This window comes from Paraburkholderia domus (assembly GCF_905220705.1).
Lineage (GTDB): Bacteria > Pseudomonadota > Gammaproteobacteria > Burkholderiales > Burkholderiaceae > Paraburkholderia > Paraburkholderia domus.
This window is the reverse complement of record NZ_CAJNAT010000001.1, coordinates 862,044-918,813: the sequence shown is the minus strand read 5'-3', so window position 1 is coordinate 918,813 and position 56,770 is coordinate 862,044. Positions and strand designations below refer to the sequence as shown.

Sequence of the window (56,770 nt, the reverse complement as noted above, 5' to 3'; positions counted from 1 at the left end):
TTATCGAAGTGCCCTGGCGCGACGTACGCGCCGATCCGCGCGTTGCCGCCGTGCTGGTGCCGCTGGTCGTGCGCGATAACGGTCTCACCGTGCTGCTGACCCAGCGTGCCGACCATTTGAACGACCATGCCGGTCAGGTGAGCTTTCCCGGCGGCCGTCATGAACCGTTCGACGCAGATTCGACCGCCACGGCTTTGCGCGAGGCGCAGGAAGAAGTCGGACTCGATCCGTCGCGCGTTGAAATTCTCGGTGCGTTGCCCGACTATCTGACGGACACCGGGTTTCGCGTGTCGCCCGTGATCGGTCTCGTGCATCCGCCTTTCACGTTGAAAGTGGATGCACTCGAAGTGGCCGAAGTCTTCGAAGTGCCGCTCGCTTTTCTGATGGATCCCGCGAATCACGAAGAACGCGTGTTTCGCTACGAAGACGGCGAGCGACGCTTCTTCGCCATGCCTTATCCGCGAGCCGCGTCGGCAGAAGCTGAAGATCGTGAGGGTGGGGTGGGCGGCCACCATTTCATCTGGGGCGCGACAGCGGCGATGCTGCGCAACTTCTATCGATTTCTCGCGGCATAAGCTACGTCGGTCCGTGCAGTTGTCGGGTGTTTGTCAACGTCTGCGCTCAGTCGCATCCGACCCTGTGCTATCGTTATAAAACAATCGTAAAAACTCAAAAAGCACGGCGCACCGCATGACTTTTTTCTCCGTATTGCTGGCTCTGATTATTGAACAGGTCCGCGCGCTGTCGCTGAACAATCCGGTGGCGGCGTTGCTTCAATACCATGCGGAGTCGGCGGCGCACGGATTCGATGCCGGCAAGCCCAGACATGGCGTGCTTGCGTGGCTCGTGGTGGTGGTGCCCTGGACGCTGGCCGTCGCGCTCATCTACTACGTGCTTTATCACATTCACTTTGCGCTCGCCTTCCTGTGGAACGTCGCCGTGCTGTACTTCACGCTCGGCTTCCGGCAGTTCAGCCACTACTTCACCGACATCCACCTCGCGTTGAACAACGACGATGTGCCGCGCGCGCGTGAAATCCTGAATGAATGGACCGGGCTCGACACTGTCGACATGCCCGTCAGCGAGATCGTGCGTCATACGTTGATTCACGCGGTGGTCGCCTCGCATCGGCACGTGTTCGGGGTGTTTTTCTGGTTCCTGATTCCGGTTGGGCCGGCGGGCGCGGTGCTGTATCGGATTGCCGAGTATCTGGCGCGTACGTGGGCGCGACCAGTGGACGATCGTACCGCCGCGTTTTCGAGTTTCGCGCAGCGCGCTTTCTTCGTGATCGACTGGGTGCCGGCGCGGCTGACCTCGCTGGGCTTTGCGATTGTCGGCAATTTTGAAGACGCGATTTATGCGTGGCGCAACCACGCGCGTCAGTGGCCGGATGCGAACGACGGCGTGCTGCTCGCCGCGGGCAGTGGGGCGCTGGGTGCGCGTCTGAGCGGCCCGCTTGCCGAGCCGTCGAGCCTCGATGCGCTGGCCACCGGCGACGGTGGGCCGATGCAGGTCGGCGACGACTGCACGCCCCGTACGCTGCAGTCGGCGGTGGGTCTCGTGTGGCGCGCGGTGGTGCTGTGGATGATCTTGTTGCTGATGCTGACGATTGCCGTGTGGCTGGCGTGATCTAACCGCTTCACCCATCCAGCGGATCACGCGCCGTCCCGCACTGCCAGCACACCGTGAACTGCGCCTCGAGCGTCTCCCCGCACTGGCGGCATTGCCACGAAGGCGTGCCCGCAGCCGGTCCATGCGACGCTGCATCGATCAGGCGCCGCGCCATCGCCTCATCGCGTTCATCGACGAGCCACAGCTCTGGCGCACACTGATCCGCCGGAATATCGCCGAGCGCGCCGTTCAGATAACGGTTGTGCAACTCGCAAGCGATGCCTGCCGTCTCCAGCACATTGACCCAATGCTGTCCGATGATCAGGTTCGGCGCACGCATCAATTTCATCGTGAATCCGTGGGTTGGCAGCGACGCGCGTCAGCGCACGATCTGGCTGGCTTCGTGCACCAGTTGCGTATACAGGGCGTGCCGTTCGCGCCGGATCCGGCCATCGTCGACGGCTTCGAGAATCGCGCAGCCCGGCTCCTGCAAGTGATGGCAGTTGTAGAAGCGGCAGTTCGGCAACAACGGCCGGAACTCGGGAAACGCGCGTTCGAGCCGGCCTTCGGTCAAATGATGCAGGCCGAATTCCTGGAAGCCCGGCGAATCGATCAACGCACCGCCGTCGTCACCGGGCAAAGGGTAGAGCCGCGTGAATGTGGTGGTATGCCGGCCGCTGTTCAACGCGGTCGAGATCTCGCGTGTGGCGACTTCGGCATTCGGAATCAGCAGATTCACCAACGTCGATTTGCCCATGCCCGATTGGCCGAGCAGCAGCGTCGAGTGACCTTGAAGATGTTCGATCAAAGCGGCACGCGCGGCATCAGGCTGGGTCTTGATCGACACTTCGACCACGGTGTAGCCGAGCGCGCGGTACGATTCGAGCCGCTTGCGCGCGCCTTCCAGCGCGCCGGTCACATCGATCTTGTTCAACACGATCAACGGCTTCAGCTCGTTTGCCTCGGCGGCGACCAGCGCACGCCCAAGCAGGTCCTCGCTGAAATGCGGCTCGGTCGCGAGCACGACCAGCAACTGATCGAGATTCGCGGCAAACAGTTTCGACTTGTACTGATCCGAGCGATACAGCAGATTGCGCCGCTCGCCGATCTCGACGATCACGCCCTGATCCGCCGAAGTCGGTTCGTAAATCACGCGATCGCCGACCGCCACTTCGCTGCGCTTGCCGCGCGGGAAGCACTGGAGCATCGGGCTGCCGTCTTCCGGCGCGACCATGTAGTGGCGCCCATGAGCGGCAATCACGAGCCCTGCTACGCGCGTGCTGGACGGCGCGCGCGGCGCTTTCGGGGAGCGGGCGCTCATGCGTGCCGCAGCAGGCGGTCGATCCGCTGCGACGCCGGCGGATGCGAGTAATAGAACGCGGTGTAGAGCGGGTCCGGCGTCAGGGTCGACGCGTTGTCCTCATACAGCTTGACGAGCGCGTTGACGAGGTCTTGCGCATCGGTTTGCGTCGCGGCGAAGGCGTCGGCTTCGAACTCGTGCTTGCGCGAGCTCAGGCTGCCGAGCGGCGTGACAAAGAACAGGAACACCGGCAGCGCGAGGAAGAACAGTACCAGTGCGAGGCCGCTATTGCCGCCGATCAGCGACGGCCGCACGCCCAGTCCTTCATAGAACCACACGCATTGCGTCAGCCAGCCGAGCAGGGCGAGCATCACGAGGCTGATCGCGAACATGACGATCATCCGCTTGATCACGTGACGCCGCTTGAAGTGGCCGAGTTCGTGCGCGAGCACTGCTTCGATCTCGTTGCCCGACAGACGCGCGAGCAGCGTGTCGAAGAACACGATCCGCTTGGCCGCACCGAAGCCGGTGAAATATGCATTGCCGTGCGCCGAACGGCGGCTGCCGTCCATCACGAACAGACCCTTGGCGGCGAAACCGCAGCGTTTCATCAGCGCTTCGATGCGGCTTTTCAGCGCTTCGTCCTTGAGCGGCTCGAACTTATTGAAGAGCGGCGCGATAAACGACGGATACAGCACCAGCACGAGCAACTGGAATGCGACCCAGACGATCCATGTCCACAGCCACCACAGGCTGCCGGCCTGGCTCATCAGCCACAGCACGACGAACAGAAGCGGCAGGCCGAACGCGGCGCCGAGCAGGACGCCCTTGAGACGGTCGAGGAAGAAAATTCCCTTGCTCATCCGGTTGAAGCCGAAGCGTTGCTCGACCACGAATTGCCGGTAGTACTCGAACGGTAGATCGATCACGCTGGTGATCGCGATTACCGCAGCGACCAGCGCGATCTGGCCGGCGTAGCCACGGCCAAGCCAGTCGGAAATCGCCAGATCGAGCGCCTGCACGCCGCCCAGCAGCGTCAGACCGATCAGCACGGCCGCGCCGACGACGATCTCGATCATGGTCAGCCGCGTGCGTTCGACGGTGTAGTCGGCGGCGCGCTGGTGCGCGGTGAGCGCGATGGTGCCGGCAAACTGGCTCGGCACCTGCTCGCGATGGCCTGCGACGAAGCGGATCTGCCGCGACGCGAGCCACAGTTTGGTGCTGACCATCGCCACGACGGCGACGACGAACAGAACAGTGAAGTACAGGGTAGGCATCCGGGGATTCCGTGGTATCTATGCGAGAATTATATGTTTCTTCCCGCCTGACGGCGGGGGATAAGCCTAAACCCGGCTCAAACCCGGCCCAAGCAGGCCCAAGCCGGCCCAAACCAATCTCATACGAACAATCGCCGCGGCAAGCCTGCTTCCAGAGAAGCGGTCCGCCCGGCCATCAGGGTTGCCTTCATGACTGACATCCTCGCCTCCACCGAACAGCCGCCGCTCGTGCGCAGCGACATGAATCTCGTCTGGCTGGACATGGAAATGACCGGGCTCGAACCGGACACCGACCGCATCATCGAAATCGCGGTGGTCGTGACGAATTCGACGCTCGACCGAATGGTTGAAGGGCCGGTGCTGGCGATTCATCAGAGCGACGAGATGCTCGCTAAAATGGATCAGTGGAACCAGAACACGCATGGCCGCTCAGGCTTGATCGACCGCGTGAAGGCGTCGACGGTAAGTGAAGCCGACGCCACCGAACAGATTCGCGATTTTCTCGCGCAATATGTACCGCCGGGCAAATCGCCGATGTGCGGCAATTCGATCTGCCAGGACCGCCGCTTCATGGCGCGGTGGATGCCGGATCTGGAGCGCTTCTTTCACTACCGCAATCTCGACGTCAGCACCCTGAAGGAACTGTGCCGCCGCTGGCAGCCGGCCATCTACAAGGGCTTCCAGAAGCGTGCGATGCACACTGCGTTGGCCGACATCCATGAATCGATCGACGAGCTGAAGTACTACCGTGAGCATTTCCTGATTCCGGCGGCCTCGCAGGTCCCGGAAACGCCCGCGGAATAACCCGTCAGCCGCCGTTTCAGTTTCAAGCCTGCCGAGGCGCGCGCTGCGCGTTCTTCGGCCGGAACGCCTTCACCACGTCGGCGTTGGTTTCCACATACGGACCGCCGATCAGGTCGATGCAATAGGGCACCGCGGCGAAAATCCCCGGCACCTTCACTGCGCCGCCTGCTTCGGCGTCACGCAAGCCTTCTAGCGTTTCCTTGATCGACTTCGGCTGCCCTGGCAGGTTGACGATCAGCGCCGCGTGCTCCGCGGTTTCGCGGATCACTGCCACCTGGCGCGACAGAATCGCGGTCGGCACGAAATTCAGGCTGATTTGCCGCATCTGCTCGCCGAAACCCGGCATTTCCTTGGTTGCCACCGCCAAAGTCGCTTCCGGCGTCACATCGCGGCGCGACGGGCCGGTGCCGCCGGTGGTCAGCACCAGATCACAGCCGACTTCGTCGACCAGTTCGATCAGCGTGGCGGAAATGACGGGCGCGTCGTCCTGAATCAGGCGCGTGACCACTTGAAACGGGGAGGTCAGGGCGGTGCCGAGCCATTCTTGCAGCGCGGGTATGCCTTTGTCCTCGTACACGCCGGTGGACGCCCGGTCGCTGATCGACACGAGGCCGATCACGATTTCGTCGGGGTGCTGACGTGCTGCCTTAGGCGTCGCGGTCGTCATCGTCGTCTTCCTGGGCGTCGTCCGCATCGGAATCGGTGGCGGCAGACGGGCCGTCGGCGTTCTTGATCCACTGGAACAGCTCGCGGAAGTAGCGCGGCGGCTTGCTTTGCTGCGCTTCCTTGCGGGCGTTGCGGATCAGCGTGCGGCCCTGCTGCGGATCGGCGTTGGGGTGCTGGCGGATGAATTCGGTCAGCGCGGCGTCGTCGGCGAGCAGTTTCTCGCGGGTGCGCTCGATCCAGTGCAGCTTGGCCGTTTCTGCCTTGTTGACGCCATTATAGGTGTCGAGCGCGGTGCGCAGCGCGGCGGTTTCCTCGTCCAGCAGCGAGCGCATCACACGCCCGACGTACTGAACCTGGCGGCGCTTGCCTTCGTGATCGGTGATGCGGCGCGCTTCGCGCACGGCGTCATCGAGTTTTTCGGGCATCGGCATGCGCTTGAGCGCGTCTTTCGGCAGCGCGATCAGCGCCGAGCCCAGCTCCTGCAGCTCGTGCATTTCGCGCTTGAGCTGGGACTTGCTGGGACGGTCGTAGCCGTTCTCGTCGACTTCCGGCTCGGCGGATTCGATCGGTTGAATGCGGGTTTTGCGTGTCATACCGATATTGTAGCGTGCCGCGGGCTCCGAACCCGCCGTGCCGCTGTGCACAAGGCCGCGCCCGCGCGTTTTTGGCCAACGCGGCAGACCCGGCAAGCCGGGACAACGCCAGGACAACGCCAGAGCAAAGCCGAGGCAACGCCAGCCTCAGCGAATGCCAGGTACAGCTTCGCGTACCTTGCTATGATCGCGGGATGCGTGACCACGCACACGCGCACGCAAAAATGCGCGCGCATGTGCATGGCATGGGCGAACACACAGGGCCGCGCGGCCCCGAACAGGACGGCAACGACAATGGCAGCAGACATGGACGTCAAGCAGCGCTTTTTTCCGCATACCCAGGATGAACTGAAGGAAATCGCCTCGGACATCCTTCGTCACGCGAAGTCGCTCGGCGGTACCGACGCGGCAACCGAGATTTCCGAAGGCGACGGCCTGTCCGTCTCCGTGCGGCGCGGCGAAGTCGAAACGATCGAACACAACCGCGACAAGATGGTTGGCGTGACGGTGTTCATCGGCAACAAGCGCGGCAACGCGAGCACCTCGGACTTTTCGTCGCAGGCATTGAAGGACACGGTCGCGGCGGCGTACAACATCGCCCGCTTTACGGCCGAAGACGACTGCGCAGGCCTCGCCGAGGCAGAATTGCTCGAAACCGCACCGCGCGATCTCGACCTGTATCACCCGTGGAATCTCTCCGCGGACGAAGCGGTGGAAATCGCCCGCCGCTCGGAAGACGCCGCTTTCGCGACCGATCCGCAGATCAAGAACTCGGAAGGCGCAAGCGTCTCGGCGCAGCACTCGCAATTCGTGCTGGCCACCTCGCGCGGCTTCCTTGCGGGCTATCCGTACTCGCGTCACTACATCGCGTGCGCGCCGATTGCCGGCAGCGCGCGCAACATGCAACGCGACGACTGGTACACGTCGACCCGTAGCGCGGCAGACCTTGCCGATCCGGAAGCGGTGGGCCGTTACGCGGCGCAGCGGGCGCTCTCGCGCATCGGCGCGCGTGGACTCGACACGCGCAAGGTGCCGGTGCTGTTCGAAGCGCCGCTCGCCGCCGGCATTCTCGGCGCGTTCGTGCAGGCAACGAGCGGCGGCGCGCTCTACCGTAAGACCTCGTTCCTCGTCGACAGCCTTGGCAAACCGGTGTTCGCGCCGCATGTCCAGGTGGTCGAAGATCCGCACGTCGCGCGTGCAATGGGCAGCGCGCCGTTCGACGAAGAAGGCGTGCGTACGAAACAACGTTCGGTGGTGAAGGACGGCGTGGTGGAAGGCTACTTCCTGTCCACTTACTCGGCGCGCAAGCTCGGCATGCAGACCACCGGCAACGCCGGCGGCTCGCACAATCTGTCGCTGCGCAGCTCGAAGACGCGTCCGGAAGACGACTTCGAGGAAATGTTGCGCAAGCTCGGCACGGGCCTGTTGCTGACTGAGCTGATGGGGCAGGGCGTGAACTATGTGACGGGCGACTATTCGCGCGGCGCGTCGGGCTTCTGGGTCGAGAATGGCAAGATCCAGTATCCGGTCGAGGAAATCACCGTGGCGAGCACGCTGCAGGAGATGTTCCGCCATATCGTCGCGATCGGCGCGGATACGATCACGCGCGGTACTAAGGAAACGGGCTCGGTGCTGATCGAACGGATGACGATCGCGGGGCAGTAAGCGGTTCGATCAAGTTACGCCCAAACCGGCCGCAGACCACTCGCGGCCCGGTCGTAAAGCAGGGCTGGAAACAGAAACGCCACGCATGCAACTGCGTGGCGTTTTTTATGCGTGCGTGGCGGCGGGTGGCGAATGATGAATGCGCAAAACCTGGTGCGCGAAGCGCGGACCGTCAGTCAGGCGTGGCGCAAAACATCAGGCGCCCTTGCGCTTATACGTCACGAATGCATAGTCGAAGTCATTCGGTGCGTCCGCGCGATGCGTTTCATGCGCGACTTCTTCCCATTCGCTTTCGTCGAGCTCCGGGAACGTGGCGTCGCCTTCGAAGTCGGCGGAAATCTCGGTGATGATCAGCTTGTCCGCCTGACGCAAACCTTCTGCATACAACTGCGCACCGCCAATCAGAAACGCTACCGGCGCCTGGTCCTGCGCGGCGAGCTTCAGTGCGTCTTCAAGGGTAGTGGCCGTGTCGCAGCCCTGAAAGCGCCGCGCGGCGTCCCGTGTCACGACAATGTTGCGGCGTCCCGGCAACGGCCGGCCGATCGATTCATGCGTCTTGCGGCCCATGATGATGGGCGCGCCCATCGTGGTGCGCTTGAAGAACGCGAGGTCTTCGGGAAGTCGCCAGGGCAACTGGTTGTCGCGGCCGATCACGCCGTTATTGGCGCGAGCGACGATCAGGGTGAGCGTCGTCATCGAATGGAAAGGGGAACGTAACCGGGTTGATTCTACCTGAGGCGCAAGAGGGTGCCGCTGTGCATGCCGGTTCGCAGCGCGGATGTGTGGCTACGCAAGCTCCTGCCTGACCGCTCACGCTTCCGCCGCGGTGGGGCAAGTGAAGCGCAGGCTGGGCCGGCAGCGCTCCCACCACGGCAGGGCGCGGCGTGGTTCTGCGCAGGCGGTGCCGCACCGTGGCAGGCAATCCCGCGCCGCCGGCCGCGCCAGTCAACCCAGCCGGCGCGGCGCGTCATTTGTGCGAAGGTCCTTCCGCGGCGAGCGGTTCAAACGACGCCTTCTCGTCGGCCGCACTCAGCTCCCGCAATCCGTGGTGGCCCATCAGCCGGTACAGCGTCACGCGCGAGATATTCAGATCCACGGCCGCCTCGTTCAGCCGATGACGATGCCGCAGCAGCGCCGCTTCGATCGCGCGCTTCTCGGCGGCATCGCGTGCCTGCGAGAGGCTCATGGTCTGTTGCTCGGTGAACTGCGCGAGGTCGAGGTCGTCGGCGGAAATCAGCTTGTTTTCCGCCATCACGATCGCGCGGCGCACGCGGTTGATCAGCTCGCGCACATTGCCGGGCCAGTTGTAGTTGTACAGCGCCTCGATCGCCGACGGCGTAAAGCCACGGATCTTGCGCGCGCTGTCGGTTTTGAACTTGTGCATGATGTGATGCGCGAGAATCTCTATGTCCTTGCCGCGGGCACGCAACGGCGGTTCGTCCACCCGCAGCACGCACAGGCGGTGAAACAGGTCGGCACGGAACTGGCCCTCGCGCATCGCGACCTCGAGATCCACGTGGGTCGCCGAGATGATTCGCACGTCCACCGGGATCGATTCGCGGCCGCCGAGCCGCTCGATCTTGCCTTCCTGCAAAAAGCGCAGCAGGCTTGCCTGGCTTTCCATCGGCAGGTCGCCTATTTCGTCGAGCAACAAGGTGCCGCCGTCCGCAGACTCGACCCGGCCGATCTTGCGCTGGTTCGCGCCGGTGAATGCGCCACGTTCATAACCGAATAGTTCGGACTGCAACAGATGATGTGGAATCGCGCCGCAGTTGATGGCGACGAACGGCGCCTTGCGGCGCGGCGAGCGTTCGTGGATCGCCAGCGCGGTGAGTTCCTTGCCGGTGCCGGATTCACCCGAGATGAACACGCTGGCGTCGGTATTGGCGACTTTGCGGATGGTGCGGAACAGTTGCTGCATCGCCTCGCAGGTACCGACCATTTCGTCGTCGTCATCGGCGGCGGGCGCGGCGGGCGGGATCTCATCGGCATCGCACAACGTCACCATGCCGAAGGCATGACTGGCGAGGTAGTCGATCGTGGCGTTGGCCACCGGCGTTTTGACGTAGTCGAAGCAGTAGTGGCGGATCAGGCGCCGCACATCGGGGTCGGTGAGGCGCTCCGCAGTGGCGAGCGCAATCCAGCCGATCTGCTGCTGACGCAGGCTCGCTTCGAGGCCGCCAAGGTCGCGCAACGCAAAGCTGGCCAGATCGACGATGCCGGCGCATATCACGTCAGGCTTGGAGAGGCGCGCGACCTCATGCGCCGAGCGGGCTGCCATCACGTGCCAGCCGCGGCTCTTCAGATGGGCGATCAGCGTCTCGTCCGGCGTGCGCGCAACGTACAGCAGCACCCGTTCGGTCTGCGCGTGCAGCAGACAGGTCTCTTTCGCGGCGGCGGGCTCGTGCAGGCGTCCCGCAGCGGACTCCTGAGGGCGCGCCAAAGAGACTTCCGCCGGTCGCCCTGCGAGGACTTCCGTCGCTCGTGTCACAGGGGCTTCCTGCGCTCGGGCAATCGACAGATGAGCGCCGGAGGGCGGTGTAACACTGCTCAGATGGGGTGATTCGCGCACGATCAACCTCGTATCGTTGGCACGTCAAAAAGTGTAGGGAAAGCGCACGCCGATCACGAAGTTCGGCGTGTCGGGCGTGAGGCCGACAGACACTGAACCGTTGATCGTCAAGTGCTTGTTCACTACGTGATTCAAGCCGAAGGTCAGTGCGGCAGCAGTGGTCTCGCTGCCCGGCACCTTCGAATAGGTTCCGCCTGGCGCCTTGGTTTGCGACTCGGGTTCCAGCGCCATCGTGTACGAGATGCTGGCTGAGTCCTTGTCCGAGAATGCCAGTGCTACGCCGCCGCCGAACTGCACGACGTCGCCGATCTTGACCGTCGCCGGTTCCGTCTGGCCGACGACCGACGAGATGTCCGAGAACGAGCGTGCAATGTTGTAGGTGTACGAGACGCTGCCGAACAGCACGACCGGATCGTAGGTCTTCAACACCGACAGGCCCGCCGTGATGTTCCAGAAGCCGGTGCCGGTGGGCAGCTTGGTGGGGGCGACGAGGTTGGTGTTGTCGGCATCGACCTGCTGCACCTTGATGCCGAACGGCGACGAACCGGTCGGCGCCTTGATGCGCAGGCTGCCGACCAGGTCCGGCAGGTTGTTGGTTTCCTTCAGGAACTGGTAGTAGATCCCGAAGTTGACGTCGCCAATGTCGCTCGAATTTGCCGAGGCGTCCGATTCGCTATTCGCCGCCCCGCCGGCCCCGCCGATGATGAAGTTGCTGTGCCGGTAGATATACGGCACGTCGACGTCGACGCTGATGCGGTCGGTCAGACCGTAGCGCGTGTCGAGGTCGGCCATCACCTGGTGCGACTTGGTTTCGCCGAGATTGATGTTGCCGAGGAAAATCGCATCGAGCGCGAGGAAGCCGGACAGTTGCAACTGGCGGCGGTCGTAGTAGGTATCGTTGATACCCCAGTCGAGGGTCAGCTTGTGCTCGAACAGCGGCGTGTGCTGCTGGTTCTGCACAACTGCGTCTTCCGCTTGTGTGCGCACCGGCTGCGCGGCCTTCTGCGTCTGGCCGACCGCGCCGCTGCCGTCGGTCGCTGCCGGCAGACCGCCTCCACTGCTGCTTTCAGGCACCGGCGGATTGACCGGCACGCCGGTTGCGGTGCCGGTGGCGCTGCCCGGCGCGGGCGTGCCCGGGTTCACCTGGGCCAGCGGCGGCAGCGGCACCGGCAGGCCGTCTGCACCGGGTTGCTCGGCGACCGCGGCGCTGCCGGTCGGCTCACCGTAACCCGGTGCACCGCGGCCGCGTTGCGACATCTCGAGGTTCGTGACCTGCTGTTCGAGTGAACTGATCTGCTTTTGCTGCTCGCCGACAACGCGCATGAGCGTGTTCAGCCGGTCTTCAATCGATTGATCGGCGAGGGCCTGAGCGCTGGCCCCCTGCGATAGCGCAAACAGCATGGCTGCGGCCGGAATGGCCGCTAGCGCCATGCGCGGCGCACCGGTCTTTGAGAATCTGATCATTTTTGTTCCCCCGGTATTCTGACTGCGCGTCGCATGTCTCCTTGCATCGCGCAATCGCTTTGGTACTGGTCCCCTTCCTGATCGGGTGGCGGCCCGTTTTTTTATCTCCTTACGCTGTTTTGCAGGGCTTGCAGGACGCCTATCTGGCGCAGCATCGAGGCCGACATCTGCTGCGTCTGCAAATGCAGTTGCAACTGGTTGGCGACTTGCTGGTTATTCCCTGCAATCTGCAAGAGCTGGGCAATCATGCCGGCTTGTTGCGCGCTGGCCGGCGCGATGGTTTGGGCGGCGACACCGCCTGGCGTTTGCAGCGCAATCGAAATGCCGCCGTTGGCGAGGCTGACGGAGGCTGTCACCGAGCCGTTCGCATTGCTTGCGGCGGCCGAGGTTGCGTTGTTATAGGACCCGCCCGTCAGGCTGCCTGGCGACGCGTCGAAATCGATCAGCGCCTGGTTGGTGCCGAGGTTGCCGTTGCCGGCCACCTGAGTGATCTGCGAGACGCCGTTGACGCTGACGTTCTGCCCGCCGCTCGCGCTGGCGTTGCGGTTTGCGCCGCTGCCCCAGGTACCGTTCGGGCCGGTCACGGAGGCGGATGAATTGACCTGGACGCTCGCCTGGTTGAGCGTGTTGGTGACGACGGAGATCGCGCCCGAGGCGACCGCGGTGACGCCGTTCGGCAGCTGCCATTGCGACAGCAGGTTGATGACGACGCCTGAAATGATGTCTCCTGCGATACCTTTGCCGGTCTGGTTGGCGAGGATGGCGTCGTCGACGGGTTGCAGCTTGAGCGCGCTGACGTCTTCAAACACAGTCGACGCCTGCTCCGCAGCGTTTGCGACTGATGCAAGGCCGCACGTTGCGAAACACAACGCACAGCCAATGGTGAGTAAGTTTCGGTCCATGATGAGTCAGAACAACTCTGCCTTGATCAAACCGTATTCAACAAAGGGAGTCGCAGCCGTGCCGTTTTCAAGCGCGCGTTCGCGCAGCTTGAGCGCGAGCGACTCGTTGCCTTGCAAGAGCGGAGAATCCTCCTTAAATGGCTTGCCGACGACCGCGAATACGAGGCCGTTCCATTTCTTGACGAAGTCGTCTTCCATGACGATGCGGTTGCCGAGCGCTGGGTCGGCAATGAAGATGCGGCCGTCTTCCGCGTGCTTGACGATGACGAAGTGCTCGTAGCCGTCGCTGTTCATCAGCACGAGCACCGGAATCTGCAGGTGATAGAGCGCTTCGGCGGTGACGCGGAAACCTCGGCCGCGCAGGCCGATCGTTTCGACGAACTTCTTCATGTCGAGCATCGAGAAGCCGTTCTTCACCACCACCTCTGGTGTCGAGAACACCATCATGCGGCGGATCAGTTCAGTCTCGGGAATGTCGATGCCGTAGCCGTACTTCAGCAACGTGGCCAGAGCGGCCGAGCCGCAGCTGTAGTCGTACTGCTGCGAAACGATGTGGTTGTAGCGGATCTCGCGGATCGAGCGCACGTTCACGCTGAACGGCACGCCCGCTGACGCGTTCATGGAAAGGGCACTCTGCGCATGGCCCGTCTGCGACAGCACGAGTCCAGCGAAGAGTGCCGGAAAAAAGCCATGCGTTGCCCTGCTCACCCCGAACATGGTCTATCCCCCCCACTGCGGAGACAGCCGGTCAGCCCGAAGGCTGACCGGTGTCTTCCTGCGATACAGCTTTAGTTACTGATGCGACACGCTGGCGACTGCAAGGCCATTGTGTTGCAGGTTGCCTACGCCCGACGCGATATTCACACCGATGTTGCCGTTAGCATTGGCAAGAGCACCCATGCCGAGCGTCGCCGAGCCGGTGAATTGGCCAGTAACACCTGCATCTGCGGTCTGGCAGTTCTGATCGCTGGCGATGACTTCGCCACCTTGCATGCTGCCGCCCTTGTTATTCCCCCAGCCCATGCTGTTGCTGCCGCTGCTGTCTGTCGTAGCCGATGCTGCCAGGCTGTTGTTTTGCACGTTGCCCACGCCCGAGGCCACGTTCACCCCGATGTTGCCCGTTGCGTCGGCCAGTGCGTTTGCGCCGACGGAAGCAACGAAGTTGAAGTCTCCCACCTTCGCCGAGCCGGTCGACGATTGCGTCGAGTAGATCTGCGCGGTACCGAACACGGGGCCGACATCCATGTTCGACAGGGCGGCGTCATTGGATTGGGCGTTGTCTACGCCGCTGGCGATGTTGACGCCGATATTGCCGCTCGCGGTACCCAGGGCGCCGTCGCCGATGCCGGCCGACATCGTTGTCGGCGTTTCGGTGTTGATGTGCTGGGTGACGCTACCCGTGACCGTGATGGAGCCCCGGTTGTCGTCGTAGTTATTGGCCCATCCGTAGGCATGGCTGCCTTCCGAATAGCTGGCGTTTGCCTTGTAGCCGTAGCCGCTGCGGGTTTCCGTCGCCGTGTTCTGGCTCGCTGCTGCGTAGCCGCCGAACGCCACGCCGTAGCCGGCTGCCTGGGCAGCAAAGCCGCCGCCGTAGTTGTCCGACGCGTGGGTGTTCAGCGCACCAGCGAAGCCTGCTGCGGCGCCGCCGAAGATGACGCTCCCGACATGACCGAGACCGGCGATAAAACCGGCTGCGAGGAAGCCGTTCGCGGAGGCATGCGTGTTCACATAGTTGTAGCCCTTGTACGACGATTCGACGCCCGCCGCGAAGCCGCCGCCTGCGATAAAGGCAGCGCTCGACGAGGCCGTGTTCGTTTGCGTGTTGCTCTTGTCGTAGGCCCAGGCGTTGGTGCTATACGACTGGCTCACGCCCCAGCCGCCACCACTGCCGCTCGCATGGTTCCAGCTATCCGTCGTGTTGATTTTCGTGGTCACGTTGCCGGAGACATAGGTCTGCGGTGGCGTCTTCATGTCGACGCCGCTGATGTTCACGGCTTGCGTGTTGTTGACCGTCGCGCCGGAACTGCTCGACACGTCGACCTTGCCACGCAGCGTAATGAAGCCGAATTCGCCGATGTCGGTGTAGACGTTCGTTGCCGTAAAGAGCTCGGCCGGGTCGCAGCCCGCCGTGCATCCTTCTGCGTAAGCCGAACTTGCTGCCATTGTCGACAGGACAGCCGCTGCAATGATAGTGCGCTTCATGATGACGCTCCGATAAAGAGTGTGGCTCGTTAGAAAAAGGTGCCCGCCGGGGGACGGAGCACAAAACTGTTTGAACTGACGTTACCTGAGCCGGCTGTCTGGTTGATCTGGACGATCCCACTGACGTTTTTGAGCGCGTCCGTACCGATGGACACCTCGCGTGCGTCGTGGTTGTCGCCAGACTTTCCCAGACCGCCACCTTTGGCGGTCGTAGCGGATAGCACCCCATCCGCTACGATCTCCGCTTCAATCGTCCCAGAACCGATTACGGCGCTGTTCCGCTGAAGATTCCCTACACCCGCCGACTGATTCAATTCGATAAGGCCAGAGGTGTTTGAAAATGCATTACTGCCGATCGTGCTCTTCGCGGCCGCCGTCTTGGCGTTCGTGGTCGCGCTCTGCGTGCTGCCGATCAGGTTGAAAGGTGTTTGTCCGTTGGTGATCACGCCCTGATTCGCTTGCGCGTTATCGAGGCCGGAGGTCTCGTTGATGGCGATGACCCCGGTGGCGCCGTTCACCGCGCCGCTACCGATCAGCGACTCGGCGTCGACCATGGCGGGCAGCGTTTGAGCGTGGGCCGCAAAGCTTGCACAGCCGAGCAATGCCCAGGCGAGCAGGGGCCAGCGCGATTGTTTGCGTGACGGAAAGCGCCTGGCCGGTGCGCGTGAGGTTGTCATTTCATGGCTCCTAGAGCTGCGCCCAGGGGGGCGAGGGCACCGTTGACCGACTGGGCAATCGAGCTGCCGATTCCACCGGCGCCGCCGAAGCTGGCGCCCGCGCCGACCGGCACGGCGTTGCCGTTGCCCGCCAGCATGTGTTCGATACCGTTGGCGCCGACCAGCGACGGCATAAAGCCGTTGCCGGTGATGCCGGTCGTGCCGTGTGCGCTATTCAGGTCGAGATCGCTCGCCATCGAGCCGATCGAGCCGTCGAATGTCTTGGTGGGGAAGGTTTGGACCTGGACCGAGATCGGATCCTGGCTCTTCGGCACCGGCACGAAGGCGTCGCGTGGCGTGATGTCGCGTTCAATGACCAGGTTGCCGCGTTCCGTGTCCGACGACTGCGCGGCTGCGCCCGTCACGGCGCCGGCAGCGAGTACGCCGAGCAGCGCGGACAGCAGGGCTGCGCAGGGGCGGCGGCTGCTCGGCTTCTGGGTTGAGGCGTTCATGTCAGTTCCTTGCGGGCGGACGATCGGTCGGTGCGGTCTTGGGCAACGAGCAGGCCGTTACGCTAATTTCTCTGGTAGCTCGTGACGTTGCCTTGTGCGGAGCGGGCGACGTCGACCGGAACCGGCAACTGCGACGGGGGGGCGATTTCGTCCCACAGCGTCACGCCGTTGCCTCCGTTGCTAAAGCCGCGCATCAGTTGGGGCGTGGCAGCGACCATCAACATGCCGCTGAAGCCGCCGCGCTGGCGGGACAGCGCCTGATCGTCCAGCACGAGATCGTTTACCGGCGCGGCGTCGGCGGGAATGCTCAGCGCGTTGCCGGCCAGATCGCTGCGGAACGCGGCGCTGTCGTTCGTGCCGGCCACGGTGTTGTCCACCGCTGCGGCGCTCGCCGTATCGGCGGCCGTCGTGGTCGGCGAGGCCACCACTGCGAGTGTCGTGCTCGCGAGGGTGGCGGAGCCGGCATCGGCGGTTTCGGCCATCGTGACGGATTGAGGCAGTGTGAATTCCTGTGCATTGACGCCAGCGGGCAGCGCAATCAGGCTGACCGCGGCGGCGCACAGAGCGGCGCAAGGTGCAATGCTGCTAAGGTCAATGCGGAAAACGAGTCGCATGATGTGTCTCCTTGGTGCACAGCATTTAGCGAAACGTGTGCCATGAGTCGCAATCCATTGGTGCATCTGGATGTGACCCGCATACCTCGGAGTAACAACTGAGAAATCGGACAAAAACGTTTCAGCGCTGAAACGGCAGGCAGAAAATACCTGTGAAACGTAAAATCCGACGGTATGAAGTACCTTGGGGTGAACGCTAGGAAAAGCGCTTCCACAATGGTTTTATTCATAAGCTGAATAAGTATTGATCGCCCGCCAGGCCTTTCTGGAAAAGGGGTCCCCGATTAAATTCGCATAATTGTTTTCCAAGCGGCGCGTGTATAGTAAGCTCTCGAAAACAGCTTCAGATTTAAAAAAGCCCGCTAACGGGCCGTCTCAAACACACACGCCGCTTTCTTGGGGATCAGCTGTCCGCACGGAATGGAATGGCCGTTCGGTTTTTGCTATTTCGCGAATCCCGAACGAGTCAGCGTGTCTGAACTTCGGTTCAGGTGCGTGCGTCATCCTTAACGTTCGTTGACGAGAGGATCTGAATAATGGAACCCGCAACGCGGCAACTGATTTACGTTTCACGCGATCCGAGTGCGGAGCTGAATATTCGCTTCCACCAGCGCGGCTGGCATGTCGAAGTCGTGGGATCGGCGCGCGACGTGCGCCGTGCCGTTCGCGCCGGAATGGCGGCGGGCGGCTTGCTCGATCTGTCTAGCGATTTTCAGCCACACGAAATCGCCGCCTTCGAGTCCTGCCTGACCATGCCGAACGTCGGCTGGGTCGCCGCGACCACCCCTGGACAATTGCAGGACGCGGCCTTGCGCCGGCTCGTGCGGGACTATTGTTTCGACTATGTAACGGTGCCTTACTCGGGTGACAGGATCGTCGATTCGGTCGGTCACGCATACGGCATGATCTCGCTCGGCGAGCCGGCATCGAACGACGGGTCGCAAGGCGCTGAGGGCGAAATGGTCGGTTCGTGCGACGCGATGCTCGCGCTGTTCCGTTCGATCCGCAAAGTGGCGATGACCGACGCGCCGGTGTTTATTTCAGGCGAATCGGGCACGGGCAAGGAGTTGACCGCAGTCGCGATCCACGAACGCTCGGCGCGCCGCAATGCGCCTTTTGTGCCGATCAACTGCGGCGCGATTCCACCGCATCTGTTGCAATCCGAACTATTCGGTTATGAGCGCGGCGCGTTCACCGGCGCCAATCAGCGCAAGATCGGCCGCGTGGAAGCGGCTAACGGCGGCACACTGTTTCTCGACGAAATCGGCGATCTGCCGCTCGAAAGTCAGGCGAGCCTGCTGCGGTTCCTGCAGGAACGCAAAGTGGAGCGGCTGGGCGGTCATGGTTCGATTGACGTCGACGTGCGCATCATCTCGGCGACTCACGTGGACATGACGGCCGCGATGATCGAAGGGCGGTTCCGTTCCGACCTGTATCACCGCCTGTGCGTGCTGCAAATCGACGAACCACCGTTGCGTGCACGTGGTAAGGATATCGAACTGCTTGCGCGGCATATGCTGGAACGTTTCAAGAAAGATGCAAGCCGCCGTCTGCGCGGTTTCGCGCCCGACGCCATCGCGGCGCTGCATAACTACGGCTGGCCGGGCAACGTGCGCGAATTGATCAATCGCGTGCGGCGCGCCATCGTGATGTCGGAAGGGCGCGCGATCACGGCACGTGATCTCGAGCTGGCCGAGTATGTGGAGATCGTGCCGGTGTCGCTCGCGCAGGCGCGCGAAGCGGCCGAACGTCAGGCCATCGAGCTCGCGCTCCTGCGGCATCGCGGTCGTCTTGGCGACGCCGCGCAGGAACTCGGCATTTCGCGCGTGACGCTGTACCGCCTGTTGTGCTCACACGGCATGCGCCATATGGAAGGCGAACCGCTGAGCACGCCGCACCACGGCGATTTGCCGGCTTCGGTGCCGCATCTTTGACGGGCTTGGCTGCCCACTTAGTCGTCCCCTTAGCCGCCAATATTTTCTCCGTGACGCGCCCCGACCGGGCGCCGTCCGGCTGCGCTTGTTAAAATCGGGTTTTCCGCTCAATCTCCGTGGCGCATGCACCTGACCAGGTGCGCGCTTCGTCGAAGGAACCCGCATGAAACAATACCTCGACCTCGTCCGCACGATTCTCGATACCGGCACGTGGCAGGAGAACCGCACCGGCATCCGCACCATCAGCATGCCGGGCGCCATGTTGCGCTTCGACCTCCAGCAGGGCTTTCCCGCAGTCACCACCAAAAAACTGGCGTTCAAGTCGGCGGTGGGCGAACTGGTTGGGTTTCTGCGCGCCTCGCGCAGCGCCGCGGATTTCCGCGATCTGGGTTGTAAGGTGTGGGACGCGAACGCCAACCAGAATCCGCAATGGCTCGCCAACCCGTATCGCCAGGGCCCGGACGATCTCGGCGACGTGTATGGCGTGCAGTGGCGCCAGTGGCCGGCCTACAAGGTGCTGGACGCAGGCGCCGCCGCGCAGCTGGCCGACGCGATTGCGCGTGGCTTCCAGGTAGTGACGGAATTCGAGGAAGACGGCAGCCGCAAAGTGCTGCTGTACAAAGCGATCGACCAGTTGCGGCAGTGTCTCGATACGATCATGCAGAACCCCGCCGACCGCCGAATTTTGTTTCATGCCTGGAACCCGGCCGTGCTGGACCAGATTGCGCTGCCGGCCTGTCACCTGCTTTATCAATTTCTGCCGAACGTCGCGCGGCGCGAAATTTCGCTGTGTTTGTACATTCGCAGCAACGATGTCGGCCTCGGCACGCCGTTCAATCTGACCGAAGGCGCGGCGTTGCTGCATCTGATAGGCCGCCTGACGGGTTATACGCCGCGCTGGTTCACCTACTTCATCGGCGACGCGCACATCTACGAGAACCAACTCGATATGCTGCAGCAACAGCTCAAGCGCGAGCCTTACGAAAGCCCTGCCTTCGCGATCTCGGACCGTGTGCCAGACTATGCGAAGACCGGCGTCTATGAGCCGGAATGGCTCGAAAAGATCGAACCGTCGGATTTTTCGCTGGTGGGCTATCGGCATCACGAGCCCTTGACGGCGCCGATGGCGGTCTAAATCTCCGCCTGCAGCTTGCCTGCATAAAGAAAAAACCCCCGCGATGCGAATCGCGGGGGTTTTTTCTTGCCGCCTTCCGGCCGTACAGCCGGAAGCGCACCTGGCTTTGCGTGTAATCCTTAGCCTTTGTGATGTTCGTCACGGTTGCCGCCGGCCGAATGCTGCTCGGCGTGCTGCGGTTGCGGTTGGGGCCGCGGCTGCTCGGCGCGCTGCGGCTGCGGTTGGGGCCGCGGTTGCTCGGCGTGTTGCGGTTGCGGTTGAGGACGCGGTTGCTCGGCGTGTTGCGGTTGCGGTTGCGGACGCGGCTGCTGTACCTGCTGTGGGCGCGGCTCAGGGCGCGGCTGCTGCACCTGTTGCGGCTGCGGATGATATTCCTGACGCGGTTGCTGCTGCGCCTGTTGCGTCGGTTGCGGCCGGGGCTCCTGCGGCTGGGCACGCACTTCAGGCGCACGCTGCGGCTGCGCTTCCGGCTGACGCTGAACCTGCTGCTGCGGCTCAGGACGCCCTTCCGGCTGACGCGCCTGTTCCTGCGGGGCGCCATGTTGCTGTGCCTGCTGGGCCATCGGCGTGTGTGGCTGCGTCCACGCAGGCTCATGCCGACCTTCCGTGCCAGGTTGCTGACCGGCTTGCGCCGGCGCGCCGTGCTGCGCATAAGCGTTCGGATTGGCGCCGTTCGCTTGCGGCGGACGCGGCACACCATTGGACGGATGGCCTGCCGCGCCGGGTTGCTGATGCACGTTGGCCATTTGCGGCGACATGCCCGGCCGCGCTTGCGGTTCGCCGCCACGTTGCGGTTGACCGTTGACCGGTGCTTCACCCGGCCGCTGACCCGCCTGTTGCATTCCGTTAGGCGCACCCGGTGCACCCGGCGCTGCGCCCGGCGTCCGACCGGCCATATGCGACTGCACGACCCGCACGTTCTGCACCGGCATCGCCGCCGGACCGCCTGCCATGTGAGCCGGCACCGAGGTTCGCACAATCGGCTCGCCCGCGCCCGGCACCCGTCCGCCGCTCTGCGCAAAACGTTGCGCGAGACTGTCGTGGTAGGCGGCCGGCACGGCCGGACTGCGCGTGGCGACGACCGGACGCGCCATTACGCCGGCCGGCGGACGGTAGTTCGCATTACGCAGGCCCGGTCCGAAGCTTTCCTTCACCGGCGCGATCCCCGGACCGCCCGGATTGATCTGCGCATTGCGCCACTGCTTCGGATCGACCTTCTGCGCGAAGCGGCCTACCGATTGACCATGCACGAAGGCCGTCGCCGGCACCGCGGTCACGCCGCCCGGCCGATAGTTGATGTAGGTGTTGTGAATGTTGGTCACGTTGCGGTTGTAATTGTTGACGACCGTCGTGTTGTTGACGCGATTGTAGTAACCGGGGCTCCAGTGGTCGTGATCGCCCCAGTGCGGGTGCCACGGTTCGCCTGGGCCCAGCGGGAACCACGCGACGCCGGCCGCGACCGCGCCGCCGATCGCCAGGCTCACACCCCAATTGACTCCGCCGCCACCACCGCCCACGAAGGCGACCAGCGCCGGTGCATAGACAGGCGGTTCGTCGACCACGACCGGTCCCGGCACCCACGCCCAGTCGTCGTCGACCTGGGCCCAGCGGCCATAGTGGTAGGGCGCGAAACCCCACGGTTCATCGTCGACCCAAGTCCAGCCCCACGGCGCTTGCCACACCCAGTGACCGTCGTGATAAGGCGCCCAGCCGGCCGGGGTCGCACGCGGCACCCACACTTCGCCGTACTGAGGGCTGCTGCGCCACGTACCGTTGGCATCAAGGTCCTGATAGCCGGGGATATCGCGCGACACATAGCGCGCCGACACCGACCGGTCTTCCGCTGCGTCGCGGCTTGCCGCCCATTGATCGAAGCCGTCGAGGCCAGGCGCGCCGTTGTCGGCGACCTGTTGCAGGTTGGTGCCGGCAAAGCGGACCTGCTGGCCGGCGGCAACCGGTACCTGGCCGCTGTCGCCGTACACGGTCGCGCTGCCGCTGCGCACGGTAACGGTGGTGCTGCTGCCGTCCGGCGCGACGTCGACGCGATAGTCGCCGGGGCCGTTCAGGCCCAGCGCCAGATTCGGGGTATCGATTTCGTAGGATGATCCAGGCGCCTGTTCGCGTACTCGCGCCGACAACGTACCCTGCGCGACCTTCAGCTGCGCGCTGTTGTCGTCGAGATTGAGAATGTCGAGGCTGGTGGACTGGCTGAGGCGCACCGCCGTCGAACCGATATGCAGTTCGGAGCGCGAGTTCTGATCGTTCCACAGCTGGTCGCCGGTAGTGAGCGGGCGATTGATCTGTGCGTACGACCAGTCGGTAGCGCCGGCAGGTTCAGTGGTCACGGCGCCGGCTGTGTAGTTCAGACGGGCGACGCGCCCCGGAGGATCGGTGTTTTGCGTGGCTGCACCCGGCGGCACCTGTTCGGCTTCCTGCGCGAAGGTGGCTTGCGCTGCGAACAGAAATGCCGCGGCGGCGATCAGCGTGTAGCCGGTGATCCGGCGTTTCGAATGTTGGGGTGTGGTCACTGTTCTCATGATTTATCTCCGACGGACGCGGCATTGTGCAGCATCCGTGAGACCCACTCTACCCGTACGGTTTGTTTCAAGACCCCCACTTTTGTAAGGCCCTTTCGCGAGCCTGTAACAAAAGGTCTCGATAAGGCTTTTCGTAAGCTGATTGCGCGAAATTTGTAATCGCATCAACCAGTTAAAAGCGCCTCAAGCGGCAAGGAACGCGTCGAAATGGCGGTGCCCGGCCGGTGTGATGCGCAAGATCCGTGGCCGCTCAGTGCGTTCGACCCAGCCATGCGCCGACCATGAATCGAGCAACGCGGCGCCGAGCGCGCCACCCAGGTGCGGACGCCGTTCGCTCCAGTCGGGACAGGTGCAGGCAAAGCGGCGCCGGCGGCTTTTCTGGGCGGACATGTCGATGCCCCAATCGGCAAAACGGGCGGCGCCGGCGGCGGTGGCCTCGAGCGACGAGCCGTGCAACGTCAACAGGCCGTTCCCGACCAGCCGCTCGAACACCCGCACCGACAGTTCGCCCGCCATATGGTCGTAGCAGGTGCGGGCGTAGCGCATGTCGACCGGCACGGTGCGCACCGGACGCGGCACGGCTCGTTGCGGCGCGCTGACCTGCGCGACGTTGGCGAGCGCTTCGATGGACGCGGCGATGTCCGGTGACCCGATCCGGAAGTAGCGGTGCCGGCCGCGCACTTCGAGCGCGAGCAGACCGCCGTCGGTCAAACGTGCCAGATGCGCGCTGGCCGCCGACGGCGAGAGCCCGGCGATCATCGTCAGTTCACCGGCCGGGCGGGCGCTGCCGTCCATCAGCGCCCACAGCATCGCAGCGCGCCCGGGGTCGGCGAGCAGCGCGCCGATCCGGCTCAAGCCTGGGAAATGGTTGTGTTCGTCTGCGAGGTTGGCGAGCATCGGGCGTCTCCGGTTGGTGGCGCGGGCAGGGCGCCATGCAGTCCACTGTATCGGGCTGCCGTATTCGATGTTTCAGCTTAGCGTGAATTGTCGAATGCAGTAGTTACGAAAACCCGGTGGCGAGAGCAGGCTGGGGCATGCTTCGGTGCTTCGGCGGCGCTTTGGAGCCGCGCCGGCCCGCCAGGCTAGAATCGAATCCTGTCTTTGCAGGAACACGCTGTCATGAAATTTCTTCTTGCCGCCGCTGCCGCGGTTCTGCTTTTCAGTGCCTGCGCGCATGGCGGTTCCGGTTCGAGTTCGGGTGCCGGCACCGGCAGCATCACGATGTACGGCACGATCGACGAAGGCATTACGGTCCACAAGTAAGCCGCGAAGGCGGCCGCGGCCGCTTTTTTTCAGACGGGTGAGCGTGGCGGTGGCTGGAATTGATGCATCATTGTCATTTCTGCCATCACCGGCCATGTGACGATTTGGGCATCGCCACTTTCGCCACCCGAGGCCTACCGATGCCGCCGCCTGCCGCTTCCGCCGCTGTTTCCTCCGCTGGTTCCTCTTTTGCCGGCAGTCAAACCGGCTCCGGCTACTCCGATCCTCACGGGCGGCGCGCCGCACGCGTGCTGGCCGTCTGCCAGGCGCTCTACACCTCATCTGTCTCGATCGATCTGACCTTGACCGGGCTGGTCGGCTACACGCTTGCCGACGACAAGGCGCTCGCGACGCTGCCGTTCTCGCTGATTACCGTCGCCGCGGCGCTGACCACCATTTTTGCGTCATTCCTGATGGCGCGGCTTGGCCGGCGCGCGGGCTTCGTGCTCGGCGCGGGTGTCGGCGCGCTGGGCGGGGCCGTCTCGGTGTGGGCGATCTTTCATCACAGCTTCTGGGCGTTCTGCGCCGGCACGGCGACGGTCGGTGTGTTTCAGGCGTTCGCGCAGTACTACCGGCTGGCCGCCGCCGACGCCGTCGGAATCGAGAGCAAGAGCCGTGCGATTTCGACGGTGCTTAGCGGCGGCGTGGTGGCAGCCGTTTGCGGGCCGCTTCTTGCCGCATGGAGCAAGGACTGGCTCGCGCCGGTTGCGTTTGCCGGCTCCTATGTGCTTGTCACTGGTTTCGGGCTCGCAACGATCGTCATGCTGGCGCTGCTGTATCGCGACGTCTCGCCGCACTCGAGCGCGGTCGCGACTCACGAGCCGGCCAGGCCGCTCGGCGAAATCGTGCGGCAGCCGATCTTTGCCGCGGCGCTCGCCAACAATGCGCTCGGCAATGCCGTCATGATGTTCGTGATGACCGCGACGCCGATTGCGGCAGTCGCATGCGGCCACACGATTGGCGATGGCGCGGCGATCATTCAGTGGCACCTGGTCGGCATGTTCGCACCGTCGCTGTTCTCCGCGCGCCTGATCAGGCGCTTCGGCGTGCTGCCGGTGATCGGCGCAGGGATCGCGCTGTCTGCGCTGTGCGGTGTGGTGGCGCTGCGTTCGACCGATCTGCCGCACTTCTACGCGGCGCTCGCGTGCCTCGGCGTCGGTTGGAATTTCATGTTCGTCGGTGGATCAACGCTGCTCGCGCAATCGTACCGGCCGTCCGAGCGGGCCAAGACACAGGCAACCAGCGAATTCACGACCTTTGCGTTTTCCGCGCTGGGCTCGCTGTTTGCCGGGCAGTTGCTCGCGCGCTTCGGCTGGGCGACGATCAATGCTGCGATTTTTCCGCTGCTCGGGATGGCGGCATTGGCCACGCTTGGGTATGCGTGGTCGCATAAGCGGCAATCTGCGGAGGTGGTTTCCTGATGCCTGTACGTCATATCGTTTTCGCGGTGGCTCCTGACCTCGTGCTGCTCGATGCGTGCGGGCCGCTCGAGGCGTTCTGGCGGGCTGAGTTGACGATGGTGGCGGCAGCGGCTGGTTCTGCTGCTTCTGGCGCGGCCGGCGGGTCGGTCGGTGTCGGCGAAGTCGACAACCCGGGCGGATCAAGCGGATCAAGCGGAGCAAGTGGATCAAGTGAAGCATCGAGCTCAGCCGGCAAGCCTCGCGAGCCGATCGCCTATCGCACGACCGTCGCATCGATCGACGGTGGCGTATTGCAAACCTTCCCGGGTCTGCCGGTCGTCACCGAACGGCTCGATTCGCTCGACGACCAGTCGATCGACACACTGATCGTCCCCGGTGTGCCGATCGACGAACACTGTACGTTGCAGCCGGAACTCGTCGCGTGGATCAGGCGACGTGCACCTCAGGCGCGGCGCGTGTGCTCGGTCTGCACGGGCGCCTTCTATCTGGCGGCAGCGGGCCTGCTCGACGGCCGCCGCGCGACCACCCATTGGCGCGATGCGCCGCTTCTCGCGCGCCGTTTCCCCAATGTGCAGGTGGATGCCGATCCGATCTTCATCCGCGACGTGAGCCGCGGTGAAGAAGGGCGTGTGGTTTGGACTTCAGCGGGCGTGACGGCGGGCATCGACCTGGCGTTGGCGCTGATCGAAGAAGATGTCGGTCACGCGGTTGCGATGCAGGCGGCGCGGCGGCTGGTTGTCTTCATGAAGCGGCCCGGCGGCCAGTCGCAATTCAGCGCCGCGCTGGCAGCGCAGGCGTCGGCGGGCGGACCGTTCGAGGCGCTGCATAGCTGGATGGCGTCCCATTTGCGCGACGATCTGTCGGTCGAGCGGCTGGCCGAGCGCGCGCAAATGAGCCCGCGGACTTTCGCGCGACGCTATGTCGACGAGGTCGGCCGTACGCCGGCCAAGACCGTGTCGGCATTGCGTCTGGAAGCGGCTGCGCGAGCGCTCGCGGAGTCGTACCGGCCGCTCAAGCGGATTGCGCTCGATTGTGGCTTCGGCAGCGAGCAGAACTTGCGGCGCGCCTTTGTGCGGCGCTTCGGTGTGTTGCCGTTGGAGTATCGGGAGCGTTTCGAGTCCGCGGTCGTGCCGCGGCGCGCGGCGGCGTCGGCGTCGGCGGCTGTGGAGGCGAGTTGAGTCTGGCGGCAAGCGAAAGCTCGACGAAAGCCTGGCAAGCGTCCTAGCCGAAATTCGGCAAGATAACGCCACCGGCCCGCGACGATGTCAATATTGCCCTCGTATAATCGCCTCCTTTAAATGCATCCGATTGACCGGAGTCAAGATGAGCACCCCTGCCTTAGCGCCCCTGGACCGTTCCGAAACTACCTTCCGCTTTCTCGCTGAGCCCACCTCGGTCAACTTCGGCGGCAAGGTGCACGGCGGCGCGTTGATGAAGTGGATCGACGAGACCGCGTACGCGTGCTCGGCGGTGTGGTCGGGGCGCTATTGCGTGACGGTGAGTGTGGGCAATATCCGCTTCCGCCGGCCGATCCTGGTTGGCAACCTGGTCGAACTGCGCGCGCGAGTCGTGGCGACGGGCCGCACCAGCATGCACATCCATGTGTCGGTGCAGGCAGGCGATCCGAAGGGCGGCGAGTTGCTGCACACCACGGACTGTCTGGTGGTGATGGTGGCGGTCAACGAGAACGGCCACCCGGTGCCGGTGCCGGCGTTTGTGCCGGAAACGGAGGAGCAGAAGCGCCTTGCCAAGTACGCGATGGACGTGAAAGAAGCGCTCGACGCGATCGTCGAGTTGAAGCCGGAAGAAGTGGCGCAGGGGAAGCTTTAAGCGGGATTTGCAGGCCGCGCGATCATTTCATTCGCGCGGCCTGCCATTCAAAGCAAGGGGTTAATTCAAGCAGGCAATCCGCGAATCACCCCGCCGAATGCCCGACCATATCCTTCGGCCGGACCCATTCGTCGAACTGCTGCTCGGTGACATAGCCGAGCGCCAGCGCCGACGCCTTCAGCGTCGTGCCTTCCTTGTGCGCTTTCTTCGCGATCTGCGCGGCCTTGTCGTAGCCGATGTGCGGATTGAGCGCTGTCACCAGCATCAGCGATTCGTTGAGCAGCGTATCGATGCGCTCGCGATTCGGCTCGATGCCCACCGCACAGTTGTCGTTGAAGCTGTGCGCGCCGTCGGCAAGCAAACGGACCGATTGCAGCACGTTGTGCGCGATCATCGGCCGGAACACGTTCAACTCGAAGTTGCCGCTCGCGCCGCCGATATTCACCGCGACGTCGTTGCCGAACACTTGCGCGCACAGCATCGTCAAGGCTTCGGATTGGGTCGGATTGACCTTGCCCGGCATGATCGAGCTGCCCGGTTCGTTCTCCGGAATCGACAGTTCTCCAAGTCCGCAACGCGGGCCGCTTGCGAGCCAGCGAATATCGTTGGCAATCTTGTTCAGACTCGCCGCGACCGTCTTCAACGCGCCGTGTGCGAACACCAGTGCATCGGCGCCTGCCATCACTTCGAATTTGTTGGGCGCCGAGACGAACGGCAAGCCGGTCAGTTTGCCGATCGCCGCCGCCACCTTGTCGGCGAATTGCGGATGCGCGTTCAAACCGGTGCCGACCGCCGTGCCGCCCTGCGCGAGTTCGTACAGATGCGGCAGCGCCGATTCCACGTGACGGATGCCGTGATCGAGTTGCGCGACGTAGCCTGAAAACTCCTGGCCGAGCGTAAGCGGCGTGGCGTCCTGCAGATGTGTGCGGCCGATCTTGACGATCTCGGCAAAGGCTTTCGCCTTACCGTCGAGCGTCTCGCGCAACGTTTTCAGCGCAGGCAGCAGATGCTTGACGATCGCATAGGCGGCGGCTACGTGCATCGCCGTCGGAAACACGTCGTTCGACGACTGGCCGCGATTCACGTCGTCGTTTGGATGCACCTTGCGCGCCTCGCCGCGCTCGCCGCCGAGCAGCTCGCTCGCGCGATTCGCGATCACTTCGTTGAGGTTCATGTTGCTCTGCGTGCCGGAGCCGGTTTGCCAGACCGCGAGCGGAAATTCCTCCGGATGCTTGCCGTCGATGATCTCGTCGGCCGCTTGCATGATTGCCTTCGCCTTGTTCCCGTCGAGTACGCCCAGACCCTCGTTGACCTCGGCGGCGGCGCGCTTGATCACGGCCAGCGCGGTAATCAGTTCGGGCGATTGCTTCTCAGACGAAATGCGGAAATTCTGTAGCGAGCGCTGAGTCTGTGCGCCCCATAAACGAGCGTTCGGCACGGCGATCTCACCGAACGTGTCGCGCTCCATTCGTACGTCTTCGGTCATGGTTCAGCTCCGCTTCTCAAAGTTGTTCGTTGACAGGCAATAGGGAGAATAGACCCGTTAGCGCATTCCGGTAAAAACCCGCTTGCGGATCGAAAATATAGGTGCGGCGCGTGCCGTTTTCGACGTCGGTCCAGACGAGCGGCGAGAGAGGTGCACCGATCGAGCGCAAATAAGCGAGTTGCGCCGGGTCGGCGAGCGTGACGCGATAGCTTACTTCGGGCGCGATTGCATGTTCGAAGATCTGCGCGACCTGTTCGGCGAGCGCCGGGCTATGGATGACCAGCGTCTGCTCGGTGTTCAGATTGGCCGAGCGCGGATCGAGATTCATCGAGCCGATCACCAGGATTTTGTGGTCGATGACATAGGCTTTCGCGTGCAGGCTGGCTCGCGACCGAGATCCAGTGAAACCAGCGCGCGGCGCCTTTTGCTGCGGTTTGAATTCATACAATTCCACGCCCTGTTGCAGCAGCGGCACGCGGAACGGGCTATAGCCGGCTTGCACGGCCACAGCATCGGTCGCGGCGAGAGAGTTGGTCAGCACGGCAATGCGCAGGCCCCGATGCGTCAGTTCGCCGGCCGCCTTGACGCCGGTCTCGTGCGGGACGAAGTAGGGCGAAATGATCAGAAAATCTTTCTGCGCGTCGTGCATCAGTTCAATTAATCGCTGCATCGGCGGGCTGACGTAGTCGGGCGACGGATGTTCGATTTTCTCCGGCAGGTCCGCCTCGAATTCGGCCGGCGCCCACGTCAAGCCGAGTTGATCTTTCGCGATCTGCGAGGCGAGCGGTGTGGCGTTCAGCGGTTTCGCGTTGTACGGATCGGCGTTGATGCGCCAGTGCTGGCGTAAATCGTCGCGCGTCTGGTCGAGTTCCTTCGCATTGAACTTCTGTTTGTTCAGCACCCGCAGCGGATAGGCGATGCTGCTATTCCAGTAGTTGTCGAAACTGGCGGAGACATCGGCGGTGATCTGACCGGCGGCCAGCACGTCGAGGTCGCGGAACTGCAGTGTTTCGCTGGCACTGAAATATTCGTCGCCAAGGTTGCGGCCGCCGACGATGGCCAACTGGTTGTCGGCGATCATCGACTTGTTGTGCATGCGGCGCGTGAAATGGCCGATCTGCGTGAACACGTTCGTCGTGCGTTCGAACACGCCTTCCTGCGCGCTGCCGAATGGATTGAAGACGCGGATTTCGATGTTGTCGTGCGAGTTCAGACCCGCCATCGTCTGGTCGATGTCCTTGAAGTTCAGATCGTCGACCAGCATGCGCACTCTCACACCGTGGTCGGCCGCGTAGAGCGCGGCGGCGAGCAGCAGCTTGCCGGTGGTGTCCTCGTTGGCGATGTAGTACTGCATGTCGAGGGTTTTCGTCGCCGCGCGCGCGAGTGCAATGCGCATCTGCAAGGCGTCGGTGCCGCTCGCCAGTACCCGAAAACCGGACTCGTTCGGATGCGCGGCTTCGAGTGGCGCGAGGGCCGTGTGAAGCGGCGTTATTTCAGTGACGGGCAGTGCGTGGGTGATCTGACGGTCGTACGCGGTGGCGGGAGGCATGGTCGCGCAAGCGGTCAAAAGCGCCGTTGCGCAGCAGAGCAGGAAGAAATGTCTCGCTGTCCCCCACGGGGACATCCTGCGGAGCGTGCTAAACGCGCCCTGGCGGCGTAGTGCGGTCTGACTTTGACTTTGACTTTGATGCCACGACACGCTGTTACTCCCGTGTTTGCAGGCTTCTCATGGCGGCGGCGTGTGTGGCTTGCTCACGCTGTCGAGAAATGCATTCTAAAGGGAATCAGACCGGTGAGCTTTCGTTCTTCCGTATAACGACGGCGTGGGACTTTGGCGCGGTTTGTTTGTCGGTGCGGCGCGTTCTGTCTGCACGCCACAGGCGCGCAGACAGATGCCGCTAGTCAAGGCAGCAAGCCTGCGACCTGCGGCGCTTGATGGTCGCTTGACGGTGATTATCCGTGTTCGGCGTTCAACGCGCGTTCGCCATCCGGATGCGTAGACCCTTTTGCGGGACGTCCTGCCCAATAACCCGCAAGCAGCGAGCCGGACAGGTTATGCCACACGGAAAACAACGCGCCCGGCAATGCCGCGATCGGCGTGAAATACAGCTTGCCGAGCGTCGCCGCGAGTCCCGAGTTCTGCATGCCCACTTCGATAGCGAGCGTGCGGCAGACGGCTTCGTCGAAGCCGAGCAGACGTCCGCCCCAGTAGCCGCCGAGCAAACCAATGCCGTTGTGCAGCACGACGCCCAGCATCACCACGAGACCCACCGACGCGATGCTCTTCTGCGTGCCACCCACTACCGCACCGATGATCAGCACAATCGCGACCATCGAGATCAGCGGCAAAATCGGTTCGACCTTGCGCACGGCCTTGTTGAACAGTTGGTTGACGACGAGGCCGACCACGATCGGCAGGGCAACGATCTGCAGGATGCTCATGAGCATGCCGTGCACGTCGACGGCAATCGACGCGTCCACATAAAGACGCGTGAGCAGCGGTGTCGCGAACACGCCGACCAGCGTCGACAATGCGCTGATCGTCACCGACAACGCCACATCGCCGCGCGCCAGATAGATCATGACGTTCGACGCCGTGCCGCTTGCGACGCTACCCACCAGCACCATGCCGGCAGTCAGATCCGGGGGCATGCGGAGTGTCTTGGCGATTGCCCATGCTGCCAGCGGCATCACGAGGTAGTGCAGGACGATGCCTGCAATCACCGGCGCGGGCCGCGTGAAGACGCGCTGGAAATCGGCCACGGATAGCGTGACGCCCATTGCCAGCATGATGATCGTCAGGAGCGTAGTGACATGGGGCGCAATACCGGCGAACGAGGCGGGCGAGAAGTACGCGGCAATCGAAACGAGCACGGCCCAGAGCGGAAATAAACGGGTGACGCGGGCAAGCATGACGGGTGGTCCTTGATTATGTTTTATAGCGGGAATTGAAGGTCGGTCGTGCGGCATGCCGTCAGTCGAGGAGGCATGCCCGGGGCGCCGCTCGCGAGGAGCGGCAGGGCCCTGGCGGAGGATGTCGGGCCGTCGGGCGGCGCGGCCTTCGTGAGGTGCGCAAGTGGCGTCACGCGGGTGCGCGCGGTTTTGCCAGAGCGCGCATTTTACCGTTCGTGGCGCGTTTGCCGGGAAACGTTGGTTGCGTGCGCAACCATCTGTGCTTGGCCTGGTTCGGGCCGACCTCAGGCCGACCTCAGGCCGACCTCAGGCCGGCCTCAGGCCGACGGAGCAGGCGGCGCGCCGGGCGTGACTGGCACGCGCCGCAAGCTCAGCTTGTGAAAGCGCAGCGTCATCAGCAACGCGACGCTCGCGAGGCCGGCCGCGAGTCCCCACCACAAACCGCGCGCGCCCAGCCCGAAGTGAAAGGCCAGCACGTAACCGGTCGGAAAGCCGATAACCCAGTACCCGAACGTCGCGGCGATCATCGGCACCCGTGTGTCCTTCAGACCGCGCAGGCAGCCCGAGCCGACCGTCTGCATGCCGTCGACGATTTGGAAGATCGCGGCCACGCCGAGCAGCGAACTCGCCAGCGTAACCGTGGCTGCATTGGCCGGGTCGTCGAGATGAAGATACAAGCCCACGATCCAGTGCGGCGCGGCGATCAGCACGATGCCCGACAGCGTCATGAAGCCGACCCCGAGCGCGAGCGCAACGAAACCCGCGTGGCGCGCGGCGAGCGGTTGGCCGGCGCCGGACCAGTAGCCGACCCGTACATTTGCTGCCTGACCGATCGCGAGCGGCACCATGAAGGCCACCGAGGCGACGTTCAACGCGATCTGATGCGCGGCCAGTTGCGATTCGCCGAGCAGGCCGACCATCAGGCCGGTGGCGAGGAACAGTGTCGATTCGACGCCGTAGGTGATCGCGACCGGCCAGCCGATGCCGAAGAGTTCACCCATCAACGGCACGTTCGGCCGCGTTGCGACGACGAAATGTTTATAGCGGGGCCGCAGATGCAACAGGGCCATCAGCACGAGCGCGCTCAGCCATACGGTGATCGAGGTGGCCGCCGCTGAACCGAGAAAGCCGAGGCGGGGCAGTCCGTAGGCGCCGTGAATCAGCCCGTAGTTGAGAAAACCGTTGACGAACACGCTAACGAGCGATACCCACAGGAGCCGTTTGGCCGCGCCGATGGCCGGCAGGAACGAGCGCATCAGGCCGACGCCGATCAGACTGCCGAGCGAGCCCCAGCGCAACACCGCCGCGTATTCGCCGACGTTGTGCGCAAGCAGCGCGGGTTCGCCGAAGGCCAGCAGGACGGGCGTGGCGAACGACAGCAGGAAGAACGCCGGCACCGACAGCAGCACCGACAACACGAAGCCGGTCCAGTAAATATGCGGCACACGGCCTTCGTCCTGCGCGCCGCGCGCATGCGACACGCTCACGCTCACGGAGGTGAGCACGCCTTGCAGCAGTGTGACCACGACGAAGAACAGGTTGGCGCCGAGGCCGCCGGCGGCGAGCGCGTCGGGGCCGAGCGAACCGAGCAGGATCGTGTCGGTGACGCCCATCGCCATTTGCGAAAGCTGCGCGATGGCGAGCGGCGCGGCGAGCCGGGCGGTGTCGGCGGCGTGGCGGGTCAGGGTCGGCGGCCGGGCGGCCACCCGGGTGAAGCCGGATTGAGTCATGGAGCGCTTGGAAGCGGAAGGGGCGACAGCGCGGCGGCGGGCGCGAGCCGGACGACTTGCGCGGCTGGCGAGCTGCCGGTGGCGAAATCCGGCGGCTCGCGAAAGCGTAGGGCGGCTGTCAGCCGATTGTTTGTCTGTCGAAACTGACAGCTTATTGCTTAGGCGCGGGGATGTCGATGGAGGAAGCACGATTTTGGTGCGCGCGGTCCTCCGAGTTTCCCGACTCGACGTTTCTGATGACGGGCCCGGGCCATTGGCTTCCCGTCTTCGATTTGGTGTTCACGGCTGCCAGCTTCCGGTTTAGCGTCCTGGCGGCGAGTTTTTCCCGAGTCCGACGAGGCAGCGCCTCAAGCCTCGTGTACCGCGATCCGCGTATCGCCGAGCAGCACGACCTGGCCCGCGCGGATTTTGCAGGTTTTGCGCGTTTCGACCCGGCCGTCGACGGTCACCGCGCCGTCCGCGACCATCATTTTTGCCTGCCCGCCGCTGTCCGCGAGCCCCGTTATCTTCAGGAGATTGTGCAGTTCGACGTAGTCGCCGGTCAGTGTGAAATCGAGGTTGGGCATGGCGTTTGCACCTTGAAGCAAAGGGTTCGCATCATAAGCCAGAAGCTTGCCCTGAATGAAAGTCTCCGTCGTCCCGGACCCCGCTCAGGCGATTGCAAGCAAATGTTATGTAGTTGTCAGAAAATGAAACGTTCCGTAACACTGGTCGTATGTTAAGAACTTGACTCGTAAAGTGCTGGTCTGTAGGAAAGCTTGCTGGATTTTTCCGGCAACGAACAGGCCGGGCGAGGCGCGCATGAAGTGCACATCAAACTGCTGCGCCGGATACGACGCCCGCGTCACAACAACTTTAGAGAGGATTTAGCCATGACTCAGATTCGTACGTTCCTGATCGGTACCGCCCTGACTGCTTTTGCCGCTACCGCTGCTGTCGCGCAGACCGCGCAACCGGCTGCCGGTATGAACGGCCAGGCACAGGTCCAGATGCAAGGCGCCGACGTCGCGCCCGCAGCACAGGGTGTGCAGCCGGTAACGCCGGCACCGGCGCGTCTGACGGCATCGGGCTCGACCGATCCATTGGTCCAGAAGCGCGACGCCAACGCACAGGCTAATGCTGAATACAAGGCGTCGAAGAAGGCGTCCAAGGCGGAGTTGAAGCAGCAGCAAAAGGCTGCCAAGTCGCAGTACAACGAGCAGGTGCACGACGCCAAGATCAACCAGAAGGCTGACAAGCAGGCCGCCAACAATGAAATGAAGATGAACATGCAAGGCCAGGCGGCCGATCAGGACAACGCCGCAGACGTGAAGCACTAAGCCCAAGTCGTGCAGTATCTGGCGTGACGGCACCTTTGGCCGACACGTCGAAGAAAAATAGCCCGGAGCGCATCTGCGTCCGGGCTATTTTTTCTGTGCGGTACGGAAAAAAGGGTCGCTTGCCGCAAATGGTTGTATGGATATACAGTATGCGTCGCCGCGTCCACTCCATCTCAGGCCCGAAAATCCACCGTGCTCTCCGTCGCTGAATCTCCGTCACCGTCCTATTCCGGTACCGACAGCGCCGCCTGGCTGGCAAAGCTCAACGACGCGCAACGCGAAGCCGTCGAATACGGTGCCGACAGTCCCAACGCGCCGCCGGGCGCGCTGCTGGTGATCGCGGGGGCCGGCTCCGGCAAAACCAATACGCTGGCGCACCGGGTCGCCAATCTGGTGGTGAAGGGCGCCGATCCGCGTCGTATCCTGCTGCTGACCTTCTCACGCCGCGCCGCGCTCGAAATGACCCGCCGCGTCACGCGCATTGCCGGCGCGGCACTTGGCACGCGCGCTGCGCTGGCGCAAGGGTTGACGTGGTCGGGCACCTTTCATAGCGTCGGCGCGCGGCTATTGCGCGAATATGCTGACCTGATCGGCCTCGCGCCGGCCTTCACGATCAACGACCGTGAGGATTCCGCCGACCTGATGAATCTCGTGCGTCACGAGCTAGGCTTGTCGGCGAAAGAGCGGCGTTTTCCGGCCAAGGGCGCCTGCTTCGCGATCTACTCGCGCGTGGTGAACACCGGCGCGTCGCTCGCCGACGTGCTCAACGGCGCTTTTCCCTGGTGCCGGGAGTGGGAGGCCGATCTGCGCATGTTGTTCGCGGCGTACGTCGAAGCCAAGCAGAAGCAAAGCGTGCTCGACTACGACGATCTGCTGCTCTACTGGTCGCACATGGCCGCCGAGCCGGCGATCGCAGCCGATTTGTCGGCGCGCTTCGATCACGTTCTCGTCGATGAGTATCAGGATACCAACCGCCTGCAGGCGTCGATCCTGCTCGCGCTGAAACCCGATGGCCGCGGCCTGACCGTGGTCGGCGACGACGCCCAGTCGATCTATTCGTTTCGCGGCGCCACGGTGCGCAACATTCTCGACTTTCCGGCGCACTTCAACCCGCCTGCCAAACAGGTCACGCTCGAGCGCAATTACCGCTCGACCGGATCCATTCTGGCGGCGTCGAATGCGGTGATCGAGCTCGCAAGCGAGCGCTACACGAAGAATCTGTGGACCGACAAGGCCTCGGCGCAGCGCCCGCGTCTGGTGACGGTCGCCGACGAAGCGGATCAGGCCCGCTACATCGTCGAACAGGTGCTCGAAGCGCGTGAGCAGGGCATGAAGCTGAAATCGCAGGCGGTGCTGTTTCGCGCCGCCCATCACAGCGCCGCGCTGGAGATTGAACTGACCCGGCGCAACATTCCGTTCGTGAAGTTCGGCGGCCTGAAGTTTCTCGACTCGGTGCATGTCAAGGATGTGCTCGCCGTGCTGCGCTGGGCGGAGAATCCACGCGACCGTGTCGCTGGTTTTCGCGTTGTGCAATTGCTGCCGGGCGTTGGTCCCGCCACTGCCGCGAAGGTGCTGGACGAGGTCGTGGCGCGGGCGGGCGTCGGCAATCCGGCCGATATCACCCATAGCCCCGGCGGCGCGCTGGCCGCCTTTGCACCGCCCGCTCGCGCGCAGGAAGACTGGCATCCGTTCGTCAAGCTGATGTCGAGCGTGTACGGGCGCCAGACACCGTGGCCGGCCGAGTTCGAAATGGTGCGGCGCTGGTACGAGCCGCATCTCGAACGCAATCATGAGGACGCAGCGATCCGTCACGCGGATCTACTCCAGATGGAAAGTATCGCGGGCACGTATGCATCGCGCGAACGCTTCCTGACCGAGCTGACGCTCGATCCGCCGGACGCCACCAGCGACGAATCCGGCGTGCCCCTGATCGACGAGGACTACCTGATCCTGTCCACGATCCATTCGGCGAAAGGGCAGGAGTGGCGCAACGTGTTCGTGCTGAACGGCGTCGACGGTTGCATTCCGTCCGATCTCGGCACGGGCAGCGAGGAAGAAATCGACGAGGAACGGCGCCTGTTATACGTGGCGATGACGCGCGCGAAGGAGGACCTGCATATCGTCGTGCCGCAGCGCTTTTACGTGCACAACCAGACCCATATGGGTGACCGTCACGTGTGGGCGTCGCGCACACGGTTCATTCCGGCGCATCTGATGCCCTTGTTCGACGCTTACGCCTGGCCGCGCGTGCCGGTGCCGAGCGCTCCCACAGCGACGGGATTGGCCGCGGCGGCGCAGGCGAAGATCGAGATTGGGGCCAGGCTCAGGAAGATGTGGGATTGAAACGGTGATGCCGGGTTCGGGCGCGATCGAGGCCGCCATGTTGCGGCCTCCTGGTCCGATGTTCCGGCAACCGTTGCGGCTGCCTTCAGTTGCAGCTGGCCGGTGCCGGCCGGATTTAGCGCGACTGCCGTTGCTGCCGTTGCTGCTGCGGTGGCTGCACCGGACGCGGCGGCACAAAGAAATTGCGTAGCCATGCAGCGAGGCGTGAGAACACGTCATACGGCTCTTCGACGAAAATCTCCGGCTTCAGCAAGCGCAGGTACTCCATGATCTGCTGCGCTTCCTGCTTCTGGAACGAGCCGTGCGAAATACCGAGGCGCAAGAGGCCGCGCAGTTCGCCGAGCTTTTCGCGCGCGGTGCTGCCCACACCGGTTTCGCACGCCACTTTGGCTTCGTAGACGCGCTGGCGCAGCGATTCCACCAGCCGCCAGGCCGGTGTCTGCATGGTTTCCTCGAGCGCCTGGATGTCCTGTGCCGCGCCTTTGATCTGCGCCGCGAGCGGATCGATCAGCGCTGCGTCGCCTTCCGCTTCCTTGACGATGGCCGCTGCCCAATCGCGGCATTGCTTGGCGAGTTCTTCGGGCGTCCATTCCGAGCGGGCCGCAAAGCCGAAACCGAATTCCTCCGCCTGCCGCATCAGAATCGCCACGACGTCCGGGAATTCCTTGTCCAGCGTGCGTTTCGCCCACGCGTACTGGCCACCCTGCAACATCCGCTGAACCGCGTGCTCGGTCAGCGGCACCATGTTGTCGAGTAGCTTGGCGCGCAAAAAGTCCTCAAACGACGGCGTCGCGAACTGCGGATCGAGCTTCAGCGAAACCCGCAGAAAAGCGTCGAAGTCCTTGCGCAGCGTTGCAATGGTCTCGTCTTTGAGCGTGAGGGTGATTTGACCCATGTGTTATCCCGTTTGGTCCTGCCGCGCTGCATTGTCATGTCGGCGGTTCGCGCACGGACCCCGTGAGACGCGACGCCAATGCCGGCGCGGTTGATTCCTGCCTGTTGCCGCATAACCAGCGGGACGTATCCCGACGAGCGGACCTCGACTTCTTATCGGCGGAATTAAGGGAAACTTAAGGGTGGGCGGGCGTACTGGCGACGCTTTTAGAGGGATGCATCGCCTAATGACGGCAGTGCGCGGCGGGCGCCACCCCGTGCCGAGCCAGCCGCGCTCGGCGCCTGTGGCAACGGGGTGCCACAGGCGCGCGCCGTGAGCCTCGAACCGCGCTTATTTAAGCACGACGCATTGCCAGACAAAAAAGACCGTCAGGCCGACCGCGATGGTCAGGAGTGGCCGCCGCGTCAGCGCGCTGACTACGATGGCGGCCAGCGCCCCGACCAGTTGCGGATTGCGCCAGGTCAATTCGGCGCCGCTGCCGTGCGGCGAGACCGCCATCGGGACGATGATCGCCGTCAGCACGGTAACAGGAACGAAGCCGAGCGCGGTGCGCACGAGCGGCGGAAACACCAGCCGGTCGCCGAGCACGAAGACGGCGGCGCGGATCACCCAGGTAATGGCGGCCATGCCAAGGATCAGAACGATGTAATTCATCGCGATGCTCCTGCGGTTTCCTGCACTGCGTCCTGCGAGAGTTTCCGTGGGGCTTCCCGCGGGGGCTCCTGCGAGCTTGCGCGCGGCGTTTCGCGGTTACCCCGCGTATCTCGCCCAAATCGCGACACCGACAGCAGGACGCCGACCGCGACGCCCGCGAACACCGCGCCGAGCAGGCCGAGCTTGTACGGCCACGCCTGCCAGAAGAAGGCCAGCGTGCCCGCGGTGGCGGCCGCCGCGATATAGCGCAGCGCAACGAGTTGCGGCACGACGATCGCAATGAAAGTGGCGACCATCGCGAAATCGAGCCCGAGCGACTGCAGGCCCGGAAAGGCCGCGCCGAACAGCAGGCCGGCGACGGTCCAGAGCTGCCAGTTCAGGTACATCGCCAGACCCGCGCCAAAGAAATAGTGCGGACCGACCGTGCCGGGCTCCCGATGCCGGTAATGCTCCCATGCGACCGCGAAGACCTCGTCGGTGAGCAGCGCGCCAAGCGCCCAGCGCCAGCGCGCCGGGAGATGCGCGACGTGTGGCGCGAGGGTCGCGCTATACAGCACGTGGCGCAGGTTGACGACGAGCGTGGTCGTCCAGATCACTGCAAAACTCGCATGGCCGGCGATCAGGCCCAGTGCGATGAATTGCGCGGAGCCGGCGAACACGACGAGCGACATCAACTGGCCGTGCCATAGATGCAGCGGACCGGACGCGACCAGGGTGCCGAAAATCACGCCGAAGGGCGCCGCGCCGACCATCATTGGGATGATGTCGCGCGCGCCGGCGGTGAATTCTTTTAAATGGCCTCTGCTTGAGGGCTGGCCGGGGGTGGAATGGGTCAATCTTGCCTCCTTGATTCGGGAAGCATAGCGAGCGGTGGTGGGCGGGGCTTGTACGTTCTTGCGGTGAGCGCGCAAAGGATGCGGAGGCGGGTTACGGGATGACCGGCCTGATGCAATTCGCGAGGCGGCTGAAGGCGTATGGTGGGGCGGGTCGGAGTGGCCCTCAAAAGAGATCGGCCTCGAGATTGCATCGCTGCGTGGTCGCGGCCGCGCGGGCTGCAGACGTCCTGCCGTCCTGTGAAGTCCTGCGTCAACCGCCTTGCCAGCGTCCCGGCGGCACGCCGAACATGCGCCGGAAATGGCGCGTGAAATGACTTTGGTCCGTGAAGCCACTGGCGGCGGCGACATCCGTCACGGAGACACCCGCGCGCAAAGGTGCCAGCGAGCGTTGCAGGCGCACCTGGTTGCGCCACGCGTGCGGCGGCAGCCCGGTGGTCTGGTTGAAAAGGCGTGCGGCGTGAAAGGGCGACAGTCCCGCTGCCTGCGCGACTTCGGCCAGCGTGACAGCTTCGGCGAGGTCGCCGGTCAGGCGCTCCTGCATTGTCGCGACGCGGGCGTCGTCGACGGCGAGGCGTGACGGTACCGGCTGCGTTTGCGAGTAGCGGACCAGCAAGGTGGACAACGCGTCGAGCATGGCGGCCTCGGCGGCGAGCGGATCGTCGCCGGCCTCCAGCAGGCAGTGCGCGCGCGCCAGCCGCTGTGCCAGATCGGGATCGCGGATCACGCCCGGTGCGAACCACGGTAATGCTTGCGGCTTGCCGGCGACTCCATTGGCGAGATCGTGAATGAAATCCACGGGCGCGTACATCACGCGATACCGCCAGCCTGCCTCGACAGCCTTCGAACCCGTGTGCAACTCGCCGGGATTGATGATCGGCACGCTGCCCGCTTCGGCGACATAGTCCGAGCCGCGATACCGATAGCCCTCGGCGCCCGCGACGATCACCGGAATTGTGTACGCATCGTGCCAATGCGGCGTGAACTCATGATCGTGATATTCGGCCGTGAGCAGATCCGCGCCGGGCAGAAGCGGCGTACGCCAGTAGCGAGCGGAATCCTGGAAACGATGGGCGGTCATGGTGAAAGTCTGGCGGTCCGGCATGACCGGTCAGTGTAGCGCGCCGCGGCGGCTGCCGGTGCCGTTGCTCGTGCTTGCGCGCCTTTGCGTAGTGCGTTTTGCCGTAGGTGGCGATTACTTGACCGGAATCGTCGTGCCGGTCGGTATCGGCACGGCGCTTACGCTGTTTTTCGCGCTGCCGCTGACGACCCGGTCGCTGTAGGTCAGGTACACCAGCGTGTTGCGTTTCGCGTCGACCACCCGCACAACATGCAGCGATTTGAAGATCAGCGACATACTCACGGAGAACACGTCGGCCTGCTGTTTCACTGGCCCGGTGAAGTGAATGGTGCCGACCTGACGGCAGGCGATCGACGCTTCGGTCGGATCTTCGGCGATTCCGAGCGTGCCCTTGACGCCGCCCGTGCGCGCCCGCGACACGTAGCAGGTCACACCCTGGACCAGCGGATCGTCATAGGCTTCGACGACCACGCGGTCTGAGCCTGTGATACGGAAGTTGGTATTGACGCTGCCGACTTCTTCGCTGTGTGCCGGAGGCAGCAGCAGGGTGGTCGTGACTGCAAGCGCGATGCGCAACAAGGTCGGTTTCATGAGGTGGCCGGGAATGAGTGCTCGGGTTGGGCGCGAGAGAGTTGCGTCGAGATAAAACACCATCGTATAACGGCGTATCCACCAGAGGGTCAGCGTTGAGGCCCTAGGTCTTGCGCAAACTTCCGGTCGGAACGGTCGGCCCCAGACCAGGTCACCCGATCCGGCATCGAAATCGGCCGGGCCAAAAAGGCCCGCCAAAACAAAAAGGCCCGCACGAATGCGGGCCTTCTAAATTTTTTGGCTCCTCGACCTGGGCTCGAACCAGGGACCTACGGATTAACAGTCCGGCGCTCTACCGACTGAGCTATCGAGGAACAGCAGTACAACTTGATCTACATAAAAAAGCCCGTATTGGTTAACGGGCTTTTGCAATTCTTGGCTCCTCGACCTGGGCTCGAACCAGGGACCTACGGATTAACAGTCCGGCGCTCTACCGACTGAGCTATCGAGGAACAGAACAACAAACAGCAGAGAAGCGAAATTGTAGAAGCAGCTTAAGCGCCTGTCAATACCCTGCGTTCATCTCGATTTGGTTCGAATGCAACAGCGGGAGACAGGCCGCGCCACTTAACGGACGAGCAGGGCCAGCTTTTCCTTCACGTCCTTGAACTCGTCGGCTTCCGGCAGCGGTGCCTTGGTCTTGGTGATGCTCGGCCAGTTCTTCGCCAGATCGGCATTCAGCTCGGTGAAGTGCTGCTGGTCGCCCGGCACGTCTTCTTCGGCATAAATGGCGTTCACCGGGCATTCGGCCACGCACACGGCGCAGTCAATGCATTCATCGGGGTCGATCGCGAGGAAGTTGGGACCTTCGCGAAAGCAGTCCACCGGGCACACATCGACGCAGTCGGTATAGCGGCACTTGATGCAGCTTTCGGTCACAACGTGAGTCATTCAGGCAGCTCCTGCATGCGGAATCAGGGAAGGCGAATACGCCAAAAGCGCTATTGTAACGTAACGTCAAGAGGCGCATACGGCATCGCGCAATGCCTTTTATACGTTTTCGTGATTAGTTTATGGCGTCCGGCGCAGCGGTCCGCCGGCGCGCTGAATCCGGGCGCATTCGGGTAACATGCGTCAGGTCGGTGCGCACGGGGCGTGCCGCACGCGCATGGGTTGACGTGTTTGGTCGAGCCAGGCTTTCCGTTTTTCCTGCAGTCCAGTTCGCACCATCATGATTATTACTTCGCTGCTCGACACCGATCTGTACAAGTTCACGATGATGCAAGTGGTGTTGCATCACTTTCCCGCGGCGAATGTCGAGTATCGCTTTCGCTGCCGCACGCCGAATGTCGACCTCGTACCGTATATCGGTGAGATCCGCGACGAAGTGCGCAAGCTCTGCGACCTGCGCTTCACCGACGACGAACTCGACTACTTGCGGCGCATGCGCTTCATCAAGGGCGACTTCATTGAGTTTCTCGCGCTGTTCCATCTGAACGAGAAATACATTTCGATCGAACCGTCGCCGAAGGGCAACGGCGAAATCGACATCGAGATCAAGGGGCCGTGGCTGCACACGATCCTGTTCGAGATCCCGATGCTCGCAATCGTCAACGAGGTCTACTTCCGCAATACCCAGCAATCGCCGGACTACAGCGAAGGGCGCGGCCGACTCGTCGAAAAGATCAAGCTGCTGGGCGCCCGCCCGGAATTCGCCGACTGCAAGATCGCCGACTACGGCACGCGCCGGCGCTTCTCGAAGCCATGGCACGAAGAAGTGATCCTCACGCTGAAGGACGGCTTGGGCGAGCAATTTGCCGGCACCAGCAACGTCTTCTACGCGATGAAGCACAACCTCACACCGCTCGGCACGATGGCGCATGAATACCTGCAGGCGTGTCAGGCTCTCGGTCCGCGGTTGCGCGATTCGCAGATCTTCGGCTTCGAAATGTGGGCGAAGGAATATCGCGGCGACCTGGGTATTGCACTTTCAGACGTGTACGGCATGGAAGCCTTCCTGCGCGATTTCGACATGTACTTCTGCAAGCTGTTCGACGGCGCGCGCCACGATTCCGGCGATCCATTCGACTGGGGCGAGCGCCTGCTCAAGCACTACGAGGCGAACCGCTGCGACCCGCGCACCAAGATTCTCGTGTTCTCCGACGCGCTCGACATTCCGAAGGTATTGCAACTGTACGAGCGTTTCCGCGGCCGCTGCAAGCTGGCATTCGGCGTAGGAACCAATCTGACAAACGACCTGGGCTACAACCCGTTGCAGATCGTCATCAAGATGGTTCGCTGCAACGGTCAGCCGGTGGCGAAGCTGTCGGATTCGCCGGGCAAGAACATGTGTGAAGACAAAGCCTATCTCGCGTATTTGCGACAGGTGTTCGGCATTGCGCAGCCTGAGGAAGACGCTGCGAAGTAATGCCGCGCCTGCGCGGCTCATGTGCGGCTCACATGCCGATACCTCGCGGAGATGGCGCTCGCCGGGTGGCCGATACGCGGCGATAGGCCGTTCGGCCAGGGTGTTCGCGCGCAGGGTGGCCGGTATAATTCTCGCCATATCGCACGGCTGTCGACACGAGGATTTCGCATATGGATACATCGATTGCCCGCCGTAACATTCTGGCGCGCATCCGCGCAGCGCAGGGGCGCGAGCCTGAGCCGTCCGCTTCCGAGCGTGAGGCTGCTGCGGATTATCTGGCGCGCCATCCCCAAGGCCCGCGTCCGGAGATGCCGGCCGATTTGATTACGCGCTTTATCGAAGAAGCGCTGAAAATGGCGACCACGGTCGATACGGTTGAAGCGCTGAGCGATGTGGCTTCCGCCGTGCATCGCTACCTCACTGAACACGCTTTGCCGCTGCAGGCGATCGCATGGCAAACCCTGCAAGATCTGCACTGGACCGAAGCCGGCCTCAACGTCGAATTCCGCAAACCCGAAGACGGCGACGTAGTCGGGCTTACTGGCTGCTTCTGCGCGACGGCAGAGACCGGCACGCTGGTACTGCTGTCCGGGCCGGAGACTTACGCATCGGCCGGCTTGCTGCCGGAAACGCATATTGCGATCGTACCGGCTTCGCGCATCGTCTCAGGACATGAAGAGGCGTTTGGCCTGATTCGCAGCGAACGCGGCGAACTTCCGCGTGCGGTCAATTTTGTGTCCGGGCCGTCGCGCACCGGGGATATCGAACAGACTATCGTGCTTGGCGCGCATGGGCCTTATCGGGTGCATGTGATCGTCGTTCGTGGCGCGTGAGCCCTGCGAGCGGCTGAGTCTCCCGCCGCGCACCGTCATCCGCGTTAACAAGGACTTCAAGAATATGAAACGACATGCCGTGTGGACGAGCATGGTGCTCGCCGCTGCACTGACGCTGGCCGGATGGCCTCAACTGGCCTCGGCGGCTACGCTCGACGGCGCGACTTTGTCGGCGCTGTGGGGCTTGCCGTTTGCAGGCGTGCTGTTGTCGATCGCGGTGTTTCCGTTGGTCGCGCCGGCATTCTGGCATCACCACTTCGGCAAAATCGCGGCAGCATGGGCGCTGCTATTCCTGGTGCCTTTTGCGCTTACCTTCGGCGCGAGCGTTGCATTCGGAACGTTGGTGCACGCGGTGCTCGAAGAATACATTCCGTTCATCGTGCTGCTGACGGCGCTTTATACGGTCGCGGGCGGCATCTGTGTGCGCGGCAACCTGCATGGCACGCCGCGTCTCAATACCGCCATTCTCGCCGTCGGCACCTTATTGGCCAGCATCATGGGCACGACCGGCGCAGCGATGCTGCTGATCCGCCCATTGCTGCGCGCCAACGACAACCGCAAGCACGTCGTTCATGTGGTGGTGTTCTTCATTTTTCTCGTCGCGAATGCGGGCGGCTCGCTATCGCCGCTCGGCGACCCGCCGCTCTTTCTCGGCTTCCTGCAGGGTGTGAGCTTCTTCTGGACCACTACGCATCTGGCGTTGCCGATGCTGTTCGTCTGCGTCGTGCTGCTGGCCGCGTTCTATGCATTGGACTCGTACTATTTTCATCGGCATGAAGAAGAGCGCTCGCGCTTTCTCGATCCGACGCCGGATTCACCGTCGCTGGGCATCGACGGCACGATCAACTTCGTGCTGCTCGCCGCCGTGATTGCGCTGGTTCTGATGAGCGGATTCTGGAAGTCGGCCGTCGTGTTCGACGTCTTCGGTACGCACGTCGCCTTGCAAAATGCCGTGCGCGATGTCGCGTTGATCGGCGTCACCGTGCTCTCGCTGGTATTGACGCCGCGAGCGGCGCGCGCGGGTAACGACTTCAACTGGGCACCGATCGAAGAGGTCGCCAAGCTGTTTGCAGGCATTTTCGTGACGATCGCGCCGGTCATCACGATCCTGCGTGCCGGCGAGGCGGGCGCGTTCGCCGGCATCGTCCATCTGGTCAACCCGTCAGGGCAGCCGCACGATCTGATGTACTTCTGGGCGACCGGCCTGCTATCGTCGTTTCTCGACAATGCGCCGACCTATCTGGTGTTCTTCAACCTGGCTGGCGGTGACGCGCAGACGCTGATGACCGCCGGCGCCACCACGCTCGCGGCGATCTCGGCCGGTGCGGTTTTCATGGGCGCCAACACGTATATCGGCAATGCACCGAACTTCATGGTGAAAGCGATCGCGGAGTCGCGCGGCATTCGCATGCCGAGCTTTTTCGCGTATTTCGGCTGGTCGGTCGTTGTGCTGATGCCGCTGTTTCTCGTCACGGGCTGGCTGTTTTTCTGACGCCTGGTTTCGCGCTTATCTTGACGCCGAGGTAGTTGGACTCGACGCGCTATTCGGAGAATTGCAATGCAGAAGATCCTCGTCGCCCGCCCGATCTTTCCCGACGTGATCGAGCGGCTCAAACAGTATTTCGACGTCGACTGGCACCAGGGCGACGTCTTGTCCGCCGACGAGTTGACGCGCCGTCTCGCTGATAAAGACGGTGCGTTGACCGCAGGCGATCCGGTCGGCGCGGCGGCACTCGCCGCGGCGCCGCGCCTGCGCGTGGTGTCGAACATGGCGGTGGGCTACAACAACTTCGACATGGCCGCGTTCAATGCGGCGAACGTGCTCGGCACCAATACGCCGGACGTGCTGAACGAATCGACCGCTGACTTCGGCTGGGCGTTGATGATGGCCACGGCGCGCCGCATCGCCGAATCTGAGCACTGGCTTCGCGCGGGCAAATGGCAGAAGTGGACCTATGACGGTTTTCTCGGCACTGACCTGTACGGCTCGACGCTCGGCGTGATCGGCATGGGCCGGATCGGGCAGGCGCTGGCGCGTCGCGCCAAGGGCTTCAACATGCAGGTGATCTATCACAACCGTTCGCGCGTCGCGCCCGAGATCGAGGCGGAGCTGAACGCGCAATACGCGTCCAAACAGGACCTGCTGCAGCGCGCCGATCACGTGGTGCTCGTCTTGCCGTACACGAAGGAAAACCATCACACGATCGGCGCGGCCGAACTCGCACAGATGAAGCCGACCGCAACGCTCACCAACATCGCACGCGGCGGCATTGTCGACGATGCGGCGCTGGTCGAAGCGCTGCGCGCGAAACGGATCGCCGCAGCCGGTCTGGATGTTTACGAAGGCGAACCGAATCTGAATCCGGATCTGCTAACCGTGCCGAATGTCGTACTGACGCCGCACATCGCCAGTGCGACTGAAGCAACGCGCCGCGCTATGGCGAACCTCGCCGCGGACAATCTGATTGCGGCGTTGGGTGAAGGTCCGCGCGCTGGCCGGCCGCCGAATCCGATCAACCCCGAGGTCATCGGCAAGGCGCGTTCATGACAATGATTCTGGTGGCGGCCGTTGCTGTGCTGGCGGTCGCCTTGGTCATCGCGTTGGCATTGCTGATGCGCGGCCATAGCCGCGCCGACGAAAGCGAGCAATTCGAGCTTCTCAGCGAGCGTATCGACGCCGCGGCAGATGCGCAGTCGCATGCTTATGAGCGGCTCGAGCGGCAACTGCGCAATGACATCACCGAGACGGCGCGCGTGTCGCGTACCGAGCAGAGCAGTGGATTCGCGCACTTTCAGCAAACGCTGGCATCGCAATTCAGCAGTATGACGACGGTGCAGGGCGGCAAGATCGACGGCTTCGCGCAGCAGCTCGACGCGGTGCGTCACAGCCTGCAGCAGCAGGCGCAGCAGGCGCGCGACGAGCAGGGGCGCACGCTCAAGCAGTTCGGCGAAACGCTGACCTTGCAACTGGGACAGCTCACCGAGGCGAACGATCGCCGCTTCGCCGAAGTGCGTGCCACCATCGAGCAGCGACTGAAAGACATCGAGGCGAACAACTCGACCAAGCTCGAAGAGATGCGCCGCACCGTCGACGAAAAATTGCACGCCACGCTAGAACAACGCCTGGGCGAATCGTTCAAGCTGGTGTCCGACCGGCTGGAGCAGGTGCATCGCGGTTTGGGTGAAATGCAGACGCTGGCGGCGGGTGTCGGCGATCTGAAGAAAGTGCTCACCAACGTCAAAACGCGCGGCACATGGGGCGAAGTGCAGCTCGAAGCATTGCTCGAACAACTGCTCACGGCAGATCAATACGCAAAGAACGTCGCGACGGTGCCCAAAAGCGCCGATCGCGTCGAATTCGCGATCAAACTGCCGGGTCGCGCGGAGACGGGTGGTCCAGCTACGCCGGTCTGGTTGCCGATCGACGCCAAGTTCCCGCGCGAGGACTACGAGCGGCTGATCGAGGCTCAGGAGCGCGCCGATCCTGTTGCGGTGGAGGAGGCGTCGCGCGCGCTCGAAGCGCGGATTCGCGCCGAGGCACGCACGATTGCTGAGAAGTATGTGTCGCCGCCGCACACCACCGATTTCGCGCTGCTGTTTCTGCCGACCGAAGGCCTGTACGCGGAAGTCCTGCGCCGGCCTGGCCTGACGGACCTGCTGCAACGCGACTATCGCGTGACGATTGCCGGCCCGACCACGCTCACCGCGTTGCTCAATAGTTTGCAGATGGGTTTCCGCACGCTTGCGATCGAGAAGCGGTCGAGCGAGGTGTGGCAAGTGCTCGGCGCGGTTAAAACGGAGTTCGGCAAATTCGGCGACGTGCTGGCAAAGACCAAGGCACAGCTTGAAACCGTCACGCGTTCGATCGAAGCCGCGGAAACACGCACCCGCGTCATGAACCGCAAGTTGCGTGACGTCGAGGCATTGCCGGGCGAAGAGGCGAGCGGGTTGCTCGGCGATGCGCTAACGGGTGTGGATCCCGACGAGCAATAGCTGCCGGAGTCGAACGTCCGGGCTGAAGTTCCAGAAAGCTGTTGATCTGCTTTAGTGGCTTGGAGCCTGGCGCTCAGTATCGAGCGGGAGCCCATCTGGGGGCTTAGTTAGGGGAGAGCAGGGTCAGTCGGCTAAATCTATAAGCTGAGCGTCGAGCCCGAACCGGCCCCGACTCAGGCGCCAGCCGTTGCGGCCAACTGTTCAAGCGCTTCGCCCGTCAGGCGCACGACACGCCAATCCGGCATCACCGTCGCGCCCATCTTCTCGTAGAAGCTAATGGCCTGCTTGTTCCAGTCGAGCACGGTCCATTCAAAGCGTCCGCACTGCCGCTCGACTGCCAGCGCCGCTAGCCGGGCTAGCATCGCGGCGCCTAAACCGCTGCCGCGTTGATCCGGTTGCACGTAAACATCTTCGAGATACAGCCCGCGTTTGCCGGCAAAGCTCGAGTAATTGTGGAAGAACAGCGCATAGCCGACGATGCGTTCTTCGTTTTCCGCCACCAGCGCTTCGATCGAGGGTCGCGCGCCGAACAGTGCGTCACGCAAGCCGTCTTCGGTCGCGACAAATACGTGCGTGAGGCTTTCGAACTCAGCCAACTCGTACGTCAGCGCGAAGATTGCGCCCGTATCCGCGGGCGTCGCGACGCGGATCGTTGCGGTCATTACGCTTCTTCCGGCGCGTCGGTCAGCTGGATTTCGATACCGCCAAAGCGCGATGCCACCCAGTTGTACGCGTGGCATGCAATCCACAGCAGGATGAAGCCGAGAATCGCATTCAGCAGCAGTGCGCTGAACACCGTGCTCAGTTCGACCGAGCCGTAGCGGATGAACGCCACCAGTACGCCGAGCAGCACGATCGGCACCGAGAACGTCAGGTACACGAGGATAAGCGCTTTGGCCGTCTGTCCCGGTGCAATGAACGAGATCTGTTTTTTCATGGAAGTCAAACCCGTGTGTCGTAGTGGTAATGGGTAAAGCTGCAAATGCGGCAGCAAACCAGCCGCAACAGCAGCGTTCCGTAAGTCGTCAGATGAGGCCGTCGAACAGCATGATATCGACGTGCTCGCCCTCGGCAATATCGGCTTCATCGTGCCCGAGAACGATGAAACAATTTGCTTCGCTCATCGAACTCAGCACGCCAGAGCTTTGTGAGCCGGTTGGCGTGACATGCCATTGGCCGTGCGCATCCCGCTCGGCGACGCCGCGCTGGTACTCGGTGCGGCCGGCCCGTTTGCGGATGGTCTGGCGGCTGGCGGCCCGCAGGACCGGCAGGGCCTGCGGCGTTGCGCCGGACATCAGCAGCAGCGCCTCGCGTACGATCTGGTAGAACGTCACCATCACGGCTACCGGATTGCCTGGCAAGCCGAAGAATAGCGCGGGCAGCCCGAGGCCCGGATGCTCGCCGGACCAGACCCGGCCAAAAGCCAGCGGCCGGCCCGGGCGCATCGCAAGACTCCAGAACGCGACGTCGCCGAACGTCTGCAGCAATTGCTTGGTGAAATCCGCTTCGCCGACCGAGACCCCGCCCGAAGTCAACACCACGTCGGCACTGGCTGCAGCGCTGCGTAACGCTGCTTCGAGAGCGGCGGGTTCGTCGCGCACCACGCCGAGATCGAGCGTATCCATGTTCAGGCGCCGGAGCATCGCAAACAGCGTGTAGCGATTGCTGTCATACACCGAACCCGGGTCGAGCGGCTCGCCGAGAGAACGCAACTCGTCGCCCGTGGAAAAAAATGCGACACGCAAACGGCGCCGCACGTTGACTTCGCCTATGCCGAGCGAAGCCAGCAAACCGAGGTCAGAGGCTCGCATGATGCGGCCGGCGCGTAGCGCGGCATGGCCGCGGGCGAGGTCTTCGCCGGCCAGGCGCCGGTTGGCGCCGGCCCTCAAGGCGCCGGCCGCAAAGCGGATCGAGGTGGAATCGGCGCTGAGCTCGACAAGCTCCTGCGGCACGACGGTGTCACAGTCGGCCGGCATGCAGGCGCCCGTCATGACGCGTACGCATTGCGTCGTGTCGATGTGGCCCGCGAAGGGATGGCCGGCCAGTGCTTTGCCGGCGATCGTCAAATCGACCGCAGACTCACTCGTTGCCAATGCCGCGCCGATGAATGCGTAGCCGTCCATCGCCGAGTTGTCGTGCGAAGGGACGTCGATCGGCGACACGATGTCGGCCGCCAGCACACGGCCAAGCGCATCGCGCAATGCCACGCGTTCGACCGCCGTGACCGGCGCAGCCCATTGACGGACGATCGCCTGGGCGGCCGAAACAGGTAGCGCGTGAGGATCGTACTGCGCGACGCAGCGGGAAAATTCGTTAAGCGTGGTCATGAAGGGCTGGGCGTCGCGACCGGAGGCGGGAGCGGCTGTTGCCGTGCGGCCGGAGCGGGATTTCAACCGGGGCCTCAACAACGCTCGAGGTCGGCGAGTTCTTGTAACGAATTGATATTGTAAAACGCGCGCTCGTCGGTAAAGGCGACTTCGACCGTCTTGTGGCGCGCGTACCACGCGCGGACCTTGCGTTCACCGGCTTCCAGAAAGGCTGCGAGGTCGTCTGCAAGACTGATGCGCAGCAACGCGAATACGGGATGGAGCGAGATGTGGCCTTCGGCGTCGGTGGTCGTGACCGTGGCGATGTCGGCCTGATTCGAGTCGAGTGCCTGCGCGAGGCGGGCGGCGAGTTCGGCCGGCAGTCCCGGCGTGTCACAGGGCGCGCTTAGCACGTACGCGGTGCCGGCCGCGCGCAGCCCGGCGAGCAGCCCGGCCAGCGGTCCGGGAAAGCCGGGCAGCGTATCGGCATGTACCTTGGCGCCGAACGGCGCGCCGAGTGTGCTGTAGACGTCGGGATGACGATTGGCGCTGATCAGCAGGGCGCCGGTTTGCGGTGCGAGTCGCTTCAGCACATGGGAGGCGAGCGGCTCGCCGTGCAGCTGTTGCAGCCCCTTGTCTACGCCGCCCATACGCATGCCGCGTCCGCCCGCGAGGACCAGACCGGTGATGTGTTCGCGTGTTAGGGTCATGGGCCTGGCCGCTTAGCCGCCGATGTATGACATTTCCACGCGACGGCCGTCCTGCTCGCGCGGCGCGGCCGCATTACTGCCGCGCAATTGCGAATAACGGTCGCTGCGGTTTTGCCAGATTTCGGCGACGGCAGTGGCGATATCGGCGTCGCTCGCACCGTTGCGCAGCAAGGCGCGCAGATCGTGACCGGACGACGCGAACAGGCACAGGTACAGCTTGCCCTCGGTCGATAGACGCGCACGCGTGCAACTTCCGCAAAATGCGCGTGTGACGCTCGAAATCACGCCGATCTCGCCGCCGCCGTCCACATAACCCCAGCGCTGGGCGGTTTCGGCTGCGCTGTGCGCTTCGAGCGGCACGAGCGGGAAATGCTCGGCGATGCGCGTCACGACGTCAGCGGAAGGCAGCACTTCGGTCATGTTCCAGCCGTTCGACGTGCCCACGTCCATGTACTCGATGAAGCGCAACACCGTGCCCGAGCCTTTGAAATGACGCGCCATTGGCACGATTTCGCTGTCGTTGGTGCCGCGCTTGACGACCATGTTGACCTTCACTGGCGCGAGCCCCACTGCGTGTGCCGCAGCGATTCCGTCCAGCACGTCGGCGACCGCGAAGTCGGCGTCGTTCATACGGCGAAACAGGGTGTCGTCGAGCGCGTCGAGACTCACCGTCACGCGGGTCAGGCCGGCGTCTTTCAGGCTGCGCGCCTTGCGCTCCAGCAGCGAACCGTTAGTGGTCAGCGTCAGATCGAGTGGGCGGCCTTCCGGCGTGGTGAGTTGCGCGAGTCTTTCGATCAGGAATTCCAGATTTTTGCGCAGAAGCGGTTCGCCACCCGTAAGACGGATTTTCTCGACCCCATGTGCGACGAAGAGCCGCGCCAGCCGTTCGATCTCTTCGAAGCTGAGCAGTGCGCTATGCGGCAAAAACGCATAATCCTTGTCGAACACTGCGCGCGGCATGCAGTAGACGCAGCGAAAATTGCAGCGATCCGTCACCGAGATGCGCAGGTCGCGCAACGGACGCGTCAGCGCGTCGTGCAGCGCGCCGCTGGGCGCCTGCACGGGGCCGGAGATGACCGGCACCGCGCTGAAATCGGCAACAGGGATGATGCGTCGGGACATGAATTACTTCGCTTGATGCTTCGTTTTGGGCTGCTTAGGTGCCATGACATGGGTGCTGCGATTGGAACCTAGATCTTTATTCTAGCGGAAATGCACCCGGCCGCTGCCGGCCTTCGGACGCCGTTCGGGTATACGGGGACTGCCATAAAGCGCGCGATCGGGCGAGCGTGAGGCGCCCATAAAACAAAAAGCCCGCCGGTGAGGGCGGGCTTTTTGCATGGCAGCGGTTCGCTTACTGCGGGTGCTTACCGGTTTCCACCATTTGCATCGGCGCGGTTTCGGCTGGCGGCAACGGCTTGCGCTCGCGGCCCACACGGACTGGCTTGGCCACTTGCGCAGCAGCTTCCTGCGCGGCCCGCAGCTTGTCGGCGTCCGTGTTCACCCAGACGAGACCGGCTTGTTCCAGCACCGGCTTCAGGGCTTCCGCCGAGACACCGGCGTTACGCGGTGCTTGCGGCGCAGCTGCGACGGGTGCCGGCTCGACTGCTGCCGGCTCAACGACCGCTTCAACTGCCGGAGCGACCGCTGCAACGACCGGTTGCGCTTCGAAGATATCCGCTTGCCGTGCCGGCTGGGCGGCCGGTGCTTCGACCACTGCTGCCGGCGCCACGGTTTCCACCGGAGCCGGTGCGGCTTGCGCTTCAACCACCGAAGCAACTGCCGGCGCTTCGACCCGTGCTTCAAACGGGGCTTCGACGCGAGTGACCGGTTCGACGAGCGAAACCGTTTCGCTGGCGGCCGGCGCAGCTTGCGCTGCTTCGACCGGCGCGGCAGCGGCTTGCGCCACCGGCGCTTCCACTACTTGCTCGACCGCAACAGGTGCCACCGGCGCTTCCGCGGCCGGCACAACCGTTTCCGCCTTCGCAGCCGTCTCGACTGCCGGAGCCGGCGTTTCAGTTGCAGCGTGCAGTTGGCTGACGACAACGGTTTCCGTCGCGACAGCAGCGACAACGACTTCCACCGGCTTGACGTCGTTCGCTTCGTTGACTTCAGCCTTGTGCTCGACCGGCTGATGCGAGGTGCGCACCGGTGCTTCGTCGGTCACATTGGTGCTATCGCCTTCGCCTTCCGCGACGTCCGCAGCCAGATTGCCGTTCACGTCCTCTTCACGCTCACGACGGCCACCACGACGACCGCGACGGCGACGACGGCGCTCTTCACCTTCACGCGCCACGGCTTCCTGATCGACCAGCGCGCCGTTTTCGCCCAAGGCGGTCTGGTTTTGCGCCAGTTCTTCCGCTGTTTGCGACTCGTTTTGTGTCAGTGCATCTGCTGCTTCCGGTTGCTGTTTGCGGCGTTCGCCACGTTCAGCGCGTTCGCCACGCTCACGGCGTTCGCCGCGCTCCTGGCGCTCGCCACGTTCGGCGCGCGGTGCGCCGTCGACGGTTTCCGCACGCTCGTTGCCGCGATTGTCGCGGTCACGGTTTTCGCGGCTCTCGCGAGTTTCACGCGGCTCACGAGCCTCGCGGCCTTCGCGGGCCTCACGCGCTTCACGATTGCCGCGCGGCTCGCGCGATTCACGTGCTTCGCGCGGTTCACGACCTTCGCGTGCTTCACGCGGTTCGCGTTCCTCGCGACGCGGCGACGGCTGCTGACCTTGGGCCTGACGGCCGCCGGTCGTGCCTTCACCACGGCCCGCTGCATCGCGGCCACCTGCGCCGCCACGACGATTGCGGTTGCGATCGCCGCCGCGTTCGCCGGTGCGCTCACCGCGCTCCGTACGTTCGCCGCGTTGCGGACGCGCCTGCTTTTCCGTCGTTGCCGGTGCGACAGGCGCCGGTGCGGCCGGCTGCATGCCGAACAGATTCTTCAACCAGCCGATAAACCCGCCGCTGGCCGGCGTAACAGCCACCGGAGCCGGGGTTGCCGGACGTACCGGCGCGCTCGGGGCCGGCTTCTCAGGCGTGATGCCCTTGACCGCCGCTTCCTGCTTCGGCTTCACTTCTTCAGCGCGCTTGCTGTAACCGGTTTCCGATTCCAGTTCGCGGGCTGCTTCTTCGGCCATCTTCCACGAGGCGCGCGGCTCGTCGAGGCGTGCATCGTCGTGACGCAGACGCTCGAGCTTGTAATGCGGCGTGTCGAGGTGCTTGTTCGGGATCAGAACGACATTGACCTTGAAACGCGACTCGATCTTGTTGATTTCCGCGCGCTTCTCGTTCAACAGGAAGGCGGTCACTTCGACCGGCACCTGGCAATGGATCGCCGCGGTGTTTTCCTTCATCGCTTCTTCCTGAATGATCCGCAGCACTTGCAGCGCGGACGATTCAGTATCGCGAATGTGGCCCGTGCCGTTACAGCGCGGGCAGGTCACGTGGCTGCCTTCCGACAAAGCCGGGCGCAGACGTTGACGCGACAGTTCCATCAGGCCGAAGCGCGAGATCTTGCCCATCTGGACGCGTGCACGGTCGTGCTTCAACGCGTCTTTCAGGCGTTGCTCGACTTCACGCTGGCTCTTGGCCGATTCCATGTCGATGAAGTCGATCACGATCAGGCCGCCCAGGTCGCGCAGGCGCAACTGGCGGGCCACTTCGTCGGCAGCTTCGAGGTTGGTGCGCGCAGCTGTTTCCTCGATGTCGGCGCCCTTGGTGGCGCGCGCCGAGTTCACGTCGATCGCGACCAGTGCTTCCGTGTGGTCGATCACGATTGCACCGCCCGAAGGCAACGGCACCGTGCGCGAGTACGCGGTTTCGATCTGGTGTTCGATCTGGAAGCGCGAGAACAGCGGCACGTCGTCGTGATACCGCTTCACCTTGCTGACATTGTCCGGCATCACAATATCCATGAAGGCGCGGGCCTGGTCATGGATTTCGGTGGTGTCGATCAGGATTTCGCCGATATCCGGCTGGAAATAGTCACGAATCGCGCGAATAACGAGGCTCGATTCGAGATAGATCAGCATCGGCTGGCCGCTCGAACCGCTTTGCGATGCGGCCTCGATGGCACGCCACAGTTGCATCAGGTAGTTCAGGTCCCACTGCAACTCTTCGGCGCTGCGGCCAATACCGGCCGTGCGCGCGATGATGCTCATGCCTTCCGGCAATTGCAGCTGCGCCATGGTTTCGCGCAGTTCCTGACGGTCGTCGCCTTCGATACGGCGCGACACACCGCCGCCGCGCGGGTTGTTCGGCATCAGAACGAGATACCGGCCGGCGAGCGAGATGAAGGTGGTGAGGGCGGCGCCCTTGTTGCCGCGCTCTTCTTTTTCGACCTGAACGATCAGTTCCTGGCCTTCCCGGAGGGCGTCCTGGATGCGCGCGGAGCGCATGTCGACGCCGTCACGGAAGTACTGGCGGGCGACTTCCTTGAACGGCAAGAAGCCATGGCGGTCTTCGCCGTAGTTGACGAAACAGGCTTCGAGCGAGGGCTCGATGCGGGTGATGATGCCCTTGTAAATATTGCCTTTGCGCTGTTCGCGCCCGGCGGTTTCGATGTCGATATCGATGAGTTTTTGCCCATCGACGATGGCGACGCGCAGTTCTTCCTGCTGCGTCGCATTGAACAACATTCGTTTCATTGAACGGCTCCAGGCGGCTTAGCTAGCCCTCAGCTGCGCGGTTGTCAGTCGCGAGAGCCAAGAGGGCAGCGGCATGCCGCGCCTTATTGTGTTTTCACAAGCACGCTGGAGCGGGAAAAATGGCGGGAGAATTGCCTGAGAGGGCCCGGCCCGATTGAAAAATGGGCGCGGTGCCGCAGGGCACATGCGAACACGGCTTCAAATAACGACCCGACACGCCGCGGGTTCTGCCAGCAGACCTTCATAAGCCTTTCGTCCACTCGCGCCGGTGCGCCAACTGGGCGCGTGACCGGAGGGTCGAAGGCTGCGGTCATGCCGCAGCGGGAAGTTCGCGCAGTCGGCGCGTCTTTTCTCGCTGGGGGTGTCTCGCCTCATTTTGACGTCGCCATGTCTTGTACTTTCTACAAGACGCCTCGGGCGCACGCCGTATTTTCGCAACTCGCAGCTTCAACCAGCAGGGCGTCAGACCGCCCGATACCGAAGCTGAAAGTTAAATTCTTTTTTACCAAAATTCCGTTACCGTCGAAGCTGACCTTGACCGAACGCGCCTGTGGGCGCCGTCCCTGCCGGGTACTGACTTCGTGCGTGCAACATGTTGCATCTCATTTTCAGGGTGAGCAACCAGACCCCGGCGCAAGTAAAATAACGATTTATCGCTTGCGCCTGCGCAATCCGCCCGAATTCCGGACACTGCGCCGGCCGCCGCAGACTGCTGGGCAAATTATATTCATAATGAAAGAGTTAGGCAAAATATCCCAGAAATCGGTCGCAAGCGACCAGGTCTCGATGATCGAGATCGACGACAGTGCGGCCGGACAGCGCATTGATAACTTCCTTTTGCGCGTCTGTAAGGGCGTGCCCAAAAGCCATATCTACCGCATCCTGCGTAGCGGGGAAGTGCGCGTCAATAAGGGCCGGATAGACGCGCAGTACCGCCTCGAGCTGGGCGATCTGGTGCGCGTGCCGCCCATTCGTGTCGCTCAACCGAACGAAGCGATCGCTCAGGCGCCGGTGCCGAGCGCCGATTTCAAAATTATTTTTGAAGACGAGCACATGCTCGTGATCGACAAACCTGCCGGCGTGGCGGTCCATGGGGGCAGCGGCGTCGCGTTCGGCGTGAT

At 63.4% G+C, this 56,770-nt stretch carries 50 protein-coding genes, 2 tRNA genes and 1 pseudogene (2 of these 53 only partly in view); 18 read left to right on the top strand and 35 right to left on the bottom strand.

Annotation, left to right across the window (positions count from 1 at the left end):
• Both KHO31_RS04000 and KHO31_RS03995 read left to right on the top strand, forming a co-directional pair.
• A protein-coding gene (locus KHO31_RS04000; RefSeq protein ID WP_211622796.1) for an NUDIX hydrolase crosses the window boundary here: on the top strand, positions 1 to 575 show its 3' portion. The gene continues 142 nt to the left of window position 1, outside the view; 575 of the gene's 717 nt are visible here — the last part of the coding sequence; its start codon lies beyond the left edge, outside the window; it ends in the stop codon at positions 573 to 575.
• A 115-nt stretch (positions 576 to 690) separates the two neighbouring features.
• Positions 691 to 1,629 carry a CobD/CbiB family protein gene (locus KHO31_RS03995; protein WP_201070285.1) on the top strand — a complete coding sequence of 313 codons (939 nt, stop codon included), beginning with the start codon at positions 691 to 693 and terminating at the stop codon, positions 1,627 to 1,629.
• Positions 1,630 to 1,639: 10 nt separating this feature from the next.
• Here the strand turns inward: KHO31_RS03995 and KHO31_RS03990 are convergent, their stop codons facing one another.
• From KHO31_RS03990 to KHO31_RS03980, 3 genes are read right to left on the bottom strand one after another with little or no spacing between them, the layout of a single operon-like run.
• Entirely contained in the window at positions 1,640 to 1,960 is a 321-nt protein-coding gene (locus KHO31_RS03990) for a putative signal transducing protein (RefSeq protein ID WP_201070283.1), read from the bottom strand.
• A 30-nt stretch (positions 1,961 to 1,990) separates the two neighbouring features.
• Positions 1,991 to 2,932, bottom strand: a complete 942-nt coding sequence (rsgA, locus tag KHO31_RS03985) for a ribosome small subunit-dependent GTPase A (RefSeq protein WP_201070281.1) — start codon at positions 2,930 to 2,932, stop codon at positions 1,991 to 1,993.
• Positions 2,929 to 4,188, bottom strand: a complete 1,260-nt coding sequence (locus KHO31_RS03980) for a M48 family metallopeptidase (RefSeq protein WP_201084688.1) — start codon at positions 4,186 to 4,188, stop codon at positions 2,929 to 2,931. The genes rsgA and KHO31_RS03980 overlap by 4 nt, the downstream gene beginning before the upstream one ends.
• 189 nt (positions 4,189 to 4,377) lie before the next feature.
• Between KHO31_RS03980 and orn the strand changes: the two genes are divergently transcribed.
• Positions 4,378 to 4,992 carry an oligoribonuclease gene (gene orn / locus KHO31_RS03975; RefSeq protein ID WP_201084687.1) on the top strand — a complete coding sequence of 205 codons (615 nt, stop codon included), beginning with the start codon at positions 4,378 to 4,380 and terminating at the stop codon, positions 4,990 to 4,992.
• A 22-nt stretch (positions 4,993 to 5,014) separates the two neighbouring features.
• On the opposite strand, the gene mog is transcribed toward orn, so the two are convergent.
• Both mog and yjgA read right to left on the bottom strand, forming a co-directional pair.
• Positions 5,015 to 5,659, bottom strand: coding sequence for a molybdopterin adenylyltransferase (gene mog, locus KHO31_RS03970; RefSeq protein WP_201070274.1), 645 nt, complete (start codon positions 5,657 to 5,659; stop codon positions 5,015 to 5,017).
• Entirely contained in the window at positions 5,640 to 6,251 is a 612-nt protein-coding gene (gene yjgA / locus KHO31_RS03965; RefSeq protein WP_201070272.1) for a ribosome biogenesis factor YjgA, read from the bottom strand. Before yjgA ends, mog begins: the two co-directional genes overlap by 20 nt.
• Before the next feature lie 294 nt (positions 6,252 to 6,545).
• Here yjgA and pmbA point away from each other — a divergent pair, with 294 nt between their 5' ends.
• On the top strand, positions 6,546 to 7,916 hold the full coding sequence (pmbA, locus tag KHO31_RS03960) for a metalloprotease PmbA (protein ID WP_201070270.1): 1,371 nt from the start codon (positions 6,546 to 6,548) through the stop codon (positions 7,914 to 7,916).
• Positions 7,917 to 8,111: 195 nt separating this feature from the next.
• Here the strand turns inward: pmbA and KHO31_RS03955 are convergent, their stop codons facing one another.
• The 9 genes from KHO31_RS03955 to KHO31_RS03915 form a co-directional block, all read right to left on the bottom strand.
• A complete protein-coding gene (locus KHO31_RS03955; protein ID WP_201070268.1) occupies positions 8,112 to 8,612 on the bottom strand; it encodes a dihydrofolate reductase in 501 nt (166 codons plus the stop codon).
• A 271-nt stretch (positions 8,613 to 8,883) separates the two neighbouring features.
• Positions 8,884 to 10,488, bottom strand: coding sequence for a sigma-54 dependent transcriptional regulator (locus tag KHO31_RS03950; protein ID WP_211622794.1), 1,605 nt, complete (start codon positions 10,486 to 10,488; stop codon positions 8,884 to 8,886).
• A gap of 24 nt (positions 10,489 to 10,512) precedes the next feature.
• The gene (locus tag KHO31_RS03945; protein ID WP_236071076.1) at positions 10,513 to 11,952 is read right to left on the bottom strand and encodes a hypothetical protein; all 1,440 of its coding nucleotides are present in this window, start codon (positions 11,950 to 11,952) and stop codon (positions 10,513 to 10,515) included.
• 101 nt (positions 11,953 to 12,053) lie between these two features.
• Positions 12,054 to 12,854 carry a peptidase C39 gene (locus tag KHO31_RS03940; RefSeq protein ID WP_201070262.1) on the bottom strand — a complete coding sequence of 267 codons (801 nt, stop codon included), beginning with the start codon at positions 12,852 to 12,854 and terminating at the stop codon, positions 12,054 to 12,056.
• A 6-nt stretch (positions 12,855 to 12,860) separates the two neighbouring features.
• On the bottom strand, positions 12,861 to 13,571 hold the full coding sequence (locus tag KHO31_RS03935; protein WP_201070259.1) for a C39 family peptidase: 711 nt from the start codon (positions 13,569 to 13,571) through the stop codon (positions 12,861 to 12,863).
• A 75-nt stretch (positions 13,572 to 13,646) separates the two neighbouring features.
• Positions 13,647 to 15,056 (bottom strand): hypothetical protein, encoded by a 1,410-nt coding sequence (locus KHO31_RS03930; protein WP_201084684.1) that lies wholly within the window; start codon positions 15,054 to 15,056, stop codon positions 13,647 to 13,649.
• 29 nt (positions 15,057 to 15,085) lie between these two features.
• Positions 15,086 to 15,610 (bottom strand): hypothetical protein, encoded by a 525-nt coding sequence (locus KHO31_RS03925; RefSeq protein WP_236060651.1) that lies wholly within the window; start codon positions 15,608 to 15,610, stop codon positions 15,086 to 15,088.
• A gap of 119 nt (positions 15,611 to 15,729) precedes the next feature.
• Positions 15,730 to 16,224 (bottom strand): hypothetical protein, encoded by a 495-nt coding sequence (locus KHO31_RS03920; protein ID WP_201070250.1) that lies wholly within the window; start codon positions 16,222 to 16,224, stop codon positions 15,730 to 15,732.
• A 62-nt stretch (positions 16,225 to 16,286) separates the two neighbouring features.
• A complete protein-coding gene (locus tag KHO31_RS03915; protein ID WP_201070247.1) occupies positions 16,287 to 16,838 on the bottom strand; it encodes a hypothetical protein in 552 nt (183 codons plus the stop codon).
• Between the two features lie 536 nt (positions 16,839 to 17,374).
• Here KHO31_RS03915 and KHO31_RS03910 point away from each other — a divergent pair.
• The gene (locus tag KHO31_RS03910; protein ID WP_201070245.1) at positions 17,375 to 18,772 is read left to right on the top strand and encodes a sigma-54 dependent transcriptional regulator; all 1,398 of its coding nucleotides are present in this window, start codon (positions 17,375 to 17,377) and stop codon (positions 18,770 to 18,772) included.
• Positions 18,773 to 18,935: 163 nt separating this feature from the next.
• Positions 18,936 to 19,907, top strand: a complete 972-nt coding sequence (locus KHO31_RS03905) for a thymidylate synthase (protein ID WP_201070242.1) — start codon at positions 18,936 to 18,938, stop codon at positions 19,905 to 19,907.
• 119 nt (positions 19,908 to 20,026) lie between these two features.
• Here KHO31_RS03905 and KHO31_RS03900 read toward each other — a convergent pair whose 3' ends face one another.
• Positions 20,027 to 22,444 (bottom strand): DUF6600 domain-containing protein, encoded by a 2,418-nt coding sequence (locus KHO31_RS03900; RefSeq protein ID WP_201084682.1) that lies wholly within the window; start codon positions 22,442 to 22,444, stop codon positions 20,027 to 20,029.
• A 183-nt stretch (positions 22,445 to 22,627) separates the two neighbouring features.
• On the bottom strand, positions 22,628 to 23,341 hold the full coding sequence (locus KHO31_RS03895; RefSeq protein WP_201070238.1) for an ArsR/SmtB family transcription factor: 714 nt from the start codon (positions 23,339 to 23,341) through the stop codon (positions 22,628 to 22,630).
• 222 nt (positions 23,342 to 23,563) lie between these two features.
• Here KHO31_RS03895 and KHO31_RS03890 point away from each other — a divergent pair, with 222 nt between their 5' ends.
• The 4 genes from KHO31_RS03890 (at position 23,564) to KHO31_RS03875 (ending at position 26,958) form a co-directional block, all read left to right on the top strand.
• Positions 23,564 to 23,707 carry a hypothetical protein gene (locus tag KHO31_RS03890; protein WP_201070235.1) on the top strand — a complete coding sequence of 48 codons (144 nt, stop codon included), beginning with the start codon at positions 23,564 to 23,566 and terminating at the stop codon, positions 23,705 to 23,707.
• A gap of 140 nt (positions 23,708 to 23,847) precedes the next feature.
• Positions 23,848 to 25,128, top strand: coding sequence for an MFS transporter (locus tag KHO31_RS03885; protein ID WP_201084681.1), 1,281 nt, complete (start codon positions 23,848 to 23,850; stop codon positions 25,126 to 25,128).
• Entirely contained in the window at positions 25,128 to 26,306 is a 1,179-nt protein-coding gene (locus KHO31_RS03880; RefSeq protein WP_201070230.1) for a GlxA family transcriptional regulator, read from the top strand. The genes KHO31_RS03885 and KHO31_RS03880 overlap by 1 nt, the downstream gene beginning before the upstream one ends.
• A 145-nt stretch (positions 26,307 to 26,451) precedes the next feature.
• Positions 26,452 to 26,958: an acyl-CoA thioesterase gene (locus KHO31_RS03875; protein WP_201070227.1), complete on the top strand. Its 507-nt coding sequence runs from the start codon at positions 26,452 to 26,454 to the stop codon at positions 26,956 to 26,958.
• Between the two features lie 85 nt (positions 26,959 to 27,043).
• On the opposite strand, the gene fumC is transcribed toward KHO31_RS03875, so the two are convergent.
• The 5 genes from fumC to KHO31_RS03850 all read right to left on the bottom strand — a co-directional run bounded on the left by fumC (position 27,044) and on the right by KHO31_RS03850 (position 33,653).
• Positions 27,044 to 28,444: a class II fumarate hydratase gene (gene fumC / locus KHO31_RS03870; RefSeq protein WP_211622792.1), complete on the bottom strand. Its 1,401-nt coding sequence runs from the start codon at positions 28,442 to 28,444 to the stop codon at positions 27,044 to 27,046.
• Positions 28,445 to 28,460: 16 nt separating this feature from the next.
• Positions 28,461 to 30,068: a phospholipase D family protein gene (locus KHO31_RS03865; RefSeq protein WP_201140509.1), complete on the bottom strand. Its 1,608-nt coding sequence runs from the start codon at positions 30,066 to 30,068 to the stop codon at positions 28,461 to 28,463.
• Between the two features lie 329 nt (positions 30,069 to 30,397).
• Positions 30,398 to 31,357 carry a ketopantoate/pantoate/pantothenate transporter PanS gene (gene panS / locus KHO31_RS03860; protein ID WP_201070219.1) on the bottom strand — a complete coding sequence of 320 codons (960 nt, stop codon included), beginning with the start codon at positions 31,355 to 31,357 and terminating at the stop codon, positions 30,398 to 30,400.
• 317 nt (positions 31,358 to 31,674) lie between these two features.
• Complete coding sequence (locus KHO31_RS03855; protein WP_201084678.1) at positions 31,675 to 33,087, bottom strand: MATE family efflux transporter; 1,413 nt, start codon at positions 33,085 to 33,087, stop codon at positions 31,675 to 31,677.
• Positions 33,088 to 33,434: 347 nt separating this feature from the next.
• Positions 33,435 to 33,653 carry an RNA-binding S4 domain-containing protein gene (locus tag KHO31_RS03850; RefSeq protein WP_054036168.1) on the bottom strand — a complete coding sequence of 73 codons (219 nt, stop codon included), beginning with the start codon at positions 33,651 to 33,653 and terminating at the stop codon, positions 33,435 to 33,437.
• 306 nt (positions 33,654 to 33,959) lie between these two features.
• Here KHO31_RS03850 and KHO31_RS03845 point away from each other — a divergent pair, with 306 nt between their 5' ends.
• Both KHO31_RS03845 and KHO31_RS03840 read left to right on the top strand, forming a co-directional pair.
• Positions 33,960 to 34,406, top strand: coding sequence for a hypothetical protein (locus KHO31_RS03845; RefSeq protein ID WP_201070215.1), 447 nt, complete (start codon positions 33,960 to 33,962; stop codon positions 34,404 to 34,406).
• Positions 34,407 to 34,598: 192 nt separating this feature from the next.
• Positions 34,599 to 36,749, top strand: coding sequence for an ATP-dependent helicase (locus tag KHO31_RS03840; RefSeq protein WP_201121783.1), 2,151 nt, complete (start codon positions 34,599 to 34,601; stop codon positions 36,747 to 36,749).
• A 115-nt stretch (positions 36,750 to 36,864) separates the two neighbouring features.
• Here KHO31_RS03840 and KHO31_RS03835 read toward each other — a convergent pair whose 3' ends face one another.
• The 8 genes and pseudogenes from KHO31_RS03835 to fdxA form a co-directional block, all read right to left on the bottom strand.
• Positions 36,865 to 37,644 carry a DUF4088 family protein gene (locus KHO31_RS03835; protein ID WP_201070211.1) on the bottom strand — a complete coding sequence of 260 codons (780 nt, stop codon included), beginning with the start codon at positions 37,642 to 37,644 and terminating at the stop codon, positions 36,865 to 36,867.
• A gap of 330 nt (positions 37,645 to 37,974) precedes the next feature.
• Positions 37,975 to 38,298, bottom strand: coding sequence for an AzlD domain-containing protein (locus KHO31_RS03830; protein WP_201070210.1), 324 nt, complete (start codon positions 38,296 to 38,298; stop codon positions 37,975 to 37,977).
• Between the two features lie 77 nt (positions 38,299 to 38,375).
• Positions 38,376 to 39,134: pseudogene (locus KHO31_RS03825) on the bottom strand (AzlC family ABC transporter permease); the annotation flags it as partial.
• Between the two features lie 250 nt (positions 39,135 to 39,384).
• On the bottom strand, positions 39,385 to 40,212 hold the full coding sequence (locus KHO31_RS03820) for a helix-turn-helix transcriptional regulator (RefSeq protein WP_201070207.1): 828 nt from the start codon (positions 40,210 to 40,212) through the stop codon (positions 39,385 to 39,387).
• A 114-nt stretch (positions 40,213 to 40,326) separates the two neighbouring features.
• The gene (locus KHO31_RS03815) at positions 40,327 to 40,803 is read right to left on the bottom strand and encodes a CreA family protein (protein WP_201070204.1); all 477 of its coding nucleotides are present in this window, start codon (positions 40,801 to 40,803) and stop codon (positions 40,327 to 40,329) included.
• Between the two features lie 238 nt (positions 40,804 to 41,041).
• Positions 41,042 to 41,117: transfer RNA gene (locus KHO31_RS03810), tRNA-Asn, on the bottom strand.
• Between the two features lie 62 nt (positions 41,118 to 41,179).
• Positions 41,180 to 41,255 (bottom strand) — tRNA-Asn (locus KHO31_RS03805).
• A 115-nt stretch (positions 41,256 to 41,370) separates the two neighbouring features.
• Positions 41,371 to 41,694 (bottom strand): ferredoxin FdxA, encoded by a 324-nt coding sequence (gene fdxA / locus KHO31_RS03800; protein ID WP_054036179.1) that lies wholly within the window; start codon positions 41,692 to 41,694, stop codon positions 41,371 to 41,373.
• Between the two features lie 280 nt (positions 41,695 to 41,974).
• On the opposite strand from fdxA, the gene pncB reads away from it, so the two are divergent.
• The 5 genes from pncB (at position 41,975) to KHO31_RS03775 (ending at position 47,997) form a co-directional block, all read left to right on the top strand.
• The gene (gene pncB / locus KHO31_RS03795) at positions 41,975 to 43,171 is read left to right on the top strand and encodes a nicotinate phosphoribosyltransferase (RefSeq protein ID WP_201070201.1); all 1,197 of its coding nucleotides are present in this window, start codon (positions 41,975 to 41,977) and stop codon (positions 43,169 to 43,171) included.
• Between the two features lie 170 nt (positions 43,172 to 43,341).
• Entirely contained in the window at positions 43,342 to 44,004 is a 663-nt protein-coding gene (locus KHO31_RS03790) for a LutC/YkgG family protein (RefSeq protein ID WP_201070199.1), read from the top strand.
• Between the two features lie 64 nt (positions 44,005 to 44,068).
• The gene (locus KHO31_RS03785; protein ID WP_201084676.1) at positions 44,069 to 45,496 is read left to right on the top strand and encodes a sodium:proton antiporter; all 1,428 of its coding nucleotides are present in this window, start codon (positions 44,069 to 44,071) and stop codon (positions 45,494 to 45,496) included.
• Between the two features lie 66 nt (positions 45,497 to 45,562).
• Positions 45,563 to 46,552: a 2-hydroxyacid dehydrogenase gene (locus tag KHO31_RS03780; RefSeq protein WP_201070196.1), complete on the top strand. Its 990-nt coding sequence runs from the start codon at positions 45,563 to 45,565 to the stop codon at positions 46,550 to 46,552.
• Positions 46,549 to 47,997, top strand: coding sequence for a DNA recombination protein RmuC (locus KHO31_RS03775; protein WP_201084675.1), 1,449 nt, complete (start codon positions 46,549 to 46,551; stop codon positions 47,995 to 47,997). The genes KHO31_RS03780 and KHO31_RS03775 overlap by 4 nt, the downstream gene beginning before the upstream one ends.
• Positions 47,998 to 48,170: 173 nt before the next feature.
• Here KHO31_RS03775 and KHO31_RS03770 read toward each other — a convergent pair whose 3' ends face one another.
• The 6 genes from KHO31_RS03770 to KHO31_RS03745 all read right to left on the bottom strand — a co-directional run bounded on the left by KHO31_RS03770 (position 48,171) and on the right by KHO31_RS03745 (position 55,649).
• Positions 48,171 to 48,659 (bottom strand): GNAT family N-acetyltransferase, encoded by a 489-nt coding sequence (locus KHO31_RS03770; protein WP_201070192.1) that lies wholly within the window; start codon positions 48,657 to 48,659, stop codon positions 48,171 to 48,173.
• The gene (locus KHO31_RS03765) at positions 48,659 to 48,934 is read right to left on the bottom strand and encodes a hypothetical protein (protein WP_054036190.1); all 276 of its coding nucleotides are present in this window, start codon (positions 48,932 to 48,934) and stop codon (positions 48,659 to 48,661) included. The genes KHO31_RS03770 and KHO31_RS03765 overlap by 1 nt, the downstream gene beginning before the upstream one ends.
• Before the next feature lie 88 nt (positions 48,935 to 49,022).
• Positions 49,023 to 50,324, bottom strand: coding sequence for a molybdopterin molybdotransferase MoeA (gene moeA, locus KHO31_RS03760; RefSeq protein WP_201070189.1), 1,302 nt, complete (start codon positions 50,322 to 50,324; stop codon positions 49,023 to 49,025).
• Between the two features lie 74 nt (positions 50,325 to 50,398).
• Complete coding sequence (gene mobA / locus KHO31_RS03755) at positions 50,399 to 51,013, bottom strand: molybdenum cofactor guanylyltransferase MobA (RefSeq protein ID WP_201070186.1); 615 nt, start codon at positions 51,011 to 51,013, stop codon at positions 50,399 to 50,401.
• A gap of 12 nt (positions 51,014 to 51,025) precedes the next feature.
• Positions 51,026 to 52,135, bottom strand: coding sequence for a GTP 3',8-cyclase MoaA (moaA, locus tag KHO31_RS03750; RefSeq protein ID WP_201070183.1), 1,110 nt, complete (start codon positions 52,133 to 52,135; stop codon positions 51,026 to 51,028).
• A 232-nt stretch (positions 52,136 to 52,367) separates the two neighbouring features.
• A complete protein-coding gene (locus tag KHO31_RS03745) occupies positions 52,368 to 55,649 on the bottom strand; it encodes an Rne/Rng family ribonuclease (protein ID WP_201121776.1) in 3,282 nt (1,093 codons plus the stop codon).
• Positions 55,650 to 56,381: 732 nt separating this feature from the next.
• Here KHO31_RS03745 and KHO31_RS03740 point away from each other — a divergent pair.
• On the top strand, positions 56,382 to 56,770 hold the 5' portion of the coding sequence (locus KHO31_RS03740) for an RluA family pseudouridine synthase (RefSeq protein ID WP_201071090.1). The gene runs 646 nt beyond the window's last position; the window shows 389 of its 1,035 coding nt (coding positions 1-389); the start codon lies at positions 56,382 to 56,384; the stop codon falls past the right edge of the window.

Coding starts and splice junctions, on each gene's coding strand:
- KHO31_RS03995 (WP_201070285.1), top strand. CDS start 691: ATGACTTTTTTCTCCGTATTGCTGGCTCTGATTATTGAACAGGTCCGC.
- KHO31_RS03990 (WP_201070283.1), bottom strand. CDS start 1,960: ATGAAATTGATGCGTGCGCCGAACCTGATCATCGGACAGCATTGGGTC.
- rsgA (WP_201070281.1), bottom strand. CDS start 2,932: ATGAGCGCCCGCTCCCCGAAAGCGCCGCGCGCGCCGTCCAGCACGCGC.
- KHO31_RS03980 (WP_201084688.1), bottom strand. CDS start 4,188: ATGCCTACCCTGTACTTCACTGTTCTGTTCGTCGTCGCCGTCGTGGCG.
- orn (WP_201084687.1), top strand. CDS start 4,378: ATGACTGACATCCTCGCCTCCACCGAACAGCCGCCGCTCGTGCGCAGC.
- mog (WP_201070274.1), bottom strand. CDS start 5,659: ATGACGACCGCGACGCCTAAGGCAGCACGTCAGCACCCCGACGAAATC.
- yjgA (WP_201070272.1), bottom strand. CDS start 6,251: ATGACACGCAAAACCCGCATTCAACCGATCGAATCCGCCGAGCCGGAA.
- pmbA (WP_201070270.1), top strand. CDS start 6,546: ATGGCAGCAGACATGGACGTCAAGCAGCGCTTTTTTCCGCATACCCAG.
- KHO31_RS03955 (WP_201070268.1), bottom strand. CDS start 8,612: ATGACGACGCTCACCCTGATCGTCGCTCGCGCCAATAACGGCGTGATC.
- KHO31_RS03945 (WP_236071076.1), bottom strand. CDS start 11,952: ATGATCAGATTCTCAAAGACCGGTGCGCCGCGCATGGCGCTAGCGGCC.
- KHO31_RS03940 (WP_201070262.1), bottom strand. CDS start 12,854: ATGGACCGAAACTTACTCACCATTGGCTGTGCGTTGTGTTTCGCAACG.
- KHO31_RS03935 (WP_201070259.1), bottom strand. CDS start 13,571: ATGTTCGGGGTGAGCAGGGCAACGCATGGCTTTTTTCCGGCACTCTTC.
- KHO31_RS03930 (WP_201084684.1), bottom strand. CDS start 15,056: ATGAAGCGCACTATCATTGCAGCGGCTGTCCTGTCGACAATGGCAGCA.
- KHO31_RS03925 (WP_236060651.1), bottom strand. CDS start 15,610: ATGGTCGACGCCGAGTCGCTGATCGGTAGCGGCGCGGTGAACGGCGCC.
- KHO31_RS03920 (WP_201070250.1), bottom strand. CDS start 16,224: ATGAACGCCTCAACCCAGAAGCCGAGCAGCCGCCGCCCCTGCGCAGCC.
- KHO31_RS03915 (WP_201070247.1), bottom strand. CDS start 16,838: ATGCGACTCGTTTTCCGCATTGACCTTAGCAGCATTGCACCTTGCGCC.
- KHO31_RS03910 (WP_201070245.1), top strand. CDS start 17,375: ATGGAACCCGCAACGCGGCAACTGATTTACGTTTCACGCGATCCGAGT.
- KHO31_RS03905 (WP_201070242.1), top strand. CDS start 18,936: ATGAAACAATACCTCGACCTCGTCCGCACGATTCTCGATACCGGCACG.
- KHO31_RS03900 (WP_201084682.1), bottom strand. CDS start 22,444: ATGAGAACAGTGACCACACCCCAACATTCGAAACGCCGGATCACCGGC.
- KHO31_RS03895 (WP_201070238.1), bottom strand. CDS start 23,341: ATGCTCGCCAACCTCGCAGACGAACACAACCATTTCCCAGGCTTGAGC.
- KHO31_RS03890 (WP_201070235.1), top strand. CDS start 23,564: ATGAAATTTCTTCTTGCCGCCGCTGCCGCGGTTCTGCTTTTCAGTGCC.
- KHO31_RS03885 (WP_201084681.1), top strand. CDS start 23,848: ATGCCGCCGCCTGCCGCTTCCGCCGCTGTTTCCTCCGCTGGTTCCTCT.
- KHO31_RS03880 (WP_201070230.1), top strand. CDS start 25,128: ATGCCTGTACGTCATATCGTTTTCGCGGTGGCTCCTGACCTCGTGCTG.
- KHO31_RS03875 (WP_201070227.1), top strand. CDS start 26,452: ATGAGCACCCCTGCCTTAGCGCCCCTGGACCGTTCCGAAACTACCTTC.
- fumC (WP_211622792.1), bottom strand. CDS start 28,444: ATGACCGAAGACGTACGAATGGAGCGCGACACGTTCGGTGAGATCGCC.
- KHO31_RS03865 (WP_201140509.1), bottom strand. CDS start 30,068: ATGTCCCCGTGGGGGACAGCGAGACATTTCTTCCTGCTCTGCTGCGCA.
- panS (WP_201070219.1), bottom strand. CDS start 31,357: ATGCTTGCCCGCGTCACCCGTTTATTTCCGCTCTGGGCCGTGCTCGTT.
- KHO31_RS03855 (WP_201084678.1), bottom strand. CDS start 33,087: ATGACTCAATCCGGCTTCACCCGGGTGGCCGCCCGGCCGCCGACCCTG.
- KHO31_RS03850 (WP_054036168.1), bottom strand. CDS start 33,653: ATGCCCAACCTCGATTTCACACTGACCGGCGACTACGTCGAACTGCAC.
- KHO31_RS03845 (WP_201070215.1), top strand. CDS start 33,960: ATGACTCAGATTCGTACGTTCCTGATCGGTACCGCCCTGACTGCTTTT.
- KHO31_RS03835 (WP_201070211.1), bottom strand. CDS start 37,644: ATGGGTCAAATCACCCTCACGCTCAAAGACGAGACCATTGCAACGCTG.
- KHO31_RS03830 (WP_201070210.1), bottom strand. CDS start 38,298: ATGAATTACATCGTTCTGATCCTTGGCATGGCCGCCATTACCTGGGTG.
- KHO31_RS03820 (WP_201070207.1), bottom strand. CDS start 40,212: ATGACCGCCCATCGTTTCCAGGATTCCGCTCGCTACTGGCGTACGCCG.
- KHO31_RS03815 (WP_201070204.1), bottom strand. CDS start 40,803: ATGAAACCGACCTTGTTGCGCATCGCGCTTGCAGTCACGACCACCCTG.
- fdxA (WP_054036179.1), bottom strand. CDS start 41,694: ATGACTCACGTTGTGACCGAAAGCTGCATCAAGTGCCGCTATACCGAC.
- pncB (WP_201070201.1), top strand. CDS start 41,975: ATGATTATTACTTCGCTGCTCGACACCGATCTGTACAAGTTCACGATG.
- KHO31_RS03790 (WP_201070199.1), top strand. CDS start 43,342: ATGGATACATCGATTGCCCGCCGTAACATTCTGGCGCGCATCCGCGCA.
- KHO31_RS03785 (WP_201084676.1), top strand. CDS start 44,069: ATGAAACGACATGCCGTGTGGACGAGCATGGTGCTCGCCGCTGCACTG.
- KHO31_RS03780 (WP_201070196.1), top strand. CDS start 45,563: ATGCAGAAGATCCTCGTCGCCCGCCCGATCTTTCCCGACGTGATCGAG.
- KHO31_RS03775 (WP_201084675.1), top strand. CDS start 46,549: ATGACAATGATTCTGGTGGCGGCCGTTGCTGTGCTGGCGGTCGCCTTG.
- KHO31_RS03770 (WP_201070192.1), bottom strand. CDS start 48,659: ATGACCGCAACGATCCGCGTCGCGACGCCCGCGGATACGGGCGCAATC.
- KHO31_RS03765 (WP_054036190.1), bottom strand. CDS start 48,934: ATGAAAAAACAGATCTCGTTCATTGCACCGGGACAGACGGCCAAAGCG.
- moeA (WP_201070189.1), bottom strand. CDS start 50,324: ATGACCACGCTTAACGAATTTTCCCGCTGCGTCGCGCAGTACGATCCT.
- mobA (WP_201070186.1), bottom strand. CDS start 51,013: ATGACCCTAACACGCGAACACATCACCGGTCTGGTCCTCGCGGGCGGA.
- moaA (WP_201070183.1), bottom strand. CDS start 52,135: ATGTCCCGACGCATCATCCCTGTTGCCGATTTCAGCGCGGTGCCGGTC.
- KHO31_RS03745 (WP_201121776.1), bottom strand. CDS start 55,649: ATGAAACGAATGTTGTTCAATGCGACGCAGCAGGAAGAACTGCGCGTC.